Raw genomic sequence first — 53,173 nt, 5'->3', positions numbered from 1 at the left:
CGTCCGACGAGGCCAGCTACATCAACGGCGCCGCCATCGAGGTGACCGGCGGTCTGACGCTGTAAGCGCTAGCCTGTCCTCCCAAAGAAAACGCCCCGGCTGGTCCGGGGCGTTTGTGTGTCAGGCTTGAGCGAGCGAAGGGAGGCACCCTTGCAGGGCAAGGGCATTGTCGTCGGCGGGTGCTCATTCCTCGTCGTCGACGTCGTGGGCCAGCAGCGCCGAGTCCACCTCGCGCCGGTGCAGATGCGGCGCGAACAGCTCGATGAAGGTGTAGGCGAAGCCGCGCAGATAGGCGTCCTTGCGGATGCCGATCTTGGTAGTGGACGGCTCGAACAGGTGGCCGGCGTCGATCGCGGTCAGGTTGTGGTCGCGCTCCGGCTCGAACGCCATGCTGGCGATGATGCCTATGCCCAGGCCCAGCGAGACATAGGTCTTGATCACGTCGGTATCGATCGCGGTCAGCACCACATTGGGCGTCAGGCCCTGCTCGGCGAACGATTTGTTGATCTTGGAGCGGCCGGCGAAGGCGAAATCGTAGGTGACGATCGGATATTGGGCGATGTCGGCCAGGGTCACTTCGCGCTCCAGCGCGGTGAGCGGATGGCCTTTAGGCACCACCAGCGAGCGGTTCCACTCGTAGCACGGCAGCGTCGCCAGTTCCTTGTACAGCGCGATGCCCTCGGTGGCGATGGCGAGATCGGCCTCGCCGGACACCACCATGTCGCAGATCTGCGTCGGGCTGCCTTGTTTCAGCGACAGCCGCACCTTGGGATAGCGGCGCACGAATTCGGCGATGGCCTGCGGCAGCGCGTAACGGGCCTGAGTGTGGGTGGTGGCGATGGTCAGCGCGCCTTCCGACTCGCGGGAGAACTCGTCGCCGACGCGCTTCAGGTTCTGCGCCTCGCGCAGGATGCGTTCCGAGATGCGCAGCACTTCCTTGCCCGGTTCGGACACCGAGACCACGCGCTTGCCGTTGCGGATGAAGACCTGGATGCCCAGTTCGTCCTCCAGCAGGCGGATCTGCTTGGAAATGCCGGGCTGCGAGGTGTGCAGCTTCTCGGCGGCCTCGGAAACGTTGAGGCCCTGCTTGGCCACTTCGACCAGGTAGCGGAGTTGTTGTAGCTTCATCTTGGCGATCTATCCTCTATACAACCTGTAGTCATTAAATACTAACACAATATTCTTTTAGGTTTATAAGCGCTTTGGTTAGGATACGCTCGAACCATCCCCGGAGCGCTTAATGAGCCTGGAGTCCAAACTCGCCGCCACCACGGCCCTGCTGCAAACCGTTGCCGCCGAGCACCCCGACGCGGTGCTGGCCAACAGCTACGGCGCCGAAGACATGGTGCTGACCGACCTGATCGCCCGTCTCGATCTGCCGCTGGAAAGCTTCAGTCTGGATACCGGCCGCCTGCCGGCCGAAACCTACGACCTGATGCAGCGGGTGGCCGAGCGCTATCCAGGCCATCCGGTCAGGGTGTATTTTCCCGACACCGCCGCCACCGAGCAGTACGTCAACTTCCACGGCATCAACGGCTTCTACCAGAGCGTCGATCTGCGCAAGTCCTGTTGCCAGATCCGCAAGCTGGAGCCGCTGAGGCGCGCGCTGGCTGGCCGTTCGGCCTGGATCACCGGCCTGCGCCGGCAGCAGTCGCCTACCCGGCAAGACTTGGCCGACAGGGAGTACGACGCCGACAACGGCCTGGTGAAGTTCAGCCCCTTGCTGGAATGGACCGAAGCCGAGGTGTGGCAGTACCTGAAGGAAAATCAGGTGCCGTACAACGCGCTGCACGACCGGCACTATCCGTCGATAGGCTGCGCGCCCTGTACCCGCGCCATCAGCGCGGGCGAGGATGTGCGCGCCGGGCGCTGGTGGTGGGAAAACCCGGAAACCAAGGAGTGCGGACTGCACGCGAAGTCCAGTCCGCTGCAACGCCCCGTTTGAACCGCCGGCCCGCAGTCGTCGGCATTCCCGTTGGAATCCAAACATGTATCGATACGATGAAGTAGACCATCGGCTGGTGCGAGAGCGCGTGGTGCAGTTCCGCGACCAGACCCGCCGTTTCCTGGCAGGCGAGCTGTCCGAGGACGAGTTCCGGCCGCTGCGGCTGATGAATGGCCTCTACATCCAGCGCCACGCGCCCATGCTGCGCGTGGCGATTCCCTACGGCCACTTGCGCAGCGAGCAGTTGCGGAAGCTGGCCGACATTGCCCGCCGCTACGACAAGGGCTATGGCCATTTCACCACCCGGCAGAACATCCAGTTCAACTGGCCGGCGCTGGAGAGCGTGCCGGACATCCTGGAAGAGCTGTCCACGGTGGAAATGCACGCGATCCAGACCTCTGGTAACTGCGTGCGCAACACAACCACCGACGCTTTTGCCGGCGTGGCCGACGACGAGCTGTTCGATCCGCGCCCCTACTGCGAGATCATCCGGCAGTGGAGCACCATGCACCCGGAATTCACCTTCCTGCCGCGCAAGTTCAAGATCGCGGTGTCCGGCAGCGTGGAAGACCGCGCGGCGACCATGGTCCACGACATCGGCCTGCACGTCAGCCGCAACGAGGCCGGCGAGGCGGGGTTCAAGGTGATCGTCGGCGGCGGTTTGGGCCGTACGCCGATGGTGGGAGAGGTGATCCGCGAGTTCCTGCCGCGCCAGCATCTGCTGACCTATCTGGACGCGGTGCTGCGGGTGTACAACCGCTTCGGCCGCCGCGACAACAAGTACAAGGCGCGGATCAAGATTCTGGTCAAGGCGCTGACGCGGGAAGGCTTCGCCGCCAAGGTGGAGGACGAATGGCGCCACCTGAAGGATGGCCCGGCGACTCTCCGCGACGAGGATGTCGTCCATTACGCCAGCTTCTTCGGCGATCCGGCTTACAAGATGCTCGCCGACGACCCCGCCGAGCTGTCCGGTCCGCTGGCCGAGGATAAGGCCTTCGCCCGCTGGTTCGAGCGCAATACCCGCGGCCACCGGCTGTCCGGCTACCGCTCGGTGGTCCTGTCGCTGAAAGAGACCGGCGCGCCGCCGGGGGACATCAGCGCCGAGCAGATGGAAGCTGCCGCCGATTGGGCTGAACGTTTCGGTTTCGGCGAGCTGCGCGTAGCCCACGAACAGAATCTGGTATTGCCGGACGTAGAGCAGAAGGATCTGTACACGCTATGGCTCGAGGCGCGGCAACTGCGCATGGCGACGCCGAATATCGGCCTGCTGACCGACATTATCAGTTGCCCGGGGGGCGACTTCTGCTCGTTGGCCAATGCGCGCTCCATCCCGGTGGCCAACGCGATCCAGAAGACTTTCGACGATCTGGATTATTTATATGATCTGGGCGACATCGCCTGTAACTTCTCCGGCTGCATGAATGCCTGCGGCCATCACCACATCGGCAATATCGGCATTCTCGGCGTCGACAAGAACGGCGAGGAGTGGTACCAGATCACGCTGGGTGGCAGCCAGGGCAGCGACACCGCCATCGGCAAGGTGATCGGCCCGTCTTTCGCCCAGGCCGACGTGCCGGTGGCTTTCTCCAAGATCATGCAGGTCTACATCGAGCGGCGGCAGAACGGCGAGCGCTTCATCGAAACCCTGCGCCGCCTCGGCGCCGAACCGTTCAAGGAGAGGGTGTATGCCCCAGTTCATTAAGGATGGCCGGCTGCAGGCCGATCACTGGCGGCTGCTGCGGCCGGACGAGAGCGGCAAGCTGCCGGACGCGGATCCCGCCGAGGACGTGATCGTGCCGCTGGCCAGCTGGCTGGCCGATGTCGACGGCTGGCGCGCGCGCGGCGGGAGCGTCGGCGTCTATCTGTCCCCGGACGACGATCCGGCGCAGCTGCAGCCCTATCTGGCCGAGCTGGCGCTGATCGCCGTGGATTTTCCCGCCTTCACCGATGGACGGGGCTACAGCCTCGCCAGGCTGTTGCGCGAGCGCTATGATTATGCCGGCGAGCTGAGAGCGGTGGGCGATGTCTGGGCGGATCTGATCCGGCCCTTGTGGCAAGTGGGTTTCGACGCCTTCGCGGTCAAGGACGGCAAGTCGCTGGATGATGGTGATTATTACAATACCTTCAGCGATAGCTATCAAGTGACTTACAGGCAGCCGCTGCCACTGTTTCGCCGGCGCGTCACAAGACCGTAATGTGTCGCATGAGAGACACAGCTTCGGGTATAATTTAGCGAAATGTGATGTATTTATACAACGCTGACGCGACAAAGCGCCCGACGCTGTGTTGACATGGTGTTGCAGCATTCCTATAGTGCGGGTTAACTGCATCAACACAGCATGTAGCCATCCCTGATGTTTGCAGTCAACTTAGTTCGCGTGGTCTTTGCGTCAGCCCGCATTGCTACCCATTTTATAGATTAAAGAGGGAATAACATGACTAAACAGCTGAAACTGAGCGCACTGGTTGCCGCCCTGTTGGTTTCTGCTAGCGCTTTTGCTGCCAAACCGGGTTATGCCGTTGACCAATCCACTGACGCAGTGACCCGCAATAGCTACGGCGAATGCTGGAAGACCACCTACTTCGACAAGGCCAAGGACGGTCTGGTTGAATGTGGCGATCGCGAAGCCGCCAAGCCGGTTGTCGCCGCTCCGAAGCCGGCTCTGGTTTCCGTGAAGGAAAAAGTGACCTTGTCCGCCAAGGTTCTGTTCGACTTCAACAAGTCCGTTCTGCGCGCTGACGCCAAGAACGAACTGGATCCGCTGGTCGCCAAGCTGAAGGCCCACGCCGGCAAGGGTTACCTGAACGGTGTTGAGATCGACGGTTACACCGACTTCATGGGTTCCGACAAGCTGAACAACGCTCTGTCCCAGAACCGCGCCGACGCTGTTAAGAACTACTTCGTGAACGCTGGCGTTCCGGCCGAGAAGGTTGCCGCTGTTGGCAAGGGCAAGGCTGAAGCCAAGATGACCGAAGAGTGCAAGGCCAAGTTCCCGAAATACGTGAAGAACAAGAAGCAAAACGCCGAAATCAAGGCTTGCATCGAGTCTGATCGCCGCGTGGAAGTGACCATCGACGCTGTTAAAGAGTCCGTGGTAGAGAAGTCTGGCAACTAATTTTTGCCAAACGCCAAAAAGCCCCGCAACATGCGGGGCTTTTTGTTTGCCTTCCCTCCAGATCATGGCTGGACGCTATCGCTAGCCGGCGGCTACAATCGAAGGTTTCGGGACGTATGTAAAGACAGCGAATGCAGGTATTTCTGGGGGATCCGCGTCGTTTCGCCCTGCCGGGATGCGCGTTGACCATCGGCAATTTCGATGGCGTGCATCAGGGCCACAGGCGCATGCTGGAACGTTTGCGCTCGGAAGCGCGCGCGCGCGCGTTGCCGACAGCCTTGCTGACCTTCGAGCCGCATCCGCGCGAGTTCTTCGCCCGCGCCAATCCGCCGGCGCGCTTGTCGACCTTGCGCGACAAGTTCGCGTTGCTGGAAGAGCTGGGCTTGATCGATTACGTGTTCGTTTACCGTTTCAACCACAGTTTTTCCAATATGTCGGCGCAGGGCTTCGTCGACCAGGTGCTGGTGCGGGAACTGAACACGCGGTATTTGCTGATCGGCGACGACTTCCAGTTCGGCTCCGGCCGCAAGGGCGATTTCGAGTTGCTGGCCTCCTGTCCGCATTTCGCCACCGAGGCGATGCCGTCGGTGCTGGTCAAGGGCGAACGCGCTTCCAGCACCTTGGTGCGCGAGCGTTTGGCCGCCGGCGATCTGGATTCGGCCAACGCGTTGCTGGGCGGCGTGTACCGGATATCGGGCAAAGTGATGCATGGCCAGAAGCTGGGGCGCACGATAGGCTTTCCCACCGCCAACATCCACCTGCCGCATTTGAAGCCGGCGTTGAAGGGCGTGTTCGTGGTGGAGGTCGACGCGCCGCAGGGCCGCTTGGGCGGCGTGGCCAGCCTGGGCCTGAACCCGACGGTCAGCGATACCCCGGATTACAAGCTGGAAGTGCATCTGTTCGATTTCTCGGGCGATCTGTACGGCCAGCGGCTGACGGTACGCTTCCTGAAGAAACTGCGCGACGAAGAGCGCTATGATGATCTGGCGACCCTGGTGGCCCAGATCGAGCGCGACGCGGCCAGCGCCAAGACCTATTTGACAAGTTTGCAGCGAGAGCAGGCATGAGCATCGATTATCGTAAAACCGTAAACCTGCTGGATACACCCTTCGCCATGCGCGGGGATCTGGCCAAACGCGAACCGGCCTGGGTCAAGCGCTGGCAGGAAGAGAAGCGCTACGAAAAGCTGCGCAAGCTGTCCGCCGGCCGGCCCAAGTTCATCCTGCATGACGGCCCGCCGTACGCCAACAACGACATTCACCTGGGCCACGCGGTCAACAAGGTGCTGAAGGACATCATCGTCCGCTCCAAGACGCTGGCCGGCTTCGACGCGCCCTATGTTCCTGGCTGGGACTGCCACGGCCTGCCGATCGAGCTGATGGTCGAGAAGCTGCATGGCAAGGACATTCCCGCCGCCAAGTTCCGCGAACTGTGCCGCGAGTACGCGAAAGAGCAGGTGGCGCGCCAGAAGAAGGGCTTCATTCGCCTGGGCGTGCTCGGCGATTGGGACAATCCCTATCTGACCATGGACTTCAAGACCGAGGCCGACATCGTCCGCACGCTCGGCAAGATCCATGAAAACGGCTATCTGACCAAGGGCGAGAAGCCGGTGCACTGGTGCATCGAGTGCGGCTCGTCGCTGGCCGAGGCCGAAGTGGAATACGAAGACAAGGTATCGCCGGCGATCGACGTCGGCTTCAAGGTGATCGACGCCGACAAGGCCTCCGCCGCTTTCGACGCCGATGCTTCCGGCGCGCTGGCCGTGATCTGGACCACCACGCCGTGGACGCTCCCGGCCAACCAGGCCGTCGCCGCCGGCGCCAATCTGGATTACCAGCTGATCGAAACCCCCAAGGGCAAGCTGATCCTGGGCAAGGACCTGGTCGAGTCGGCGATGAAGCGCTACGGCGTCGAAGAGTACCGGGTGCTGGGCGAAGCCAAGGGCGAGGCGCTGGAGCTGATCCAGCTGCGCCACCCGTTCTACGACCGCCAGGTGCCGGTGATCCTGGGCGATCACGTCACCACCGACGCCGGCACCGGCCTGGTGCACACCGCGCCGGCCCATGGCCTGGAAGACTTCCAGGCCGGCTTGCAGTACAAGCTGCCGATCGCCAATCCGGTGGCCGACGACGGCCGCTACAAGAGCACTACCGAGCTGTTCGCCGGCATGCTGGTATGGGATGCCAACCCTCGCGTGATCGAGACGCTGGAGTCGCGAGGCACGCTGGTGCACAAGGCCAAGCTGGAGCACAGCTATCCGCATTGCTGGCGCCACAAGACGCCGATCATCTTCCGCGCCACGCCGCAATGGTTCATCAGCATGGACCGCCAAGCCAATGGCGGCGAGACGCTGCGCGAGATCAGCCAGCGCGCGGTCGACGCCACCGAGTTCTTCCCGGCCTGGGGCCGCGCCCGTTTGGACGCGATGATCAAGAACAGCCCCGACTGGTGCGTGTCGCGCCAGCGCAACTGGGGCGTGCCGATGACCTTCTTCATCCACAAGGAGTCGGGCGAGCTGCATCCGCGCTCGGCCCAACTGCTGGAGGAAGTGGCGCTGCGCATCGAGCAGCAGGGCATCGAAGCCTGGTTCAGCCTGGACGCCAAGGAGTTGCTGGGCGACGAGGCCGAGCAATACCGCAAGCTGACCGACACGCTGGATGTGTGGTTCGACTCCGGCGCCACCCACTTCGCGGTGCTGAAGCAGCGCCCGGAGCTGGCCTGGCCGGCCGATCTGTACCTGGAAGGCTCCGACCAGCACCGCGGCTGGTTCCAGTCGTCGCTGAAGACCGGCTGCGCCACCATCGGCCGCGCGCCGTACAAGCAGTTGTTGACCCACGGCTTCACCGTGGACGACAAGGGCTACAAGATGTCCAAGTCCAAGGGCAACGGCATCGCGCCGGAAGAGATCTGCGGCACCCTGGGCGCCGATATCCTGCGTCTGTGGGTCGCTAGCGCAGACTACTCCGGCGATATGTCGCTGTCGCAGGAGATTCTGAAGCGCACCACGGAAAGCTACCGCCGCCTGCGCAACACCATCCGCTTCCTGCTGTCCAACCTGTCGGATTTCGATCCGCTGGAGCACACCGTGCCGCTGGACAAGATGGTGGAGCTGGACCAGTACGCGCTGCTGCGCGCCCGCGAGGTGCAGGAAAAAGTGGTGGGCGAGCTGTACTCCCGCTACGCCTTCCACCACGTGGTGCAGGAAGTGGTCGGCTACTGCTCGGAAGACCTGGGCGCGTTCTACCTGGACGTGATCAAGGACCGCCTGTACACCACCCAGGCCGGCAGCCATGCCCGCCGCAGCGCGCAGACCGCCTTGTACCACATCACCCGCAGCCTGTTGCTGATGGTGGCGCCCATCCTGTGCTTCACCGCCGACGAGGCGTGGAATGTGCTGGTGGACAGCGAGGAAGAGTCCACGCTGTACCACATCTGGCATGAGTTCCCGGCGCAGGCCGTCGAGCGCGAGGCCGCCTTGTCCGCCAAATGGCAAGCGATCCGCGAGCTGCGCGCCATCGCCAACAAGGAAATCGAGGAGCTGCGCAGCGCCGACAAGCTGGGCTCTTCGCTGCAGGCTGAGCTGGAAATCGCCGCGCCGGCGGAGCTGGCTCGCCAGCTGCAAAGCCTGGGCGAGGAACTTAAGTTTGTGTTGATCGTGTCCAAAGTAGCGGTAAGCGAGGCGGCTGAGCTGGCCATCCGCGTGACGCCGTCCTCGCACGGCAAGTGCGACCGCTGCTGGCACTACCGCGCTGACGTGGGCAGCCACGCCGGACACGGCGCCGTTTGCGGCCGTTGCGTCGACAACCTGGACGGCAAGGGCGAGCCGCGTCTGCACGCCTGACCGTCCGCCGGGGCCGCCCAGGCGGCCCCGCCAGCCCATGGATACCGATAGATGGATTCTGCAATGACTATGCCCGGCGCCCGCAGCTGGCCCAAGTGGTTCGCGCTGGCGGCCCTGGTGATCGTACTGGACCAGATCAGCAAGCTGTATTTCAACAGCCGCTTCCAGTACGGCGAAATCCGGCCGGTGGTGGAGGGCTTTTTCAATTTCACCCTGGTCTACAATCCCGGCGCGGCGTTCAGTTTTTTGCATGATGCCGGCGGTTGGCAGAAGTATCTGTTCACCATCCTGGCCTTCGCCGTGTCCGGCTGGCTGGGTTGGAACATCGTCAAGCGGCGTTTTTCCGGCATGATGAATCTGGCCGCGGCCTTCATCATGGGCGGCGCGCTGGGCAATGTGATCGACCGTCTGGCTTATGGCCACGTGATCGATTTCATCATGCTCCACTACTACAACCAGTGGTTTTACCCAGCGTTCAACCTGGCAGATTCCTTCATCTGCGTCGGCGCGGCGCTGATGGTGCTGGACAGCCTGAAAAAACCGTCGAACTGAGACGGCCGCCGTTGTGAATGCAAGGCGATGGCCCGCGCAGCGGGCCATTCGCGCACCTGCCGGGACGCGGTTCCGGCTCGATTGAGGAAATTCTGATGACGAAGACCATCATGCTCGCCAACCCGCGCGGCTTCTGCGCCGGCGTCGACCGGGCCATCGCCATCGTCGAGCGCGCAATAGAGCTGTACGGCGCGCCCATCTACGTGCGCCACGAAGTGGTGCACAACCGCTTCGTCGTCGATGACCTGCGCAACAAGGGCGCGGTGTTCATCGAGGAGTTGAAGGACGTGCCGCCCGGCAGCACGCTGATCTACTCCGCCCACGGCGTGCCGCTGACGGTGCGGGCGGAAGCCGAGGCGCTGGGGCTGACGGTGTTCGACGCCACCTGTCCGCTGGTGACCAAGGTGCATGTCGAAGTGAAGCGGATGCACAAGGCCGACATGGAAATCATCATGATCGGCCACGCCGGCCATCCGGAAGTGGAAGGCACGATGGGCCAAGTGGATTCCGGCATGTATCTGGTGCAAACGGTAGACGACGTCGCCACGCTGCAGGTCAAGCGCGAGGACGCGCTGTCCTACGTCAGCCAGACCACGCTGTCGGTGGACGAGACCCGCGACATCATCGCCGCGCTGAAGGCGCGTTTCCCCAAGATCCACAGCCCGAAGAAGGACGACATCTGCTATGCGACGCAGAACCGCCAGGACGCGGTGAAGCTGCTGGCCGATCAGTGCGACATCGTGGTGGTGGTGGGGTCGCCCAATAGCTCCAATTCCAATCGTCTGCGGGAAGTGGCGGCGCTGAAGGGCGTGGACGCCTATATGGTCGACAACGCCAGCCTGCTGGAGCCGGAATGGTTCGCCGGCAAGCGCCGCGTCGGCGTCACCGCCGGCGCCAGCGCGCCGGAAGTGCTGGTGCAGGCGGTGATCGACCGCATCAAGGCGTTCGACGTTACCCAGGTCACCGAGTTGCCCGGGGTGGAGGAGAGCACGGTGTTCGCGCTGCCGCTGGCGCTGCGCCCGCAAGCCTGACGCGAATTCGTATCGCAAAAGCCAAGGCCGCTCGAGAGGGAGCGGCCTTTTTCATGGCTGGCTCAGGGCTGTGGCACGAAGCCGGTCGTCGGCGGCTTGCGCGGCACGAAGCCGGTGCTCGGCCCGTTGTGGTCCTGCCCGCCGGATACGCACTCGATCTCGTCGGCGCTCAGGCGCACCAGCTGGGCGATTTCCAGGCTGCGGTCGAGTTGGGCATCCCACTCGGCGTGTTGAAGGGTCTGGCTTTGCTTCATGGCGATTTTCCTTTGCTGAGCGATTGCTGGAAGGGTTTCAGCTGCCGGCGGAGGCGAGCCGGGGCGGGATCCGGGCCTGGGCGATGGCTGCATCCGGCTGGCGGTCGATGGATACCACCTGCGGACAGCGCGCGCAGGCGTCGCGGCCGTGCTGGCTCCACCACATGCAGCGGGGACGTATCGCGCAGTAGGCCAGCCGATCCACCACTTCGTCCGCCGCGGCCACCACGCGCTCGGCCAGCGTGCAGCGCGAGGCGGCATTGTCGTGATGGGCGCAACGGGTCTGGGCGCAAGGGCCGGCGGTGCGGAACACTTCCTCCGGCGCGATGCCGTCCAGTCGGGAACGATCGATCCCGGCGGCCGGCAGCATCTGCTTCAGGTAGATCACGCGGCGTTGATGCGCGCTGCCGCCCACGATGCCGAACACCATATTGCCATCGCCTTCGAAGGTGGAGCTGGGGCAGAGCCGGGTTTGGTCGTTGTTCATATTGGTTTGCGAAGCGCCTGAGTGAATGTTCGCCCGCCGGTTGGGCGGAATGGAGGCCGCTTTTATTGCCTGGCCGACGGCTGCACGATTTTTCCCGTCATGCGCGGCGGATTTTCCTGTACGCCGCCGCTGATCATTTCTATTTCCTCCGCATTTAATCGAACCATTTTGGCAAGCTCCAGGCTTTGCTGGATTTGGTTTTCAAATTCGGCGGCGCTATTGATTTGTTTCGGTTTCATGTTTAATGCCTCGTGTTGATGGATTTTCATGCAGCTATTTATCAGCATTGTTTCAATTGCTTGGTTTTTTCTCGCGCTATTTTTATATGGCCAACAGCAACCATTCAATTGCGGACATTTGTTAAAATCAATGCGTTATGCGGCTGAATGTTTTTGTTGCGGCGCATGATCGCAAAGTAAAATGACGTCGTCAATATGGAAAGATTAATCTGGATCAGAAAATGCGTGATTTGATAAGGATATGGCGCGGAGAAATAAAATAAGGCGGGAATTATTTTAAGCTGCGCTTGGATAAATAATCAGCAAATTATTTCTGTGGAAATAAACCGTTCTGGAAGAGTGAAGCGGAAATGAAAAAAGACGCCGGCGGCGTCTTTCACGGGATGGGGCTGATAGTCGGCGGCGCCGGCGTAAAACCAGAGGCGTGGCCAGGCGCCGTTGATGGCGCGCCTGGCTCCGCGCCGTGAGGTTTGCGTTTTAGACCCGCTAACAAAACCTCGCAAAGAACCTGGGCCAAGGCGCGCCGACGCAGGCAATGCCCGTCGTACGACAGGGAGATGCAACGCAGGATCAGAGGTTTTGTTAGTGGGTCTTAAAACGGCAGCTGGGCTTGCGCGCCTTCGGAATGTTCGATGCGGGCTTCGGTGCTGCCTTCGGCCAGCCGCAGCGTCACCTTTTCGTGGTTCAGCAGCTCGGCCGGATTCTTGACCGCGTGGCCGTCCTGTTTCTGCACGATGGCGTAGCCGCGCGCCAGCACGGCGTCGGGATTGAGCGCGGTCAGCGTGGCGGCCAGCTGCGCCAGCCGTTGGGCGCGGCGCTCCAGCAGCCGGTCGCGCGCGCGGATCAGCGCGTCCTGCCGTTGCCGCAACGCCTGCCTGCCTGCGTCCAGATCCGGTTGGTGGCGGGCGAGTCGGGTGCCGGCCAGCTGCAGCCGCCAGCGGCCCTGCTCGAAGGCGGCGTGTACGCGCTGCCTCAGTGTTTGCGACAGCGTGTTCAGCCGTTCGCGCTGGGTCTGCAATCTGGCGCCGGGGTGGGTCAGGCGGCGGCCGAGGAAGTCCAGTTGCTGGGCCTTGTCGGTGAGCAGCCGGCCCAGCGCCCGCTCCAGCGCGCGTTTGGTCTGCTCCAGTTGAATGGCCAGGTGCTCGCGGTTGGGCGACACCAGCTCCGCCGCGGCGGTCGGCGTCGGGGCGCGGCGGTCGGCGACGAAGTCGCAGATGGTGAAATCGGTTTCGTGGCCGACGCCGCTGACGGTGGGAATCGGGCAGGCGGCGACGGCGCGGGCGACGATTTCCTCGTTGAACGACCACAAGTCTTCGATGCTGCCGCCGCCGCGGCAGACGATCAGCACGTCCACCTCGCGGCGTTCGCCGGCCTGGCGGATGGCGTCGGCGATCTGCCGGGCCGAAGTCTCGCCCTGCACCTGGGCCGGGTAGAGGATCAGCGGGATGCCCGGCATGCGGCGGCGCAGCGTGCTGACCACGTCGCGCAGCGCGGCGGCGGCGGGGGAGGTGACGATGCCGATGGCCGCAGGGTGGGCGGGCAGCTCGCGCTTGCGGGCATTGTCGAACAGGCCCTCGGCCTGCAGCCGCGCCTTCAGCCGCTCGAAAGCCTCGTACAGCCTGCCGAGGCCGGCGGCGCGCATTTCGCCGACGTTGATCTGGAATTCGCCTCTGGCCTCGTACAGCGTCACCTGGCCGCGCAGTTCCACCTGCATGCCTTCCTGCGGCCGGAACGGCAGCAGGGACAGCTTGTGGCGGAACATCACGCAGCGGAGCTGGGCGCCGCCGTCCTTCAGCGAGAAGTAGGCGTGGCCGGAGGCGGCCAGCGTCAGGTTGGAAATTTCCCCGCCTATCCACACTGGCGGAATGCCCGCTTCCAGCAGGTCCCGCGCCATGCGGTTGAGGGAGGAGACGCTGATCACGTCCTGGCTCTGATCAGGGAAATTGTATCTTGTCAAGTGATCCACAATGCTTCACTGGAGTAAATATTCAAGGGGCGCGGGTCGCCTCCCACCTGCGTAGCGTTTGATATCTGATTGAAAACACAAGAAAATCAATATCTTACAAAAATCAATCCCCGGCGTGAAAAACCAGTGGAAGCCGCGCTTGGCAAGGGTTTAGCCCAACTGTGCACCGGCTTATCAACAAAGTTATCCACAGCTGGCCGCAAAGCTTGGCGCAGCCTTGTTCCCTGCCCGGCGGAGCGATTAGGATTGCCAATGGCATGTTGCGTCACTGCCGCAGCCAGAGTAAACGCTTGCTATTTGCCGAAGGCGATTTGTCTCTGTTGTGTCGAATAAATGACAATCGCGTGAATTGAAACCCGCCATCGCGGCAGCGGCCATGATACCACCCGGCGGCTTCCGGCGGCCGGAGATCGGGCGCGGGCCGTGAGGCAAAGGAGACGATATGGAAGATTTGCTGCGATGCGTTCAGGGCGACATCACCAGCATGGAGGTGGACGCCATCGTCAATGCCGCCAACAACAGCCTGCTGGGCGGCGGCGGGGTGGACGGCGCGATTCATCAGGCGGCGGGCCCGGGCCTGCTGGCCGCCTGCCGCCTGCTGGGAGGCTGCCCGACCGGCGAGGCGCGATTGACCGATGGCTATCTGCTGCCCGCCCGCTACGTGATCCACACCGTGGGGCCGGTATGGCAGGGCGGGGGAGAGGGCGAGCCGGAATTGCTGGCGGCCTGCTACCGCAACAGCCTGGAGCTGGCCGTCAGCCGCGGCGTGGCCAGCATCGCGTTTCCGGCGATCAGCTGCGGCGTTTACGGCTATCCGCTGGAAGCCGCCTGCATTTTGGCGGTCGGCGAGCTGAGGGCCTGGCTGTCCGGCCGGCCCCATGGCCTGCGCGAAGTGAGGCTGGTGGCTTTCGACGCCCGCGCGCTGGACGCTTACCGGCGGGCAATCGAAGCCTAGCTGACCTCGCCCTTGGCCGGACGCGGCAACTGGCCGCCGCAGTGCTTGCAGTGGCGGGCGTCCCAATCGTGCCCCTCGCTGAAACAATGCGGGCACAGCCGGGTGGCGGAGCGGTTTTCGGAAGGCTCGGGGGGGGAACTGCGGGCGATCTCGGCGCTGACGATGCCGGTGGGCACCGCGATGATGCCGTAGCCGGTGATCATAACCAGGCTGGCCAGCGCCTGTCCCAGCGGCGTTTTCGGCGTGATGTCGCCAAAGCCTACAGTGGTCAGCGTGACGATGGCCCAATAGATGCTGATCGGGATGCTGGTGAAGCCGTGCTCGGGGCCTTCTATCACATACATCAGCGTGCCCAGCACGATCACCAGCAGCACCACGGTCACCAGGAACACGGTGATCTTGCGCTGGCTGGCCATCAGCGCCTTGCGCAGCTGGGCCGCCTCTCCCAGGTGGCGGCTGAGCTTGAGGATGCGGAACATCCTGAGCAGGCGCAGGATGCGCACGTCGGCGAGGAAGCGGCTTTCCGGGATGAACAGGCCGAGGTAGAGCGGCAGGATGGACAGCAGGTCGATCACGCCGAAGAAGCTCTTCACGTAGCGCATCGGCTTGTGCACGCAGATCAGCCGCAGCGCGTACTCGATGGTGAACAGGAGGGTGAACAGCCAGTCGAGCACGGTCAGCAGCGTGCCGTAGCGCTGGCGTATCGACGTCACGCTTTCCAACATCACGCAGGCGACGGAGAGCAGAATGGCGGCGATCAGCGCCATGTCGAAAATGCGCCCGGCGCGGGTGTCGGCCTCGTAGATGACGATATACAGTTTGCGCCGCCAGCCGGACAGCGGGATCAGGGTTTCCTGGGTGGGCATATGAACCTTGCCTGTGTTTGCATTGACTATAACAAAGCGGTTTGAGTCCGCCGGCGTTTTCTCCGCAGCGGCGACGGGCCTGTTTCCAGGCCGGCCGCAGGCGGATGCGCGGCGGGTTAGAGAGGGTAGCCGGAGTTTGGTTTGCTGGATATAAGCAAACAATATTAGGTCGCCCGCATCGTATTGATTATGATGCCGTGGAATATCGGCATCGTCATTTTAGCAGGATGAGGAATAAGATCATGCGCATAGCCAATACCATCACCGACCTGATCGGCAACACCCCGCTGGTCAAGCTCAACCGCGTCACCGAGGGCGTCGGCGCCACGGTGGTCGCCAAGCTGGAATTCTTCAACCCGGCGCACAGCGTCAAGGACCGCATCGCGGTGGCGATGCTGGACGCGGCGGAGGCGGCCGGCAAGATCGGCCCCAACACCGTCATCGTCGAGCCCACCTCGGGCAACACCGGCATCGGCCTGGCGATGGTGTGCGCGGCGCGCGGCTACAAGCTGGCGATCACCATGCCGGAATCGATGAGCAAGGAGCGCCGCCAGTTGCTGAAAGCCTACGGCGCCGAGCTGATCCTGACTCCGGGGCCGGACGGCATGGGCGGCGCCATCGCCAAGGCGAAGGCGCTGGTCGACGAATTCCCCGACACCTATTTCATGCCCCAGCAGTTCGAGAACCCGGCTAATCCGGAGATCCACCGCCATACCACCGCCGAAGAAGTGTGGAACGACACCGACGGCAAGGTGGACATCTTCGTGGCCGGCGTGGGCACCGGCGGCACCATCACCGGCGTCGGCGAAGTGCTGAAGGCGCGCAAGCCCGGCGTGCAGATCGTCGCGGTGGAGCCGGACGCGTCGCCGGTGCTGTCCGGCGGCCCCAAGGGCCCGCACCCGATCCAGGGCATAGGCGCAGGTTTCGTGCCGGGCATCCTCAACACCGGCATCTACGACGAGATCATCCGCGTCAAGAACGAAGACGCGCTGCAGGTGGCGCGCGAAGTGGCGACCAAGGAAGGCATCCTGGTCGGCATCTCGTCCGGCGCGGCGGTGTGGTCGGCGCTGCAGCTGGCCAAACGGCCGGAAAACGCCGGCAAGCTGATCGTGGTGGTGATCCCGTCCTTCGGCGAGCGCTATCTGTCCACCGTGCTGTTCGAGCATCTCGGCTGACGCCGGCAGCCCGTCTCTTGTCCTCGTCCGCAATCGATCGCAATACGTTTGCCGTTGACGGCGCGCGGGCAGGGCGGGCTACAATGGCCGCCATGAAAAGACAGCTTATCGCTTTCTCCCTGCTGGGCTCGCTGACCGCTTGCAGCGCGCTGCAGCAGCTGGGCGTGCCCATCCATTCCGGTTCCGGCGCCTCGTCCCGGCCGGCGCAATCGGCCCAGCCGCGCTCGTCCGGCAAGGTGGACCAATTGCTGGCCGAGGCCAACCGGCTGGCCGACAAGGTCAAGTCGGGCGAGCTGACCCGCACCGCGGCGGCCGACCAGCTGAACGCCGCCCGGCTGCGCATCGCCGGCGGCAATCCGGTCGACAACGACAACTTCGCCGTCTACCGACAGCTGACGGTGGAGCGCGAAGCCGGCCGCATAGACTCCGACGCCTTCCGCGCCAAGCTGGAGGCGCATCTGCGCGAATGGATGCGGCGCTGGCCCAAATACTCGCCCAAGCCGGCCGATCCGGCGTTCTCCAATTTCCTGCTCAAGCTGTACGGCCTGCCGCCGCTGGGTTACTAATGAAGCCGAAGAAACACGCGAACGCAGCCTGCCCCTGCGGCGGCGGCGAGCTGGCGGCCTGCTGCGGCCGCTACCTGGGCCCGGACGCGCCGCCGGCTCCCACCGCGCAGGCCTTGATGCGCTCGCGCTACAGCGCCTACGCGCTGGGGCTGGAAGCTTACCTGCTGGCCACCTGGCATCCGTCCACACGGCCGGAGTCGCTGCATCTGGACGAGGACGCCGGCGTGGTGAAGTGGATAGGCCTGGAGGTGAAGCGCTGTGAAGCCGGCTTGGAAGCCGACGGGGAAGGCGTGGTGGAGTTCGTCGCCCGCTGCAAGGTGGGCGGCAAGGCCGAGCGCATGCATGAGACCAGCCGTTTCCTGTGCGAAGACGGCCGCTGGTATTACGTGTCCGGCCTGGTGGCCTGAGCGGCGCTTGTCCTGGCGCAAGTTCGCGCCCATCAATGTTTGACCACGCGGCGCCATGGCGGGAGCATAAGGCATTCCTCTGCGGGAGAACGCCATGCTCACCGTCTATTCCGATTCCCACCGCCTGCAGCACGGCCAGTCCGAGCTGATCGACGGCACCCTCAAACCCTGTTTCGAAACCCCGTCCCGCGCCGACATGGTGCTGGCCGCTATCCGAGAGCGCGAGCTGGGCGACATCATCCATCCGCGCCGCCACGGCCTGGACCCCATCCTGCGCGTGCACGACGCCGACTACGCGCGCTTCCTGGAAACCGCCTGGCAGCGCTGGAGCGACATGGGCCGCGACTATGACGCGCTGCCCAAGATGTGGCAGGTCCGACGCCTGCGGGAGGCCATCCCTGATCACGTGGAGGGCCAGCTCTGCTATTACTCGATGGATTGCGGCACGCCGATCACCGCCGGCACCTGGGCGGCGGCGACCGCGGCCGCCGACACCGCGCTGACCGGGGCCGATAGGTTGATCGGCGGCGAGCGCGCGGCGTTCGCGCTGACCCGGCCGCCTGGCCACCACGCCGCCTTCGACTACTGCGGCGGCTATTGCTTCCTCAACAACGCCGCCATCGCCGCCCAAGCGCTGCGCGACCACGGCATGCGCAAGGTGGCGGTGCTGGACGTCGATTACCACCACGGCAACGGCACCCAGGACATTTTCTACCGCCGCAGCGACGTGCTGTTTCTGTCGATACACGGCGATCCGCGCACAGAGTATCCGTTCTTCCTCGGCTTCGCCGACGAAAAGGGCGAAGGCGAGGGGCTGGGCTACAACTTCAATTTCCCGTTGTCCGCCGGCTCTTGCGTCAGCACCTGGTTCGTCGCGCTGGACTGCGCGCTGGATCAGATCGCCCGCTTCGGCGCGGAGGCGCTGGTGGTGTCGCTGGGGGTGGATACCTACCGAGGAGACCCGATTTCGCGCTTCCAGCTCGATTCGCCCGATTTCGTCACCCTGGGTGCGCGGCTGGCGGGACTGAAGCTGCCGACGCTGTTCTGCCTGGAGGGCGGTTACGCGGTGGGGCCGATCGGGACCAATGTGGTCAATGTGCTGGCCGGTTTCGAGGCGCGCGGCTGACGCGGTTTTTTGCCGGGCTTTGGCCTATGCTTAAAGAGTCTTTCGCCGCCATGACGGCAGGCTCCGCCGGCGTTTGAGGCGCGGGTTCGGCGACGCGCGGATGGCCTGTTGTCGCGCGCCGCCAAGGCGTGCTGGCGGATGCCGGACGACGGGGGAGGTCTAGCCCTCGATGAATGGAACGACCGAGTCCGGCTGGCGGCCGGCGGGCGCGGAGCAGCACAGGCCGCAGGGGTCGGGCAGGACCCGGCGAAGATGAACGAGAGAGCAGGGGAGGACAGAATGGGACTGGCCTTGAAAACCTTGTTGGCGGAGCTGGAGGCCCAGCGCGTGGCTTGCCCGGAAGCGGCGGCCGAGATGGAGCTGGCAGTGGTGCGCAGGCTGGAGGTGCCGCTGGACATCACCGCGTGCCGCGAATTGAGGGTGCTGGCCCATGTGTTCAACGGCGATCAGTCCAAATTGGCCGCGGCGGTGTTGCGCGCGGCGTTGTTGGACATCCAGGAGCATCTGGACGACGATCTGGATTTGCTGGCGGAGATCGCCAAACGCCACATCGATTCATGCGCATAGGCGGGTAGATCCGCAGCGCCGCCATACAGGCGGCAACAGAGCCGGGCAGCGCCCGGCTCTTTTCATTGCAGTAGCGCTTCGATCCTGGCTGCCAGTTTTTCCGGCCGGGTGAACGGGGCGAAGCGCGCCACCACCCGTCCCTGGCGGTCCACCAGGAATTTGCTGAAATTCCAGCGCACCGGCCGGCCCAGCAGGCCGCGTTTCTGCCGTTTCAGGTATTGCCACAGCGGATGGGCGCGGGCGCCGTTGACCTCTATCTTGTCGGCCATCGCGAAATCCACGCCGTAGTTCTTCTGGCAGAAGGCGCCGATCTCGGCGGCGGCGCCAGGCTCCTGTTCGCCGAACTGATTGCAGGGAAAGCCTATCACCGTCAGTCCCTGTTCGCCGAAGCGGCGGTGCAGCGTCTCAAGGCCGGCATACTGGGGGGTGAAGCCGCAGCGGCTGGCGGTGTTGACCAGCAACAGCACGCGGCCGCGGTAGTCAGCCATCGCCTGTTCGCCGCCGTCCAGGCGGCGGAAGGTGAAGTCGTAGATGTTCATGGATGACGAGGGGGAGAACAAAAAACGATGATGGCTTCGGCGCGGCAGGCTGGCAAGCGGACGGAGCATAAAAAGGGGGCGCAGCGGCAAGGGGGAACCGCGACGCCCCAAGAAGAAACAGCTTGCTGTGCAAAGGGTCGGCACAACCGGGATGTCAGCTAACCCTTTGTTTAGCCTAGAACAGATGCCGGAAATTGCGAGCGGCTTTTGCGCGCGGCGCAAACAAAAAGGATGGCCGAAGCCATCCTTTTTTCCTGCGCGTTTCCGCGGGCTCAGGGGCGCGGCAGCGTGACGCCCACCTGGCCCTGGTATTTGCCGGCGCGGTCCTTGTAGGACACGTCGCAGACTTCGTCCGACTCGAAGAACAGCACCTGGGCCACGCCCTCGTTGGCGTAGATCTTGGCTGGCAGCGGCGTGGTGTTGGAGAACTCCAGCGTCACATAGCCTTCCCATTCCGGCTCGAACGGGGTGACGTTGACGATGATGCCGCAGCGGGCGTAGGTGGATTTGCCCAGGCAGACGGTCAGCACGCTGCGCGGAATGCGGAAGTATTCCACTGTGCGCGCCAGCGCGAAGCTGTTGGGCGGAATGATGCAGTAGCCTTTGCCCGACACTTCGACGAAGGAGTTGGGGTCGAAGTTTTTCGGGTCGACGATGGTGCTGTTGATGTTGGTGAACACCTTGAATTCGTCGGCGCAGCGGATATCGTAGCCGTAGCTGGAGGTGCCGTAGGAGATCAGCTTCTGGCCGTCGGCGGCCATTTTCACCTGGTTGGACTCGAACGGCGCGATCATGCCGTGCTCGTCCGCCATCCGGCGTATCCACTTGTCCGATTTGATGCTCATGGTCGTAGGCCCGTTAGTGTCGATTGTGCGATGCCCGCGATTTTACCCGCTTCGCGCCATGTCGGGTGGCTGAAATCCACGGGGCGGAAGCGCCGGGGCGTTGCGCGAAGGGGAGGCGGGCTTGACCAAGGTCAAGCGCCAGGCGGATTGCGGCAATATGCCGCAGGCCGGCGGCAGGGGCTTCGATATACTAATGCAAACTATTCGCATTATCTGGGAATTGCTATGCAGTCATTGGATGGCTTTCCGGCCGGCGCCTGCGGCGTCGTGGACCGGTTGGACCTGAGCGACGAGGCGTTTCGCCGCGTGGCGGCCTTCGGCCTGACGCCAGGCTGCCGCTTTCATCTGCGCCGCGCCGCGCCCTGGGGCGGCCCGCTGCTGCTGGAGGTGGGCGCCACCCGCTTCCTGCTGCGCCGCAGCCTGGCCCGCCACATTCAGGTGAGGGCGGCGGCATGAAACGTTTCGTGTTGATAGGCTTGCCCAACACCGGCAAATCCACCTTGTTCAACCGCCTGACCGGCATGTCGCAGCGGGTCGGCAACTGGCCGGGGCTGACCGTGGAGCTGATCAGCTCGCGCCTGCTGCTGGGCGGCAAGATGGTGGAGTTGATCGACCTGCCCGGCGTCAACGACCTCACCGGCTATACCGACGACGAGGCGGTGGTGCGCGACGTGCTGCTGTCCACGCCGTTCGACGGCGCGGTGCTGGTGCTCAACGCCAGCCAGTTGGACCGCCAGCTGCCGCTGGCGCTGCAAGTGATCGCCAGCGGCCTGCCCTGTCTGGTGGCGTTGAACATGGCCGACGAGGCCAGGCTGCTGGGCATTTCCGTGGATGTGGAGGCGTTGGCCGCAAGGCTGGGCGCTCCGGTGGCGCTGGTGTCGGCCAAACGGATGGAGGGCTGGCCCAGGCTGATGGAGGCCTTGAACCGGCTGGCGGCTCGCGCGGAGCCGGCTGTTCACGCGCAGCTGGAGAGCGTGCCGGAGTCGCAACAGGCGATAGACCAGGCTCGCCGCCAGCTGGATGGCTGCTGGCGGCTGCCGCCGGTGCTGCCGACGCTGCTCTCCGAGAAGGTGGACCGCTGGCTGCTGCACCCGTGGCTGGGCCTGCCGTTGTTCTTCGCCTTCATGGCGCTGCTGTTCAATCTCACCTACCAGATCGGCACGCCCTTGCAGGACGCGGTGGGCGGCGGCCTGGATTGGGTCAAGGACCATGCGCTGGCGCCTATGGTGTCCTCGCTGCCGGCCATTCTGCAGAGCCTGCTGCTGGACGGCGTGTGGCAGGGCGTGGCCACGGTGCTGACCTTCGCGCCGATATTGTTCGTGTTCTTCGTGCTGATGGCGATGGTGGAGGACAGCGGCTATCTGGCGCGCGCCGCCTTTCTCACCGATGCGATGATGGCGAAGCTGGGGCTGGACGGCCGCGGTTTCGTGATGCAGCTGATGGGCTTCGGCTGCAATGTGCCGGCCATCATGGGCACCCGGGTGATGCGCGAGCGCAGCCAGCGTTTGCTGACCATGCTGGTGATCCCGTTTTCGCTATGCTCGGCGCGGCTGCAGGTGGTGGTGTTCTTCGCCGGCATCCTGTTCAGCAAGAGCCAGGCACCGTGGGTGGTGTCCGGCCTGTACCTGATGACCTTCGTCGCCGCCATCGTCACCGCCTGGGTGTTCAAGCGCCGCTACCGCGGCGACGAGGCCTTTCTGCTGGAGGTGCCGCCGTACCGGCTGCCGGGCGCGCGCCACATGCTGACGCGGGCGGCGGGCGAGGTGGGCGCCTTTCTGCGGCTGGCCTCCACCTTCATCCTGGCCGGCGTGGTGATGGTCTGGCTGCTGACCCACATCCCGGCCGGCGATGGCAAGACCCTGGCTTACGCGCTGGGCGCGGCGCTGTCGCCGGTGCTGGACCCGATAGGCATACGCGCCGAGCTGGCGGTGGCGCTGCTGTTCGGCTTCATCGCCAAGGAAATCCTGCTGGGCAGCCTGGCGGTGATCTACGGCGTGTCCGAGGCCGGTCTGGGCGGGGTGCTGGTTCAGCATCTGGACTGGGTGTCGGCGATGAGCTTCCTGATTTTCACGCTGGTGTACGTGCCCTGCCTGTCCACGGTGGCGGCGATGCACCGCGAATCGAAAAGCTGGCGCTTCGCCGCGATGTCGGTCGGCTGGTCGGTGCTGCTGGCCTGGTCGCTGTCCTTCGTTTTCTACCAGGGGGTGCATCTGCTGCGCTGAACGCCTAGAATGACGGTTTGCATGACCCGGAACCACAGGACAAGAACATGAAGGGCGATCCCAAGACCATAGCGCTGCTCAACGACCTCCTGGCCGAAGAGCTGTCCGCCGCAGACCAGTACTTCATCCATGCCGAGATGTACAAGGACATGGGGCTGAACAAGCTGTTCGAGCGCATCGACCACGAGCGCGAGGACGAGCTGGAACACGCGCGCACGCTGATCGCCCGCACCTTGTTCCTGCAGGGGCGCCCCGATGTGGCCCGCCGCGTGCCGATCAAGGTGGGCGAAGACGTGCCGGCGATGCTGAAGGCCGATCTGGAAGTGGAATACCGCGTCGGCGCGCTGTTGAAGGACGTGATCGCCCACAGCGAAAGCGTGCGCGACTACGTGACCCGCGACGGACTGATGGTGCTGCTGGAGGAAACCGAAAACGACCACGCGCACTGGCTGGAGCAGCAGTTGAAGCTGATCGAGCTGATGGGTGTGGAGAACTACCAGCAGGCGCAGATGTAAGCGTTGATCGCATTGATCGAAATGCCCGGCCGCAGCCGGGCATTTTCTTTGCCACGCGCGGAGGCCTTGACCCCGCTCAGCATCGCTGCCGGCGTTTCCCCTCACAATCAAGGACATTCCACTTTCAGCCGAAAGCTTCAAATGTCCGACGACCATGCGATCGATCTGTCCGTCACCTGGCTGGGCCAGACCATGCCGGGCTGCCTGTACAACGCCTCCGGCGTCTGGTGCCGCGAGGAGGGCGAGCTGGAGGCGCTGCATGCCTCCGCCGCCGCCGCGGTGATCACCAAGAGCGCCACGCTGACGCCGCGCGACGGCAACCCCGAGCCGCGCTATTGCCGGACGCCCTTGGGCAGCATCAATTCGATGGGTCTGCCCAACCGCGGCTTCGACTACTACCTGGACTACGCGCGCCGCTATCGCTACGGCAGCGGCAAACCGCTGTTCCTGTCCTTGTCCGGCCTGTCGCTGGACGACAATTGCGCGATGCTGCGGCGTCTGGCCGAAGAGGGGTTGCCGGCGGTGCCGGAAGTCAATCTGTCCTGCCCCAATGTGCCGGGCAAGCCGCAACTGGGCTACGACTTCGCCGCCACGGCCGAGGCGCTGGAGGCTTTCGACGCCGCCTATTCCGGCCTGTACGGCGTCAAGCTGCCGCCTTACTTCGATCCCGCCCATTTCGCCGCGATGGCGGAGATACTGAACCGCCACCCGCGGCTGGCCTTCGTCACCTGCATCAATTCGATAGGCAATGGGCTGGTGGTGGACATCGACAGCGAGGCTGTGGTCATCAAGCCCAAGGACGGCCTGGGCGGGCTGGGCGGCGATTACGTGCTGCCGACCGCGCTGGCCAATGTGCGGGAGTTTTTCCGGCTGCTGCCGGGCAAGGACGTGGTCGGCTGTGGCGGCGTGAAGAGCGGGCGCGAGGCTTTCATGCACATTCTGGCCGGCGCGCGCGCGGTGCAGGTGGGCACCTGCCTGTACCATGAGGGGCCGGGCGCCTTCTCCCGCATCGCCGGCGAGCTGGCCATGCTGATGCGGGTCAAGGGATATCGCAGCCTGGACGCGTTCCGCGGCAGGCTGCGCACTCTGTAGGCGATTTCCTTAATCGAAACGCCAGCACGCCATCGACAGCGAACCCATCCGCCAGTCGTCGTGCAGCTTGACCGGCACCGCGTCGTCGTCCGACGCGCCCAGCGCCACCAATAGCGGCTGGAAGTGCTCGTCGCTGGGGTGGTTTTCGTTCGGGTAGGGCGCGCGCTGTTGCCAGTGGACGATGTCGTCGCGGCGGTTTTCCAGCAGCGCCTGGTCCATCCAGTCGGCGAAGCCCGCCGCCCAGGGCGCGCGTTCGCTGCCTTCCGGGCTCAGCTCCCATAGATTATGTGTGTAGCTGCCGCTGCCCATCACCAGTACGTTTTCGTCGCGCAGCGGCTTGAGCGCCTGGCCCAGCGCGTAGTGCTCGGCGGCGCCGGCCCTGTGGTGCAGCGAGATCATCACCAGCGGGATGTCTGCCTGGGGAAACATCAGCAGCAGCGGCGTCCACATGCCGTGGTCCAGCGGCCGTTCGACGGTGGCGGCCACCGGCAGGCCGGCTTGGCCCAGCAGGCCGATCACGCGCTCGGCCAGCGCCGTGTCGGTGGCGGCAGGGTAGCGCAGCGTGCGCAAGACCGGAGGGAAGCCGCCGAAGTCGTACATCGTATCGGGCCGGGGCTGCAGATTGACGGTGAGCGCGCGCGTCTCCCAGTGGGCGGATACGATGACGATGGCGCGCGGGCGCGGCCAGCCGCGGCCCAGCTGTTCCAGGAAATGGCGGGTGGGGCTGTCTTCTATCGGCAGCGTCGGCGCGCCGTGGGAAATGAACAGCGAGGGTTGTCGGGTAGTCATGATCTGTTGCCTGCAATGAGGGTATGGCAACAGCTTACGCCGGCATGGCGGTTAAAAAAATGCCGGTTTTCTCACTTAATTGTTTACTCTGGTTCAATAAATTCGCTCAACGTGCGGCCGACGCCGCCACGGGGCGCGGCGCGGGCGCTACGCCGTGTTGCAGCCACAGCAGGCAGCCGGCGCAGAAGATGGCCAGGCCCAGCCAACGCCGCCAGCGGCGGCGCGGCGCAGGGGCAGGCTTGTTGGCCCTGTGGCGGGATGGGAAGGGGCTGACGGTTTGCATGGCGGCTCTCACTGGAATGGCTTTCCATAATAATGATAATGATTATCATTTAAATCAAGGGGGGAAGAAAAAGCCGGCGGGCCCAGGGCGCGCCGGCTGTATCGGATTGACGTCAGATGCTCAGGCCCAATGCCTTGGCCACGCCAGCGCCGTAGGCGGGATCGGCCTTGGCGCAGTTGGCGATGTGGCGGCGCTTGATCGCCTCGTCGACGCCGCCCATCGCGCGGGCGGTATTGTCGAACAGCACTTGTTGCTGGGCCGGCGTCATCAGCCGGAACAGCGCGCCGGGCTGGCTGTAGTAGTCGTCATCGTCCGCGCGGAAGTCGTAGTGGTAGGCGCCGCCTTGCAGCGCCAGCGGCGGCTCGTCGAACGCCGGTTGCTGCTGCCACTTGCCCTGGCTGTTCGGCTCGTAGCCGATGGTCGCGCCGGCATTGCTGTCCACCCGCATCGCGCCGTCGCGGTGATAGCTGTTGTGGAAGGGGCAGCGAGGCGCGTTGACCGGGATCAGGTGGTGGTTGACGCCCAGCCGGTAGCGCTCGGCGTCGCCGTAGGCGAACAAGCGGCCTTGCAGCATGCGGTCGGGCGAGAAGCTGATGCCCGGCACCACGTTGGCCGGGTTGAACGCGGCCTGCTCCACGTCGGCGAAGTAGTTCTGCGGGTTGCGGTTCAGCTCCAGCACGCCCACTTCGATCAGCGGATAGGCCTTGTGCGACCACACCTTGGTCAGGTCGAAGGGATTGAAGGGACAAGCGTCGGCCTGGGCTTCGGTCATCACCTGGATATACATGGTCCAGCGCGGGAAATCGCCGCGGTCTATGCTCTCTAGCAGATCGCGCTGCGCGCTCTCGCGGTCCTGGCCCACCAGCTTTTCCGCCTCGGCATCACTCAGGTTCTGGATGCCCTGCTGGGTATGGAAGTGGAACTTGACCCAGTGGCGCTCGCCCTTGGCGCTGATCAGGCTGAAGGTGTGGCTGCCGAAGCCGTGCATGTGGCGGTAGCTGGACGGAATGCCGCGGTCGCTCATCACGATGGTGACCTGGTGCAGCGCCTCAGGCAGCAGCGTCCAGAAATCCCAGTTGGCGTTGGCGTCGCGCATATTGGTGTACGGATTGCGTTTCACCGCGCGGTTGAGGTCGGGGAATTTCAGCGGATCGCGCAGGAAGAACACCGGCGTGTTGTTGCCCACTAGGTCCCAGTTGCCTTCCTCGGTGTAGAACTTGACGGCGAAGCCGCGGATGTCGCGCTCGGCGTCGGCCGCGCCGCGCTCGCCGGCCACGGTGGAGAAGCGCAGGAACAGGTCGGTCTTCTTGCCTATCTGGGAGAACAGCGCGGCGCGGGTGTAGCGGCTGATGTCATGGGTGACGGTGAAGGTGCCGAAAGCGCCAGAACCCTTGGCGTGCATCCGGCGCTCCGGAATCACTTCGCGGTCGAAATGGGCCAGCTTTTCCAGGTACCAGACGTCTTGCAGCAGCATCGGACCGCGCGGGCCGGCGGTCTGCACGTTCTGATTGTCGACGACCGGCGCGCCGGCCGCGGTGGTGAGGTTGTGCTTGCTCATCCTGCTTTCTCCTTGAGTGGGGCGAATCTACGGAAGGGAACTCATTGCAGCCAGGCAAAGCCGGACCACATTTCCAGCAAGGTGTGATGCCAGTTCTGTTTCATGACTCTCTCCCGATAGTTGACGCTTGCAGTATCCGCAAGTTTGATAGTTTTGTTAAATCAATTATTTTAAGTTGATAGTTAGTTTTTCTTAATGATGGAAAATGGGCCGCGCGCGGGCGCAAAAAAACCCGGCGGGGCCGGGTCGTTCGCGGATGGAATGAGGGATCAGTCCCAGGGCACGTCGACGGCGCTGCCCGCGTCGGACGGGGCCGATTGCGGAGCTTGCGTCGGCGCGGGAGCTGCCGGCTGCGCCTGGCTGTCTTCCACGCCGCCCAGCGCTTCCACCAGCGCTTCCACCAGTTCGCCCAGTTCTTCGCTCATCAGGATGAAGGTGGCTTCGAACAGGCTTTCGCGGTCGTCGCCGGCCTGGCTGGCTTCGTCCTGCAACATGTCCAGAAACTGGATGCGCTTCAGTTGCAGGGTGTCGGTCAGCTGGAAGCGGATTTTCTCGTTCCAGATCAGGCCCAGCTTGGTGGCTTGCTTGCCGGTGGCGATGTGCTGGCGGATTTCGTCGCTGGTCAGGTCGATGCGGCTGCAGCGCACCACCGCGCCGTTTTCGCTGCCGTCCTTCAGTTCGCAGTCGGCGTCCAGCTCGAAGCCGCCGGGCGCTTCGCCGGCGGCCAGCCAGTCGGTCATCGCGGTGTGCGGCGCGATCTGGGTGCGCGGCAGCGCGGCGGGGAAGGGCGGCAGCGCCTCGCGCAGCTTGGAGACCAGCGCTTCGGCCTTGCTGGACGAGCCGGAGTCCACCATCAGCCAGCCGCGGGCGATGTCCAGGTAGGCGCTGGTGCGGCCGCTGCGCACGAAGGCGCGCGGCAGCAGGTCGTCGGTGATCTGCTCTTTCAGCGCCAGCTTTTCCTTGCGGCCGACCTTGCGCAGCTCCTTGTCTTCGATCTCCTGCACCTTCATTTCGACGAAGTCGCGGATCACCGAAGCCGGCAAAACCTTGTCTTCGCGGCGCATGGAAACCATCAGGCTGCCGCGGGCGGCGTAGACCGGCGCTTCCAGGTGTCCGGCGGGCGGAACCCAGCCTTCGCTGAACCAATCCAGGCCCATACAGGGTTGAAACGGACGTTTTTCCAATGCCTGCAACAGCTTATCGGCGTCCACCAGGCTTTCGCCGCTCAAACGATAAAAAGATAGTTGCCTAAACCACATATTTGTTCCATAATGCGCGTCCTCTGAAGCCGTTGATTGTACCGCAGCAAGCGATGCAACAGCAGTTTTTCAGACAAGCAGTTTGTAAGTGGTCGTCGGAGTGTAGCTTAGCCTGGTAGAGCGCTACGTTCGGGACGTAGAGGCCGGAGGTTCGAATCCTCTCACTCCGACCAGTTAACAAATTACTTGTCAGAAAATGAAGTCTGAGGTAAAGTAGCTTCCCTCGGCGCAAGTCGAAAAGCAGCAGAATCGGAGTGTAGCTTAGCCTGGTAGAGCGCTACGTTCGGGACGTAGAGGCCGGAGGTTCGAATCCTCTCACTCCGACCAGGATTCAAAAAAGCCTTGATTTTCAAATTCAGAGAATCAGGGCTTTTTTACAGATTGGTTTGCCGGTATAGCTCAGTTGGTAGAGCAGCGCATTCGTAATGCGAAGGTCGGGGGTTCGACTCCTCTTACCGGCACCATAAAGATCAAGGGGTTAGGCGGCTATGTCGTCTAGCCCCTTTTCTATTTGTGCCGTATTTGTGTCACGGCTGTTCAAAATGATATCTATCTGCTTGGCGTGGGCGCTGAGGTGAGACGGTGCCAAGTGCGCATAACGCATCACCATTTCGAGCGTTTCCCATCCGCCCATTTCTTTTAGGACGGGGAGAGGAACGCCGGCCTGTACCAGCCAAGAGGCCCAAGTATGGCGGAGGTCGTGGAACGTAAAGTTTTCGATCCCCGCCGCGCGGAGTGCAGTTTTAAAACCCTTGTTCGCATCAACGCGCATTTTCCGAACTTTTTCTGTCCGAGTGCCGTTTGATCTGGTAGCCTCCGTTATGTAGACAAACACCCATCGCGGGTGTTTGCCGATTTGTTTCCGTAGTATGTTGCATGCTGTGTCATTCAGAGCGACGCCAATTGCTTTGCCGGCCTTGGCGTCCTCTGGATGTATCCATGCAATTTTTTGCGCCATGTCGATCTGTGACCATTCCAGATGAACAATATTTGAACGGCGCAGCCCTGTTGCTAGGGCAAATACCACGACGCTTTTAAGCGGGTCTTCCAGCGCATCGATAAGCCGTTGTGCTTCATCTTTTGTAATCCACCGTATCCGCTTATTTTTAGCTTTGGGGGTTCTGATTTTGGGAACCGTTTCAAGCCATTTCCATTCATGCGCTGCATTAAGCAGTGCCCGAATAAAAGCAAGGTGGGTTGCTCTTGTTGCAACAGCTACCGGCTTGGGTTCATATTCAGGAACGGGCTTGCCTTCCCTCATGAGTCGGTTGCACATCTTTTGCCAATTGAGCAAATGGCGGCGATTTTCCATCTTGCTGACGGCTCGTGTAATTTCCTCCTCTGTTATTTCGGCGAGTGGCCAGCCTTGGAAGTGAAGTAGGAAAAAGCCAATTCGGGACTTGTCATCATCCAGGCTTTTCTTGTCGGTCTTCTCTTCCAGCCAGCGCAGGCATGCTTCATCAAATGTCTTTTCGGGGATGGCGCGAAGCTTGGTGACTTCCCAAGCTTCAGCCTTCATTTTGTCGTGCAGTTCCTGGGCTTGTTTTTTGTCCGATGTGCCAAGGCTGCCTCTAATGCGCTCCCCGTTCGGTGCGGTGAAGTCGCAATGCCACGTGTTACCTCTGAGCTTGATTGCCATCGTTTGTTTTTCCTTTGATGGCCGTCGTTCGCATCCGCGGCCATATCATCTTGTAATTTCTTGATCGCTGCAATGCAGTCGGACTTCAGGAACAGCAGCTTGCCGCCGCGTGTGTTCGTGCGGGCGGCTTTGAGTCGTTGGTTTGCGACCCACTTTCTTACCGTTCGCTCGCCAAGCCGCATGAAGGTAGCGGCCTCGGCGAGTTCCATGATTTCATCGTTCATGCATAGAGGTCCGGCTGTAGTCGTTTCAGGTGGCTGCGCAGGTTTTGGAGTGCGCGGCGGTCGCTGGGGTTGACGGGTATGCCGGTTCTTCGCCCATTTGGCATGATAAGGACGGGGTGTTTGCGTCCGGTGCGAAGCGCGCCGCCAGCGGCAAGGATGGGTGCTATCAGGGCTGCAATGTCTTTCGTCATGTTTATTCCAGCGATAACGCGCCCTGGTCTGTCGATCCTGGCGCGATGAGGTCGCTTGCCTGTGCGATGATGGTTTGGTGTGTGGGCGCGTCGATAAGGAGCATCGACACGCCATCGGGCAGAAAAAAGCCGCCATTGCGGCGGCGGTGTACGCGCTGGCCTGCTAGGTGTTTCCAGTCGCCTGCGGCGCCAATGACAAAAATCGTGTCAAACGGCAGCGCGCGGGCGTCGTGGGAGGCGGCGGCCAGCTGTTCGCTGGTGCCGGGCGTCATGATGGTGGGTAGCTGTGCATAACCCCGTCCAGTTGCAGAAGGCTGGCGGTATTGTTGAACACGAAGACGGTTGGGCATGTGTTCGATGCGGACGTGCGAAGCGCGCGGCGTGTGGCTAACTCGTTCAGCTCGTTCAGCCGAATGCCGGCGACGATGGCCTTGATGTGTGCACTCGGCTCCGGTGTTGAGGTCAAATACACGTTTTCTCGCTCAACAACTGAATACGGGTGGTTGTTGATGTCGTGCAGCAGTTCCACGAACTCAGAACAGTCTCGCCTGATCTGGTCTTGCGCGTCCTGAATCGCGCGGGCCTTGCTGGTGATGGCGTCCAAGATATCCATGCCCTAGCCCCGAATTTGATAGCAGCGACGAAGCCGAACGGGCTTGCTGTCGGCTTGCTTGATTGCGCTGATGGTAATGGCTGCCAGAGTTCCCTTGCTTGCGATCAGGCCGGCGAGGATGAGGGGGAGCGTCATTGTTGGCTGTCCATGGAGTGGCATGTGACATTGCCGCTTGCAATCAGCAGCCTGGCCGAAATTTTCAGCAGCGCAATGTAGCTGTCCGGGTCGTTTAGCGACAACTCGTTGTTGGTCGCGTGGATAAGGCCGGTCTGTACCAGCTGGCCAGGAGAGAGGGCCGCTCTTTCGTCAAGCGTAAGCTGGATCAGGGCCGTTTCGCGGGCGAGGTCGTGGAGTGTTTGCTTAAGGGCCGGGGACAGGTCGGTGGCGGTGACTTGGGTGTTCATGCGTTGATGGTCTCCATGGTTGCAGCTTCTACGCTATCGAGGATCTGGTTCCAGGCGCGCAAGATGCGGAAGCCTGGCATGCCGGCAAACTTGGGGTGTGTCATTGCCTCTTCGTAGGTCAGGCCCAGCTCTTTCATTTCGGCCAAGTCACGGCCGGTAGTCGCGGGATCGTGGCGCGGCATGGTGATGATTCCGTAGATGCGCGGCGCAAACTCTTGATAGATGGTGGACTCTTCAAAGGTCTTACCGTTTTTCACGACGGGGCCAAAGTGTTCGTTAAGCCAAACGACTGCCGGCGCATCAACCAGGCGCATCATGGTTGCAAGGCCGGTGGATGTGTCTGTCAGTTCGTCGCCGCCGGCGACGATGATATGCAGCCGCACACGCACGCCGTTCATAGCTAGGAATTCGATAGCGCCGGACGTGGCAAGGTAGTGCATCAGTGGCAAGAAACCGTTGCTACCCACGTCTATTACTGCGTCCGTCTCGCTATCGATCAGCCTGGCCATCAAAGTGTCAAAATTGCGCGGATTGATTTGCATGCCATCGTCCAGCAGTTCAATGGCGGTAGCGTTGAGGGTGTGCGTGCGGCTGAGGGTGCGATTGACTGCGTCGGTGTCGTAGGCGGTGACTTGGCCTTGAAGGTGGCGCAGCGCTTGCGCCAGATCGCTGGCGGCTTTGCTCTTGCCAATGCCGCCTTTGCCGTTGGTGACAATGTGGGCGGTTCGTGTGTAGGTGTTCATCGTGGTTTCCTTACCAGTCTGTGGGGTTGTCGCGCGCGTGCTGCCATTGCTCAGCAGTGCTGTTGAACTGGTGGCCGCTTTGTTGGGGTGTTTCGCGAGGCGGTGCCGCTGGCTTGGGCGACGGCTTCGCGGGGGTTTGGGGCGTCGCATGAGCTGTCTTCCTGAGTTGACGGCGTGCGCGGTACAGCGCATTCCGTAGCTCATCTAGCGTCATCTGGATGCCAGCATTTGCCAGTGCGTTGAGGATTTCGGTCTGGCTGATACCGCGCCGCATGGCCTCTTCGATGTCTGGTAGTAGCTGGCGGATGCGGCCGGCCTTGCTTTCAATGGCCGGCTGCGGTTGTAGGCTGTTGAGCTGCTGCCGCGCCTGCTCATTGCTTGTTAATGTGTTGCTCATGTGGCGCTAACGTCCTGCTCATTTCGTGCTCATTTCGTGCTCATGAGCAGCGCGGGCAAAAAAATCAGCCAGGCAGTTTGATCACAAGGAAAACCGGCTGGCCGTCGCGAAAGTACGGGGCTTTGATAATCCAGCCGCTGGCACGTAGGTCATGGGCGGCTGCATCGGTTATTTCAGTTATTTCCATCGACATGCTTTTCTCCTTGGTGGATTCGCTTGCGTTTGGTGTGTCCTGGGCGGCCCGCCACTCCGGCGGGGCCGCTCTTTTAATCCCAGCCGTTGGCTGTGTCGGATTGGTAATGCTGGCGTTCGGCGCGGTCGTTTGCGCGCTGCCTGGTGCGTCGTAGTCGCTCCGCCGTTTCGGTTGGCAGTGCGGCCGGGGTAAGGGCGCGCAACTGGATTTCGCGCCGCTCAAACTGCCGTTGAGTGTTTTGGCTCAAGCTCATTTGCAAGCCTCGCTAATCATGGTGATGGCGTCATCAAGGTTGATGATTGCAGTGTCCAGGGCGTCGGCTGAGGCTTCCAGCTGTTGGCCGTGTTCAAGCGCTAAAGTGTTTTTGGGTAGGCTGGCTATGTCGGCCCGCTTTACTTGCAGTGCTTCTTGCAGGCGTTTCTTGATGGCCTCTATTTCTTGCTGGGCCTTTTGCAGGTTTTTCATCTTGCTTTCTCCAGGTGAATGCATCCGGCAGCGTCCCGACTGGGGCGCTTGCGGATGCAGCCCACGATGGCGATTCAGAGGGCGCGCAGGTCGGGTTGATCTGTGCGGCCATCGCGGGCGGCAAGGTGGTGTTACCGCGTCGGAACGGACGCGGCGACGTGTTTACTGGTTGTTAAGGAGCGATATCAAATTGATATTTGATGCAACAATAGCAAGCTTGATTTGATATTGTCAATATCAATTTGATATCTTTTGGCGGGGAACGGTAGTGGCGGGATTTTGGTTGACTGCCTTCCTGTCATTTGGGACAGGTTAGGTGTTTTTACTTAGTCATTTGTACTAGTCAGTAGAATAGAATGCGGCATGCCACAAAAACAAAAAGCACCGCTCAGGGTGCCTGTATCCGTACAAAAGAAGGTCAAAGAACTGGTTAGCGTTACGGCTCCCCGGCGCGTGTCGGGGGTATTAGCGCCTCCCCGTGTTGGGAGTGCATGACCTCATCGTGTTCTGAAGAAAAGCCCACTTGGCCGTCATGCGGTAAGTGGGCTTTTTTTTTACGCAATGTCAGTGCGGGGCCGTGTCGCCATAGATAGCTGAGGATTTCCGATATGTTGTTGCCGGAGCTTTCGCGCTCATTGCGCAAGGACATGCCCATGGGGGTGGTGAGCGCCCCTGTTGTTAGTCTGTATGCGAGAGCGTCGAGCTGGGTTGTCAGCATCTGGCGTTCAGCATTTGGCCAAGCAAGAAGCTGGTCGGCGCTGGGGAGGTTCCAGTAAAGCTTATCGTCGATCCGCATGACGACGCCAACGCATTCCATATCATCGCTTGCAAGATCAAACTGCCAATAAACTTGCCATGATGAAGCCCTGATAAGTGGCTGTTGATCTGTTTCCGGTGTTAGGCGCTTGCTTAACTTGCCTGCCAGCTTGTGAGCGGCTGGTTTTCTGCTCATGCAACCTTTCCTTTGATCCACTCTGGATCGCTGCGTAAAGCTATGAAATTTGCAGCAGCTTCCCTGTCTCTGCGTTTGAGTAGGTCGCCCCACCAATCCATGATACTTCCTTTGGCCTGCTCCCAGGCAATGCTTGCTGATAGATGGCTTTCTTCTATTGCGCGGGCTGATGTCCGATCTGGTACGCCACCATATGCAAGCTGTAGCAGCTTGTTATGTAAATAGCCAGCTGTTTCAAGGCTTTCAGGTGTCCATGACTGCCCCCCGAGCATGTCAGCGTAGTCAATCAATGCAAATTCTGCTTCACCTAGCCAAAGCAGATTGCCAGCATTGGCATCAATATTTTGTAGCCACTGATGAAAAGCAATAGCGGCGGGGAGGTGCGGCCATTGCTGTACGCGCTGACGCCAGGCTATAGCGTCGGCCTCACTAACAAGCGTGAGCATCGAGTCTTGAAGTTCCTCGGTTGCCCAGGTTGGGAATAGATCATCGTCGCTGCCGGGCCAGGTGTATTCAGGAAATAGCTTCCTGAGTTTTCTGGTGTGAATTAGCAGAATGAATGCGCGTGGTGCGGTTGTAAGGCCATAAGCGCGCGCGCGAAGGTAGCCAGCAACTTCGTTGGCAAGCGCTTTGTTATCTGTCGGAAAGGCTTTGACGTATGCGGTTAGGGTGGTGCCGTCCGGCGCGCGTAGTTCTGCGCGGTGAACGCAGGATGAATAGCCATCAATCCGGCGTGCCGCGTGCAGGTGGTGGCCCGCGCCCAGCAAGGTAATGCTCATTGATTTTCAGTTTTCAGACAGTAAGTTCAGCAAGCTCGCGATGGTAGCAGCCAGCGCAGGGCTTGGCGATGAGCGGATGAACTGCTCTAGGCTATCGCGGAGGGGTTCGGGGTTTAAAGGGGTTGGGGTGTGATGGGTTGTGTCCATCCATCCGGCTGCGAGATTGAGCTGTTTTTCAACATGCCGGGCAAATTTGTTGCCTATATTGCAGCGGCCTCGCAGGTATCTAGATACTTGAGACTCTTCACGATCTAGCGCCTGCGCCAACGCTTGCCGGCTGGGGTAGTGGCCGGCAAGTGTGGTGAGGTTCTGCCGACGGATAGAGACAATGTCCATTGTTGGATGCTGTCTTATCGTGGCGCGTCGGTGAATGACGGTAGAGGTCAATTTTCGTCAAGTGGCTAGTTTTTATGCCCATAGCTGCGGCTGAGTGGCTGGTCTGAGGGGCTGGATGGCGCGCGAATGGCCGCCGCAAGTCCGCTGCGGTCTGTTTATGAGGGGGCGGGACGCCGCGGGGCTTATTGTTTGCCCTTGGCATCCTTGGGGGGAGGAGGGGGGCTGATGTTTTCCCCGTGCGGATCGGCTATCCGTTTGGCAAGGTTGGAGATAGTGCGTTCGCGGCTGTCTTCTGTGCCCTGGTTGAGGTTACTGCTTGGCTGCATGGAGCGGACTAGGCTGCGCAGGTGCTTGACCGTATCCAGCGAGAGCGTGCGAGCGTTTAGCGCAAGCTCAATCTCATTTATCAAAAGGATAACTTCGGGGATGGTCGCGGCGATGACTTTTTCGTCTTGACTATGATCGCGACTTATCCAGCCGCTTTCTTTATCGAAAGCTTGCTCTATGCGCTTGGCCATGTTCGGGCCGACATTTCGAAAGCCGGTCTTCAGGTGCGAAGCTTGCCCAGGTTGGATGCCTACCTTGTCGGCAAATGCCTTGACTGAGTCGTCGCATTCTTCGATCAGTTTCAGGACGTTTTGACGGCGAATTTCTGAGATATCCATATCAGCATTAACGCATTGATTATCAAATTGATAAACGTGCGAATTGATATTGAAACTTGCCTTGTCAATATCAATTTGATATTGTGCGTTCATGACTCTCTCCGAATACTTCAAAAAAAGTCGCGGTTCTCGCTTGGAGTTGGCTAAGCGTGTCCGCAAGACCCCGGCCTATCTGACCCATGTAGCTATCGGGTTCCGTCGTCCCAGCGCAGCGCTTGCCGCTGACATTGAGGCTCAGACGGATGGGCAGGTGCCTAGGAGTGTTTTGCGGCCAGATATCTGGCCAAGCTGATTTCCCCACGTCCTGCGGTTGCTGCGCAGGGCGTCTTGGCCGGTTCGCCCGGCGTTTTTTATTCAGTCTGCGGGGTCTTCCCGCAAGGCAAACTATAGCGAGATTCCAAATGAATTTCATGCGGCGCTTACCACACAAAACATGGATTGGTGTGGCGCGGGATGCGGTGCAGCAGTGGCGGCAGCGAGAGCGCTGGACGTTGGAGGCGGTGACTCATCAGATTGTCATGCATTACTACGAGTCGGGCGCGGATGGGGTTTGGCTGGTGGAGTTTCAGCAAACCGAGGCCGGGACCGATCCGATGCGGGCGCGCAAGACCAATGCGGAGAGGATCGCCCGTTGGCTTGATGACCAGACTAAAGACACTTCGTTATTGCCGGCCAATCTACTTCCAACGGTGCTAGGGGCGTTGCCCATGGACCTGCGGTTGGCATGTGTCACGGAAATGATAGGGCTGCTTGGGTTCGATGTAGCAATTGCGAAACCGGGGGTTCCCGATGCCACGCATGCAACTTTGGTCGCGGCTGCCGCGAAAGAGGCTGGGGAGGCCGTGGCGGCATTCTCCTTGCTGGCGGATGGGATGAATCAAGGAGCCTTGATGCAAGCCAAGATCGAGCTTGAGGAAGGGCGCGCGGCGCTGAGCGACGCGATTAACCATGTTGACGGCCTGTTGACGGAGCGCCATGAAGTCGGTTTCGGTGGCTGACATGCTGCTGACCCGAGCCGATTGGCGGGCCAGGGTGGCGCATTCGGATGATAAGCAAGCCGCTAGGCGGCGCTATCTGGATTTGTTGAGACAACGGCTGGAGTTGGCGGCAAATGGTCGAATGGGTCAAGGAAAGCGGTGATGTGCGCCGGGATGCTGCCTATATCGCATTGCTGCCCACTGAGGCGCTGCGCGCAAGGGAGTTGAAAAGGCTGGCGCACATCCATGGTAAAGCTCATGGCAGAAGCGTTGAGGACGCGGTTGCGGGTGATTGGGCAGGGCGCGAAGCAAGCTTGCCGCCGTTGCTGCTGATTGAACATGAAAACCCCCGGCTGGCCGCGTTGTCGGCAGTGGGGGGGAAGGGGGGGATGTGAGAGTTTTGCTGTCAGAGCAGGAGCAATCCGCCTTGCTGGAGTGCAGCTTAGAGGCGTTTCGCTTGTATGTGGCTGGTTTGCGGCCATGCGTGGATATTCGCACGGGCATCATTGGTCGAGGTTATCCAATTAGCCGAACGGTACTCGCCATCAATTGCCAGTATGTGCCGCCGCGAGGTAGCAAGCGCCCGGCCTGGCGACCGACATTGAAACAGGTTGATGCGCTGCTTGATGAGCTGGAAAGGGTAGGGCTGGCAAAGCGCGTAGCTGCCATTCAAGAGGTCAAGAAATTGGTCTTGAGATTGCCGCTATTGGTGCGTGCTGTGGATGAGCAGGACATGAACGGGAGTGTACGAACGGGACAGGCTAGGAATGGTGAGAGCCGCGCCAGTCAAGGCTTAGGTGATGTGCTGGGTCGTGATGAACCGGACATGAGCCGGCAGGCTGAGCCGGACATATCGGAGGTTAATAAATATATACATATCGGGCGCGAGGAGATGAACGCAGAGCAGCCGGGCGCAGCGGCATTGCTAGCCGCTGCTGCGGACCAGCTGGGCGTCAGGGTCGGAGGCGCAGCCAATCCGGCAGTGCTGGAGTGGGCGGCGGCGGGCGTAACGGTCCCGCAGCTTGCGCAGGCCATTGACCGTAGTCGCGCGTATATCGCGGAGGGTGAGGCTGTATCGGTCAAGTATCTGTCGAAAGTATTGCGGTCGATGCGCGAGGAAGGAAAACCGTCTGCAGGGCGTGCTGTACGCAGTGGGCTGCGGGAGAGTAAGGGCCGGCGTGATCCGGCATGGAAAGAAGTTCCCGCGCCGGCTCCGGGGACAGTGGTGCCAGTTTCGGGCAATGTGATGGATAGCGGTGAAGGTGGTTGGCTTGAGTGAAGCATTGCAGTATTTTCCACGAGTGGCCAGCCTGCGTGGGCTGGCGCGAGTGTCAGGCCATTGCGCTACGCATGGTGAGTTTGTGGCGCATGTCCTGCCTGGGCGGGTGCCACTGTGCCTGCGGTGCGATGTAGAGCGAGAGGCCGCAAACCGACTGGCTGAGCAGCGGCGGGCGGTGTTGTGGGGCTGCGGAGTGCCGGGGACGTTTCGGGAGGCGAAGTTCCGCGACTTGTTGGAGGTTTGCCCTGAACAGGTGGCAGTGTTGCAGGCGTTTAAGGGTTGGGTGGCCAGGGTGGGGAAGGATCGCAGCGCCGGCAACGTGGTGATGGTCGGGAGTACCGGGACCGGCAAGACTCACATGGCCAGCGCGGCGGCGCTGAATCTGATTGCCCATTGCGGCCTAGATGTGCGCTATGTTACGTCCGATCAAATGCGCGTGGAGGTGTGCGAGACGTGGGGCAAGCCTGGACGTAGCGAGAATGTCGAGTTGAGGCGGCTGGCGATGTGCCCGCTGTTGATCATCGATGAGGTGGATATTCTCGATTCCAATGGCCATGGCTTGCGGATTTTGACTAATGTGATTGCTGCCCGGTCGAGAGCGGGTTTTCCCACGGTATTCATCAGTAACCAGACGAAGGAGCGATTGATAGAAATTGTGGGCCAGCGAGCGGTGAGCCGGATGTATGAAAATGCCTTGGTGTTGCAATGCTATTGGGAGGATTTCCGGGCGCGGCGGATAGGGAATTGAACGCTCAAGCATGGTAGAATGGCGGCACAAAACAAAGCCCGGCATTGATCGGGCTAGGGGAATTCTCCGCAGCAAATTTGGAGAGTTCGAAGTGATTAAGGAAGTTGATGAACTGTTGTGGCAATGGGGCGCTTGGGTTGATCAGCGCGAATCAAACAGCCTGGGCTACAAGATGTCCGTGCTGAATGAATGCATGGCCATGGCGAGCAATGAGCATCAAGAACGGCGAGTATCGCGGCCGGTGATCGATGGTGAAAAGATGTTGCTGGTGGATGCGGTCTTGTGCCGGAAGGTCAAGCCGGATACCAAACGGCTGATTGATCGCTATTACAGGGGGGCGGTGGGTGGAGTGGTTGCCATTCAGTCTGGCCGGATGCCTAAGCGGAGGGCTGGAGCGTATACTCAAGTCTTCGCGGACATGAACTCTGTAACAAGGCAAACCGTTCATGCGTGGATTCATAATGCCCACGTTGAACTACAGCTGGCGATGGCTGCGGTGGTTCATAGGGTGAAACAGGTAGGTGTGGCAGGGGTGGTAATGGAAATTGGTGCGACTTGTGCGAATGATGCTTGACAGCTGATCTTACACTTGTGCACAATTCGGCTACTCTTGAAACCATTGCGAGTAACGAAACCCGAGGCTAAGCCCTCGGGTTTTTGCTTTTGTGGTTTAGCGATCTACAGCCTGAAATGCTGTAGTGCGGCATGAGGTTTGACAGATAAGGGGGCGCGCAATAATATTGCCGCCCGCAAAGCCTCGGCCTGCCAGCTTGGGCTTTGTGTTTCAGCTTCATATACATCACTTGCTTTTACTTAATGCGCCTCGGCTTTTGCCGGGGCGTTTCTTTTTGGGGAAACGGAAATGCCACGATCAGCGCCGACGCCATGTCGGCAAAGGGGATGTCGGCAGTTGGTGCGGGATGGTGGCGGTTATTGCGATGTGCATCGCCGGGAGGTGCGGCGCGAGGTTGACCAGCGGCGCGGGTCTGCTGCGAGTCGGGGTTATGGATCGCGATGGGCGAAGGCGCGTGAAACGTTTTTGCGGCAGCGTCCGCTTTGCGAGTGTGAGGATTGCGCCGGGGTTGGGCGAGTGGTAGCGGCGACGGTGGTGGATCATATCAAGGCGCACCGGCTAAAAGATGCGCTGGACTCGGGCGACGCGGAAAGGATCACCGCCGCGCAGGCGCTGTTTTGGGATAAGGCGAATTGGATGCCGATGAGTAAGCCATGCCATGACAAGAAAACGGCAAGGCTGGACGGCGGTTTCGGGAATCGAAAGGGCGGGGCGTGATGGCTGGGAGCGTGGAGCGAGTTCAAGAATTGTTCGAGCAGTTACCGGCGGACTTTCGCCAAGAGACATTGGCGACGGCGGCCCAAGTGCTTGAGCTATTGAGTGCTTGCCCGGAAGAAATGCGGCTTTGGGTCCGGGCGCTGCTGGTGGCGAATTGGTCGGCGGTTGAATAGTCGGCCAGGGGGAGGGGGTGGGTAAAAGTCTGGCCGGCATCGGTCAAGACCGCGTGCCTAGCCACGGTTTTTTATGGCCTCTGTTTTTGAACAGGGGGGGGTATGAAATTAGACGGCCTCTGATGCGTTATTTGGCGCATCGGGGGCTTTTTTTATGGGCGAATGCCCTGGAGGCTCACTATGGACGATAGAAGGCCGCCGCTTACCGTTATTTCGGGTGGGGTGGGCGGAGTCGCTAGAAATGCGGGTGATAACGGGGCGATAAAGTCGCCATCTACACCGCCAGGGGCAAAACTGTCTCCGAGAGAGCGGAAAGTCTGGGATGAAATTTGTGATTCTCTTCGCGCTGCGGGTATGGAGCATCTGACGGCAGGTTTGGCTATTTCCGTAATTTGCAGGACGTTTATTCGTTTGCAGGATGCGGAGGAAGAATTAAGCAAGGTTATAGAGCGGAACGGTGGTAGTTATGTGATTGATGTAGGTAAGGATAAGCCTTATTTTCAGGCGCATCCTATTTACAGCATAACGGTTAGCTTAAAGGAAGAATTGCGTAAATGGCTGCCGGAATCATGTCTGACATTGCCGTCAGCGGCGGCAGTCAAGGCCAAGCTGGGAGACAAAGCACCTCAGGACGATCTGTTCGACAGCGCCGTCAATCTCGCAAGACGCCACCCGTCAGCCGGCTCAGGTTAATTCCGCCGGAAGAACAGTGGCAAGAATGGGATACTCGCTATGGCATACCAGTTTTAAAAGGCGAGATTACAGTTTGTCAGCTGACTGTGCTGGCAGTTGAGCGACATTATCGAGATTTGCAAACCGCGCATAAGCGCGGTTTTTTCTTTTCTCCCGCTCATGCATGGCATTGCATTGAGTTTATCCAAGAATGGTTTGTTCATACGACAGGACCGCTTGGGGGTAAGCCTATTTTGCTGGACGGCTGGCAGTTGTTTTGGACTGCGGTTCTAATTGGCTGGCGGGAGGTTGGAGAAGGTAAGTTGCGCCGTTTTAGGACGGGGTATGAAGAAGTCGCCAGGAAGAATGGAAAATCTACGTGGATGGCTCCAATTGGGGCTTATCTGTGGATGATGGATGAGGAGGAGGGGGCGCAGGTATATACCATTGCGACGACGCGAGCCCAAGCTATGCCGGTTTTTAAGCCAGCTTTTGCAAATGTAAAACGTTGGGTTAGAAAGTCTAGGCGGCTGGCAAGGTCGATCAAGATCGCAGAGGGCGCAAATCAAGAAAAGCTTGTCTTGTTCGGTGAGTTTGGCGAGTCTATCTATGAACCTTTGGCCGCAAATGCCGAAAGCTTGGACGGTAAAAATCCATCATGCGTTTTGGTGGATGAATTGCATGCTCATAAAGACCGTAAGGTTTGGGATGTGATGATTTCGGCGCTTGGTGCGCGTCTTCATCCTCTTGTTAATGCAATCACGACGGCGGGTTTTATCTTGGATGGGATATGTATTGAACTTCGTTCATATCTAATCAAGGTTTTGCGTGGTGAAGTCGTCGATGACCGTATGTTCGGTGTTATTTACACCATTGATGAAGGGGATGACCCATATAGCGCCGATGTGTGGATTAAGGCAAATCCGAGCTTAGGAAGTGCGAAAACCTTTGCCTATATGAAGGAGCAGGCCGGGCGGGCAAAGGTTTTGCCGAGCGCGAGGGCGAACTTTTTAACAAAGGACTTGAATGTCTTTGTCGGAGATGCGCTGTCGTGGTTCGACATGCAGGTATGGGATAAGGGCAGCAAGAAGTTTGACCCGGAAATACTCAAGGGGCGGCGCTGTTTTGGTGGCCTTGACCTGGCCAGCACGCGAGACATTACCGCGTTTGTGTTGCTGTTCCCGCCACCCGATGGCGACGAGGATGGCGACTGGTATGTGTTGGTGTGGGCCTGGGTGCCGCAGGCCAAGCTTGATGCTGCGGAGCAAGACTCCGGGTCGGACTACAAGGCATGGGCGCGGGCCGGCTGGTTGACGGTGACGGAGGGGGACGTTACCGACTATGAGGCAGTCCGGGAGGTGATTGAACAGGCGTGGCAGGACTTCGATGTGGAAGAAATCGCATTCGACACCTGGAACTGTACGCACCTGGCAAACCAGTTGCTGGAAAAGGACATTCCGATGGTCAAGCTGCCGCAGAACTTCGCCGGTTTGTCGCCTGGGGCGAAGCAGCTCGAGCGCATGGTTTACGGCAAGCGCTTGCGGCATGGCGGGAATCCGCTGCTGCGTTGGTGCGCGGGCAATGTCACTTTGATGATCGACAGCAACGAGAACATCAAGCCGGACAAAAAGCGCTCGCAAGGGCGCATTGACCCGATAGTGGCGATATGCAGCGCGGCTACGCGGGCAATGACCCATCTTGACGAATCGGCGCATCTGGAGATTTTGTAAATGGGGTTCTTCGAACGAATATTTGGCGGCCCTGCGCCGCCGCCACGGCAAGAGCCTGTGGTTAGCAATGCCGGCGAGCTGTTTGGCGATTTGGCCACGTTGACGCGGGCCGGGGTGATGGTCAACGAGACAACAGCGATGCGCCAGGGCGCGGTTTATGCCTGCGTGCAGCTGCTGGCCGGAATCGTATCGACACTTCCGGTTCACTTTTACCGCCGAGGCGGAGAGGTGCAATCGCGTGTAGATCATCCGTATTGGTGGCTGTTCAACCAGTCGGCGACCAACGAGTACACCAGTGCCGCGATGTGGGAATTCCTGATGGAATCCCGCTTACTGGATGGTGACGCTTACGCCTGGTTGCGACGAGATCGGCGCGGACAGGTGATCGCAGTTCAGCCGGTTAACCCGCGATGCGTTGATGTTCAGCGGATGGCCGGCGGCTGGCGTTGTTACACGCTGTGGTTGCCGGATGGAACGGTCAAGGCGCTGCATGAAGATGATGTGTTGCACGTCGCCGGGCTGGGGTTCGATGGGCTGCGGAGCTTGTCGCCCATTCGGCACTATGCCGGCCGTTCTGTCGTCGGCCTAGCGTTGGCGCAAGATGAATTCGGCGAGCGAAGCCTTGGGCAGGGCAATCATAGCGATTTGCTGCTTTCGACGGCTGCAAAACTCAGTCCCGAACAGAAGGACGACTTGCGCAACGAGGTTGAGCGACGCTATGGCGGGCTGGGCAATGCGCGTCGGCCGATGGTGTTGAGTGGGGAGTTCAAGCTTGACCGTCTGCGCATGAGTCCGGTCGATATGCAGCTGTTGGAGGCCCGGCAATTCAGCGTGGTTGAGGTCGCGCGCATGTTTGGCGTCTTGCCGCACATGATCGGGGCCACGGACAAGTCTACCAGTTGGGGCAGCGGCATTGAGTCGATGACGCTGGGCTTTATCAAGTTCACCCTAAAACGCCACCTAGAGGCCATCCAGCAGGAACTAAACCGCAAGCTGTTCGGGCCGGAAACGGGCATCCACTGCGAATTCATGCTGGATGCTTTGCAGGAAGGCGATAGCAAGATGCAAGCCGAATACTTCGGCAAGGCGCTGGGTGGTCCCGGCTCGCAAGGTTGGATGACCATTAACGAAGTCCGCCGCCGCAAAAACCTGCCGCCTGTTCCGGGCGGCGAAATGATTCGAATCGCAGGAGAAAAACCGAATGCCGATGCAAAAACTGCTGATCCGCCCGAAGAACCGGACGGGGCCGACAAAGATCAGGGCGGAGACAGCGGGGAGTGAGGCCACGCTCTGGCTTTACGATGCGCTGGATGATTGGTGGGGCATCAATGCCGGCGATTTCTGCAAAGAGGTCGCAGCGCTGACGGCCGAAACTATCCATCTTCGCATCAATAGTCCTGGCGGCGACGTGTTCGGCGCACGCGCCATCGTTGCGGCCCTGCGTGGCAGCGGGGCCAAGGTGATTGCGCATGTGGACGGCCTGGCCGCCAGCGCCGTGACCTTCATCGCAGTGAACTGCCATGAAATCCGCATGGCGGATGGCGCGTTCTTCATGATCCATCAGGCCGGGACCGGGACATGGGGCAATGCTTCGGATTTGCGCGAGACGGCGGATTTGCTGGACAAGGTGGATAGCACCATCGTCGCCGATTACGTGCGCAAGACCGGCCAGGACGAACAGCAGGTCCGGGCCTGGATGGCGGCGGAAACGTGGTTTACCGCAGAGGAGGCCAAGGGCGCCGGTTTGGTTGACGCCATCGTGACCGGCCAGAGCGTTGATAACAGCGCATGGGACTTTTCCGGTTGCCGCAATGCGCCGCAAGCATTGATGGCCGCGCCGGTTCGCAATGAAGTTGTGCCGGAAGTCGCCGCGCCGCCTGATGGCGCGGAGCAGCGGGAGCATGCCCGCCGAGTGTTGGACCTGATTTCGCTTAGTCGCTGACGAACATTCGCACGACTCCAATCTTTAAGCCCGCCCTGAGCGGGCTTTTTTCATTTCAAGGAAAACAATGTCTATCCAAGCATTGCGCGACAAGCGCGTCAACATCGCCAACAAGATGAAAGCCCTGGTGGAGAAAGAAGGCGCGTGGGATGCCGAGCGCCAGGCTGAATTCAGCAATATGAAAACCGAGGTGGAGCAGATCGATAACCAGATCAGCGCCATTGAAGCCGCGTTGCGGGTTCAGGAAGGCATCGCCGCTACTGACGAGCAGACGGCCCAATTCCGTAACGTGTCTATCGAGAATGCGGCGGAGCTGCGCCGGGATTTGCTGGTGGCTTTCCTGCGCGATGGCCAGGAAGGCATTCAAAATCTGGTCAATTCCGGCCGCATCCAGAACGCGCAGACAGTCGGCACGCCGGCGGGTGGTGGCTATACCGTGACCCGCGAAATGTTCAGTTCGATTCAGGCGGCCATGGCTTTGGTCGGTGGCGTGCGCGATGTGTCCACGGTGCTGAAAACGGCGAGCGGCAATCCGCTGGATTTCGTGGTGACGGACTCTACGCAGGAAGAAGGCGAAATCCTGGGTGAAACGCAGTTGACGCCGTCCAGTGAAACCAAATTTGGCACGACTGACATGGGGGCATTCAAGTACACGTCCAAAGCGGTCGCGGTGTCGCTGGAGCTGCTGCAAGACAGCGAGTTCGATATTGAGGCGTACATCGTCGCGTTGCTGGGCCAGCGCCTGGGTCGCGTCACCAATCGCCATTTCACGGTGGGCGCGGGCGATAAGCAACCACGCGGCGTTGTGACCGCTGCATCAGTGGGCAAGGCGGCGGCGACTGGCCAGGTGGCGACGGTGACGCTGGATGACCTGATCGACTTGGAACATAGCGTCGATCCGGTATACCGCTCTGCCGCCAAGTGGATGTTCCATGACGGCACGTTGCGCAAGCTGAAGCAGCTGAAGGACGCGACCGGCCGCCCGCTGTGGTTGCCGGGGCTGGCGGTCAATGCGCCGGATACCATCTTGAACTATGGCTACCAGATCAATCAGCACATGCCGACGATGGCGGCCAATGCCAAGTCGATTTTGTTCGGCGACTTCAAGAAATATCTGATCCGCGATGTGATGGGCGCGACGCTGTACCGCAATACCGATTCGGCCTACAACGAGCGCGGCCTGGTGGGCTTTCATTCGATCTTGCGCACCGACGGCGACTTGGTGGACATCGGCGGAGCCATCAAGGCTTACCAGAATTCGGCAAGCTGATTTGCGCCCCTTCGGGGGCTTTCTTTTTCCAAGGGGGTGTTATGGCGGCAAAGAAGTCGGATGTGAAAATGGTCGAAGCTCGCGTGTTGTATAGCGGTGTGTTGAGCGGCGGCGAACTGGATGGCGTGCGAGTGCAGGTCAATGACGTGCTGATGGTGCCGGAATCGGCCCTAGAAGGTGATTGCGGGCTGGACGCTAACCCGGATGCGGTGGCCGCTGCATTGGCGTCCGGCGGTCGCCGTATCGCGGCGGATGGCGCTGTGTCTCAAGCTGGCGAGTAAGGGCAATGAACAGCGCTTTGTTTGATGATCTGGCCACAGTGCGGTTGCAATGCCGCATTGATGCCGATTTGACGGACGATGACCCGCTGTTGTGGCTGTATGTGCTGGCAGCGGAGGGGCTGGCGGCGCATGAGATCGGCCGGCCGCTGCTGGGCGAGGTTTGGAAAACGGCCGCGGACGTGCCGGAGAGCGTTCGCCATTGGGTATTGCTGCGCGTGGCGACGGCCTACGCGCAACGGGAAGCAGTGGCGTCCGGCCAGCCGTTGCAGGCCATGCCGCGAACCTTTGTAGATGGTCTGCTTGATCCCTGGAGGGTGTACCGATGAACGCCAGCATGATGAAAGATCGTATCCGGCTGAGCCAGCCAATCAAGACCCGTAAGCCGTCCGGCGGGGTGGTCGATGGCTGGACGGAGCCGAAGGCGGTGCATGCTCGCGTGGATTACCTGGGCGCGCGGACCTATACGGCGGCGCTGGCCGAGCAGACGGGGTGCAGCGTCCGGGCGACGATCCACCGCCGCGCGGTTGCGCATGGCTGGCGCGCGCTGGTGCATGGCCAGCCGTACAAAGTGAAGACGGTGCAGCCGCACGAAAACCGGGATTTTCTGGTGTTGATGCTGGAAACGAACGATGGAAACGGTTGAGGGCATTGGCGAGGTGCTGCGCGCGCTGGACAGCGTGCCGCGCCGGCTGCAAACCAAAGTGCTACGCCGAGGGCTGCGCCGGGGCGCGGCCCTTGTGCGAGACCATGCGCGCCGGCTGGTGCGCCGCCGATCCGGCGTGTTGGCTAAGTCCATCGTGGTCGCGGGTTCGCGCGGTGGCGGTCGTCGCGGCGTGATTGCGTACAGGGTCGCGCTCCAGCGGCGGGCGTGGTATGGCCGATTGCTGGAGTATGGCCATATGAAGCGCGGTCGAGGGCGGAAGGCCAAAGGCGGCGAAGCGCGGCGCGCAGCCGCGAGGGAGGCAAGCCAGGGGGCGGGGCAGATGGTCCCGCCCTATCCATTTATGCGGCCAGCTGCTGAGCGGTTGCCGGAGGCGCTGACCGTGGTCGGTGATACGGTTCGCAGCGCGTTGGAATCCGGGGAGTTGACGCGATGATCGGCGCGGCCGTGGTGGAGTTGCTGGCCGCGCCGGATGTCGTGGCGTTGATTGGCGACCGGGTGTATCCGGTGCGCCTGCCGGATGAGCCGGAATTGCCCGCAGTTGCCTATCAAGTGATTGATGAAAAGCGGGCGCGCGGCGCGGTGAGCAATCCGGGCATCGTGTTCAGCCTGGTGCAGCTGTCGATAGTGGCGGCGGACTACGATGCGGCGTATGCCGTGGCCTGGGCTGTTCGGCGCAGGTTGGAGCGCTGGCGGGGCGAAGTGGGAGGCGTCATGGTTTACGACGTGCTGGAGGATGGCGCGCAGGATGTGGGAGAGGACGCGCCGCATCTGGTGGCCATGACCTGGCGCATCCATTGGAAAGCAAATTGAAAGGGCGATGTGTCGCGAGTTGAACAATTGATGGTCGCCGTTGAGACGGCTTTGTTGGGGGCGACGGCGGCAGGCGCGCGAGTGAGCCGTGACTTGCAAAAAGGGTTGAATTTTGGCGAGTTCCCGGCGGTGTGTTTGCACCAGTTGCAGGATGTGCCGTTGCCTGGTTCGCCGGTTGGCTACGAATATCGCCAACTGTCGATAGAACTGGAATTGCTGGCGGAAGGCGATGTGCCGCATTCGGCTTGTGAGGCGCTGCGGGCGGAAGTGCATGCGGTGCTGCATGCCTACGTGGAGGTGCAGGACTTGCAGGCCGGCGCGGTGCAGTGGGAGTACGACGAGGAAAACCCGCGCCTTGGCATTTGCCGGGCGCAATACCTGCTGACCTATAGGCGGCGGGAGGGTGAGCTGTAGTCGGTTCGAAATGGTGTCAGGCTCGCTGCGGCGGGCCTTTTTTTATGCCTGGAAGAGGTGGAAATGTCACTGAATAGTAAGCGGGTGGCGATCATCGCCAAGGTGGAAACGAAAGAGGGCGTGGACGCGGTGCCGACTGGCGCGGCAAATGCGATTTTGGTCGCTAGTCCGAAAGTCACGCCACTGGATAGCGACAAAGCCGAGCGCAACATCGTGAGGCCATATTTCGGCAATGCCGAATCGGTCGTTACCGGGGTCCGCATGAAAGCCGAATTCGAGGTCGAGCTTGCCGGCGCGGGGGAGCCGGGGGCGGTGCCGGCCTGGGGCGTGCTGCTGCGGGGCTGCGGCTTTGCTGAAACCGTGGTCAAAGACACCGCTGTCAGCTACGCGCCTATTTCCACCGGGCATCAGTCGCTGACGATCTATTACAACCTGGACGGCGTGCAGCATAAGTTGCTGGGCGCGCGCGGCAATGTTTCGTTTGATTTCCAAAACAAGGCATTCCCGAAAATGAAATTCACCTTCACCGGAGTGCATGGCGGCATCGTTGATTCCGCAGCGCCGGCGCTGACGTTGACGCCGTTCATGACGCCGATGCCGTTCGATGCTGCGAATGTCGCGCACTTCAATCTATTCGCCTTCGCGCCAGCGGTGCAGAGCCTGACATTCGACATGGCCAATGAAGTCAAGCATCGGAGTCTGCCGGGCGGTACGGAACGGGTGTTGATTACCGGCCGCAAGCCCAGCGGTTCAGCGCAAATCGAATCGACGACTGTCGCGGAAAAGGATTGGTTCGAGATTGCTAGGACCGGCCGTCGCGGCATGCTCAATCTTGAGCATGGCAAGGTGGCCGGCAACATCATTCTGATAGAGGCAAACATCAGCATTGGCAGCGCTGACTATGGCGACAGCGACAACATCAGCATGACCACGCTGCCGCTCGCGTTACTGCCATACGACGGCGACGACGAATTCAAAATTACCATCCGCTAAGGGGAAGCATGTACACGATCAAAACGGATGGCCTGGCGCGCGTGCCGGCCGAAATTCATGTTCGCACGGAGTCCGGCGCTGAGCGCGTTATCGCGATCCAGCTGACGGGGCGCTTGTTGGCACAGCCGGCATGGGATGCGCTGTTCCAACGCCATGCAGGCGAGGACGAGAACGAAGCGGCCAGCCTGTCGGATGTCTACCGCCAGAATGCGCGCTTGTATGCCGAGACGTTCACGGCCTGGGAGGGGGTGTGTGGGCCGGATGGCCAGCCGGTCCCGCTGTCTCTGGCTGCACTGGAGGCCGCGCTGTTGTCCATTGATGGACCGCAGGTGAATGCGGCATTGCAACGCGCTGTTCATGAGCTGCGCTTTGGTGGCGCAGTCCGAAAAAACTGATAGAGGCGGTGCGCTGGCAGTTTGGGGAGCGCGCCGCCACGCGGTCGGAAAATCGCCGCGCGCTGCTGGATGCCGGCGTGCCGGCGGATCAGGTGGACGCGCTGCTGCCGGCCGAGGCTGAGCCGGAGGCTTTCGAGCTGCTGGCCGAAGGCTTGCCGGCGTGGCGGGTCTGGAACGCTATGCAAACGCAATGGCGGGTCGGCCCGGCCGGTGCCTACGGGCTGGACTATGCCGCGCTGCCGGTGGTCGAGGCCCGCTGTGGGGAGGCGCTGGATAGCGGGCTGTTTGACGCCTTGCAGGGGATGGAGCGGGAGGCGTTGCGCCTGATGTCGGGGAAAGGGGGGTAAATGGCGGAGCGAAATGTTGGCTCGCTGGTAATCAATCTGGAAGCGCGAGTCGCCCAGCTGCAAAACGACATGAGGGCAGGAAAGCAGGCGGTCGAAGACGCGGCGTCCAGCATTGAGAGGGATAGCAAGCGCGCCAGCCGAGCAATGGAGGAGGCCGCCGGAAGCGCTGGCATGCTGGCGCGGGCCGGAACAGCCATCGCGGGCGGTTTCGCGCTGTCGGCGGTAAAGGAAGGCGTGATCGCGGTCGCGCAAGCGCTGAATGGGGCGCAGATCGCCAGCGAGCGCCTGCAAAAGTCGCTGTTCTACGCCAATGGCGGCGACCTGAAGGCGGTCGCAACAGATATCGAATGGCTGCGCAAAGAGTCGGCAGATTTGGGACTGTTGTTTTCCAATGCGGCATCGTCCTATGTGCAGTTTGCCGGCGCGGTGAGAGGCACGCCGCTGGCACCCCATGCTCGCGCGGTGTTTGATTCGCTCTCTACGGCGGCAAGCGCGTTTGGCTTGAGCGCAGAGACGGCGCAAAGCGCGATGCTGGCCCTGGTGCAGATGTCCGCGAAAGGGGTGGTGTCGGCTGAGGAATTCCGGGGGCAGCTGGCCGAGCATTTGCCAGTGGCAACGCAGGCAGCAGCCCGCGCCCTGGGGGTGACGACTGGCGAGTTCAGCAAGATGTTGGAATCCGGCCAGCTGCTGGCCGTGGACTTCCTGCCCAAGTTCGCGGCAGAGCTAAAGAAGATGTCGCAACAGGCGGCAGACTTTGGCGGTGAGACTCAGAAAGCATCCAACAATTTCGTCAATTCCTGGGAAGCGATGAAAACGGAGGTGGCGCAATCCGGCGTGGCTAGTTTCATTGCTGGTCAACTGGCGATTCTGACGGATGCTTTCGATGATGTGTCAGAGTCGATGCGTCATGCGCGACGTGAGGGCGCGGGCTTTTGGGGGCAGGCGATGGCGGCCGGCGGCGCTGCCATGCGCTTCCTGAATCCGGTCAATGCACTGCACTACGACGCATCGAGTGACAACGCCAGAGCGGCCCAGCTGAAGGAGCGGATCAAGGACGGCGAAGCCAATCTATATGAATGGTCGTTTTCGCAGACTCTGGAACAGAAGCGGGCGGGCCTGGTGGCAATGCGGTCTGAGCTGGCTGAGTTGGAGAAGCGGGCTCGGGCGGTATCGAAAGATGCCGGCGCGGCGCAAAAGGAGGCCGAGGCAAAGGAGGCGGCGCGAAAGGATGCCGAAGCGCGGGCGAAGACCTATTCCCAAGATGATTCACGGCTGAATGATCGCGGCCAGTATGAGAAGCGCGTCAAGAAGGAGGAGGACGCGTATAAGGCTGCAATCGCAGGATTGGAGAAGGGCAGCGCGGCATACCTTCAGGCGGAAAAGGCGCATCAGACCGCGCTAGGCCAGCTGCGCGAGGACTTCGACAACAAGCAACTGGCGGCGCGTAAACGGGCGCAGGCTGCGGCGCGGCAGGCTGGCGCGCAGGGGCGGCGCGAGGATGCCGCCATTGATGCGATGCAGCGCGAAATCATGGGCGTTGAAAAGCTGTCCGCTGCTGAACGCATGCGCTTCGAGATTTCAGAAGGCAAGTATGCCGGGTGGAGTGCGGCGAGCCAGCAAAGGCTGTTGGCCATGGCGGCCGAGCTGGACGCGACCCGCCAGCTACGCGCCGAGAACAAGCGCTTCCTGGACGAGCTGAATCGTGATGTTGACCGTTACGAGGCCCAGCAGCGGGACGCGGCCCAACGGCTGCGCGGCGGCGAGTACGACAACGCGACCCAGCGATTGGACCGGGAGCATCGTCAACGACGCGTCGATATCGAATACAACGGCAATCTTTCCGACGAGGAAAAGGGCCGATTCGGCGCGGCAGAGGATCAGCGGCACGAACGGGCGACCGAGGCGCTGCGCAGCAGCGAGCGCCAGGGGATTGGCTTGCAGTCCGAAGACCAGCAGTTGCGCGACCAGTACGAAAACCGCCACCGCCTGATTATGGAGGCGACCACGCTCACGGAAACCGAGCGTGCCGACTACATCAGGCGCAATCAAGAGCAGTTGAATGCGGATCTGCTGAATCTGGAGCGCAACCGGGCATCAGCCATGTTGTCGAGTTCGAGCCAGCTATTCGACGGCCTGGCCGGACTGGCGGCCAGCTTCAAAGGCAAAAACAGCGGCATCTACAAGGCGATGTTCGCCGCAAGCAAAGCCTTCGCCATCGCGGATTCAATCATCAAAATCCAACAAGCCATAGCCACGGCCGCAGCGTCCGGGCCGTTTCCGGCCAACATGGGCGCGATGGCGACGGTGGTGTCAGCGACGGCGGGCCTGGTGTCGTCGATCAGCAGCACGAACCTTTCCGGCATGGCGCATGACGGCATCGACAATATCCCGCGTGAAGGTACTTGGCTGCTAGATCGCGGGGAACGGGTGGTCGATAGGCGCACGAATAGCGACTTGAAAGACTTTCTGGCCCGTGTGAATACGCCAGCCGCTGGGAGCGCTGCGCCGGCTCAGCCGGTGCGGGTGATCGTCAACAACCTAGCACCGGGCGCGACGGCGCGAACGGAGGAGCGGCAGAGCGCAGACGGCGGCCGGGAAATCCTGGTTCTGGTCGAGCGCGTGGTAGACAACAAGCTGGCCGCTGCGATGCGCCCGGACGGGCCGATTTACGATTTTGTCAGGGGGTAAAAGTGGCTGAAACATTTGGCTGGGTGCCGGAGTTTGGCGGTTCGTCGTCGGTTAAGGCCAGGGTGCGGGAAGCGAGGTTCGGCGGCGGCTACGCGCAACGTGTCGTTGACGGGATCAACGCGGCGGCGCGTGTGCGTAAATTGTCGTTCGCCGTGGGGCCGGCGGACGCCGACGCCATCGAGCGCTTTCTGGAGCGGCACGGCGGCGCGCGCTGGTTCTGGTTTACCTATCCCGGCGCGCAGCGCTGCAAAGTGCGCTGCGACGAATGGGACCGCTCTTATAGGGCCGCCGGGGATGAAGTGGTGAGCGTGACGTTTGAACAAGTTTTCGATCCGGGGGAATGATGGGGGTACTGCAAAGGGAAGGGCAAAAGCTGGTGCCGGATGCCCTGGTGCAGCTATTCGAGCTGCGCCCGCCGGGAACCGTGAACATGCAGTCGATGAGATTCACGGCGAGCGGCAACGGCCAGCCGGTGACGTTTCAGGGGTTAATTTATGAGCCGTGGGCCATCGAGGCCAAGGGGTTCGAAAGCAGCAATAAAGGCTCGCCGCGCCCAAAGCTTTCTGTGGGCAATATTGCGACGCTGCCGGATGGCCGCCAGCTGCGCGGGATATTCACGGCCCTGGTTGCCCAGCATCAGGGCCTTGTCGGCTGGCGGCTGATTCGGCGGGTGACGCATGCCAAGTTTTGCCAAGGCGGCGAG

Annotated in this window: 68 protein-coding genes, 3 tRNA genes and 1 pseudogene (2 of these 72 running past the window's edge); 46 read left to right on the top strand and 26 right to left on the bottom strand. The window is 61.4% G+C overall.

Annotated features, from left to right (window positions below; all coding sequences use genetic code 11):
* A protein-coding gene (gene fabG / locus VA599_RS03100; RefSeq protein WP_011137123.1) for a 3-oxoacyl-ACP reductase FabG crosses the window boundary here: on the top strand, positions 1–65 show its final stretch. Its footprint begins 676 nt before the window's first position; 65 of the gene's 741 nt are visible here — the last part of the coding sequence; its start codon lies beyond the left edge, outside the window; the stop codon is at positions 63–65.
* Positions 66–183: 118 nt separating this feature from the next.
* On the opposite strand, the gene cysB is transcribed toward fabG, so the two are convergent.
* A complete protein-coding gene (cysB, locus tag VA599_RS03095; RefSeq protein WP_021479010.1) occupies positions 184–1,128 on the bottom strand; it encodes an HTH-type transcriptional regulator CysB in 945 nt (314 codons plus the stop codon).
* A gap of 112 nt (positions 1,129–1,240) precedes the next feature.
* Here cysB and VA599_RS03090 point away from each other — a divergent pair, with 112 nt between their 5' ends.
* From VA599_RS03090 to ispH, 8 genes are all read left to right on the top strand, one after another.
* On the top strand, positions 1,241–1,945 hold the full coding sequence (locus VA599_RS03090) for a phosphoadenylyl-sulfate reductase (RefSeq protein ID WP_346787648.1): 705 nt from the start codon (positions 1,241–1,243) through the stop codon (positions 1,943–1,945).
* 43 nt (positions 1,946–1,988) lie between these two features.
* Positions 1,989–3,647 (top strand): nitrite/sulfite reductase, encoded by a 1,659-nt coding sequence (locus VA599_RS03085; protein ID WP_346787647.1) that lies wholly within the window; start codon positions 1,989–1,991, stop codon positions 3,645–3,647.
* Positions 3,631–4,140, top strand: a complete 510-nt coding sequence (locus tag VA599_RS03080) for a DUF934 domain-containing protein (protein WP_021479007.1) — start codon at positions 3,631–3,633, stop codon at positions 4,138–4,140. Before VA599_RS03085 ends, VA599_RS03080 begins: the two co-directional genes overlap by 17 nt.
* Positions 4,141–4,380: 240 nt before the next feature.
* A complete protein-coding gene (locus VA599_RS03075; RefSeq protein ID WP_021479006.1) occupies positions 4,381–5,061 on the top strand; it encodes an OmpA family protein in 681 nt (226 codons plus the stop codon).
* 131 nt (positions 5,062–5,192) lie between these two features.
* Entirely contained in the window at positions 5,193–6,128 is a 936-nt protein-coding gene (locus VA599_RS03070; protein ID WP_021479005.1) for a bifunctional riboflavin kinase/FAD synthetase, read from the top strand.
* Positions 6,125–8,902, top strand: a complete 2,778-nt coding sequence (ileS, locus tag VA599_RS03065) for an isoleucine--tRNA ligase (RefSeq protein WP_021479004.1) — start codon at positions 6,125–6,127, stop codon at positions 8,900–8,902. The genes VA599_RS03070 and ileS overlap by 4 nt, the downstream gene beginning before the upstream one ends.
* A 69-nt stretch (positions 8,903–8,971) precedes the next feature.
* Positions 8,972–9,454 carry a signal peptidase II gene (gene lspA, locus VA599_RS03060; RefSeq protein WP_021479003.1) on the top strand — a complete coding sequence of 161 codons (483 nt, stop codon included), beginning with the start codon at positions 8,972–8,974 and terminating at the stop codon, positions 9,452–9,454.
* A gap of 95 nt (positions 9,455–9,549) precedes the next feature.
* Positions 9,550–10,485 carry a 4-hydroxy-3-methylbut-2-enyl diphosphate reductase gene (gene ispH, locus VA599_RS03055; RefSeq protein WP_046158181.1) on the top strand — a complete coding sequence of 312 codons (936 nt, stop codon included), beginning with the start codon at positions 9,550–9,552 and terminating at the stop codon, positions 10,483–10,485.
* Positions 10,486–10,547: 62 nt separating this feature from the next.
* Here ispH and VA599_RS03050 read toward each other — a convergent pair whose 3' ends face one another.
* The 4 genes from VA599_RS03050 to xseA form a co-directional block, all read right to left on the bottom strand.
* Positions 10,548–10,739 carry a hypothetical protein gene (locus VA599_RS03050; protein WP_346787645.1) on the bottom strand — a complete coding sequence of 64 codons (192 nt, stop codon included), beginning with the start codon at positions 10,737–10,739 and terminating at the stop codon, positions 10,548–10,550.
* Between the two features lie 37 nt (positions 10,740–10,776).
* Positions 10,777–11,226, bottom strand: a complete 450-nt coding sequence (locus tag VA599_RS03045; protein WP_346194716.1) for a hypothetical protein — start codon at positions 11,224–11,226, stop codon at positions 10,777–10,779.
* A 62-nt stretch (positions 11,227–11,288) separates the two neighbouring features.
* Entirely contained in the window at positions 11,289–11,465 is a 177-nt protein-coding gene (locus VA599_RS03040; protein ID WP_158677715.1) for a hypothetical protein, read from the bottom strand.
* 592 nt (positions 11,466–12,057) lie between these two features.
* On the bottom strand, positions 12,058–13,422 hold the full coding sequence (xseA, locus tag VA599_RS03035; protein WP_346787644.1) for an exodeoxyribonuclease VII large subunit: 1,365 nt from the start codon (positions 13,420–13,422) through the stop codon (positions 12,058–12,060).
* 451 nt (positions 13,423–13,873) lie between these two features.
* Here xseA and VA599_RS03030 point away from each other — a divergent pair, with 451 nt between their 5' ends.
* Entirely contained in the window at positions 13,874–14,386 is a 513-nt protein-coding gene (locus VA599_RS03030) for an O-acetyl-ADP-ribose deacetylase (protein WP_346787643.1), read from the top strand.
* Here the strand turns inward: VA599_RS03030 and VA599_RS03025 are convergent.
* The gene (locus VA599_RS03025; RefSeq protein ID WP_346787642.1) at positions 14,383–15,252 is read right to left on the bottom strand and encodes an ion transporter; all 870 of its coding nucleotides are present in this window, start codon (positions 15,250–15,252) and stop codon (positions 14,383–14,385) included. The genes VA599_RS03030 and VA599_RS03025 overlap by 4 nt on opposite strands.
* A 242-nt stretch (positions 15,253–15,494) precedes the next feature.
* On the opposite strand from VA599_RS03025, the gene cysK reads away from it, so the two are divergent.
* The 5 genes from cysK (at position 15,495) to VA599_RS03000 (ending at position 19,093) form a co-directional block, all read left to right on the top strand.
* Complete coding sequence (gene cysK, locus VA599_RS03020) at positions 15,495–16,427, top strand: cysteine synthase A (protein WP_021478995.1); 933 nt, start codon at positions 15,495–15,497, stop codon at positions 16,425–16,427.
* A 92-nt stretch (positions 16,428–16,519) separates the two neighbouring features.
* Positions 16,520–16,993 carry a hypothetical protein gene (locus VA599_RS03015; RefSeq protein WP_346787641.1) on the top strand — a complete coding sequence of 158 codons (474 nt, stop codon included), beginning with the start codon at positions 16,520–16,522 and terminating at the stop codon, positions 16,991–16,993.
* Complete coding sequence (locus VA599_RS03010) at positions 16,993–17,400, top strand: YchJ family protein (RefSeq protein WP_346787640.1); 408 nt, start codon at positions 16,993–16,995, stop codon at positions 17,398–17,400. The genes VA599_RS03015 and VA599_RS03010 overlap by 1 nt, the downstream gene beginning before the upstream one ends.
* A 94-nt stretch (positions 17,401–17,494) precedes the next feature.
* Positions 17,495–18,526, top strand: coding sequence for a histone deacetylase family protein (locus VA599_RS03005; protein WP_346787639.1), 1,032 nt, complete (start codon positions 17,495–17,497; stop codon positions 18,524–18,526).
* 252 nt (positions 18,527–18,778) lie between these two features.
* A complete protein-coding gene (locus VA599_RS03000; protein WP_158677714.1) occupies positions 18,779–19,093 on the top strand; it encodes a hypothetical protein in 315 nt (104 codons plus the stop codon).
* 62 nt (positions 19,094–19,155) lie between these two features.
* Here the strand turns inward: VA599_RS03000 and VA599_RS02995 are convergent, their stop codons facing one another.
* Entirely contained in the window at positions 19,156–19,632 is a 477-nt protein-coding gene (locus tag VA599_RS02995; protein WP_104947897.1) for a glutathione peroxidase, read from the bottom strand.
* 272 nt (positions 19,633–19,904) lie between these two features.
* Entirely contained in the window at positions 19,905–20,477 is a 573-nt protein-coding gene (gene dcd, locus VA599_RS02990; RefSeq protein ID WP_021478989.1) for a dCTP deaminase, read from the bottom strand.
* A gap of 225 nt (positions 20,478–20,702) precedes the next feature.
* On the opposite strand from dcd, the gene VA599_RS02985 reads away from it, so the two are divergent.
* The 4 genes from VA599_RS02985 (at position 20,703) to VA599_RS02970 (ending at position 24,306) form a co-directional block, all read left to right on the top strand.
* Positions 20,703–20,933, top strand: a complete 231-nt coding sequence (locus tag VA599_RS02985; protein ID WP_046158147.1) for a FeoA family protein — start codon at positions 20,703–20,705, stop codon at positions 20,931–20,933.
* The gene (gene feoB / locus VA599_RS02980) at positions 20,930–22,699 is read left to right on the top strand and encodes a ferrous iron transport protein B (RefSeq protein ID WP_346787638.1); all 1,770 of its coding nucleotides are present in this window, start codon (positions 20,930–20,932) and stop codon (positions 22,697–22,699) included. The genes VA599_RS02985 and feoB overlap by 4 nt, the downstream gene beginning before the upstream one ends.
* 47 nt (positions 22,700–22,746) lie before the next feature.
* Entirely contained in the window at positions 22,747–23,214 is a 468-nt protein-coding gene (bfr, locus tag VA599_RS02975) for a bacterioferritin (protein WP_221668151.1), read from the top strand.
* 141 nt (positions 23,215–23,355) lie between these two features.
* A complete protein-coding gene (locus VA599_RS02970) occupies positions 23,356–24,306 on the top strand; it encodes a dihydroorotate oxidase (RefSeq protein ID WP_346787637.1) in 951 nt (316 codons plus the stop codon).
* Between the two features lie 9 nt (positions 24,307–24,315).
* On the opposite strand, the gene VA599_RS02965 is transcribed toward VA599_RS02970, so the two are convergent.
* The 4 genes from VA599_RS02965 to VA599_RS02950 all read right to left on the bottom strand — a co-directional run bounded on the left by VA599_RS02965 (position 24,316) and on the right by VA599_RS02950 (position 28,195).
* A complete protein-coding gene (locus VA599_RS02965) occupies positions 24,316–25,095 on the bottom strand; it encodes a DODA-type extradiol aromatic ring-opening family dioxygenase (RefSeq protein ID WP_346787636.1) in 780 nt (259 codons plus the stop codon).
* A 106-nt stretch (positions 25,096–25,201) separates the two neighbouring features.
* Positions 25,202–25,378, bottom strand: a complete 177-nt coding sequence (locus tag VA599_RS02960) for a hypothetical protein (protein WP_346787635.1) — start codon at positions 25,376–25,378, stop codon at positions 25,202–25,204.
* A gap of 112 nt (positions 25,379–25,490) precedes the next feature.
* Positions 25,491–26,936 (bottom strand): catalase, encoded by a 1,446-nt coding sequence (locus VA599_RS02955; protein WP_346787634.1) that lies wholly within the window; start codon positions 26,934–26,936, stop codon positions 25,491–25,493.
* Between the two features lie 269 nt (positions 26,937–27,205).
* The gene (locus VA599_RS02950) at positions 27,206–28,195 is read right to left on the bottom strand and encodes a recombination-associated protein RdgC (RefSeq protein ID WP_104947892.1); all 990 of its coding nucleotides are present in this window, start codon (positions 28,193–28,195) and stop codon (positions 27,206–27,208) included.
* Positions 28,196–28,291: 96 nt separating this feature from the next.
* On the opposite strand from VA599_RS02950, the gene VA599_RS02945 reads away from it, so the two are divergent.
* From VA599_RS02945 to VA599_RS02935, 3 genes are all read left to right on the top strand, one after another.
* Positions 28,292–28,368 (top strand) — tRNA-Pro (locus VA599_RS02945).
* Positions 28,369–28,445: 77 nt separating this feature from the next.
* Positions 28,446–28,522: transfer RNA gene (locus VA599_RS02940), tRNA-Pro, on the top strand.
* Between the two features lie 61 nt (positions 28,523–28,583).
* Positions 28,584–28,659 (top strand) — tRNA-Thr (locus VA599_RS02935).
* Between the two features lie 14 nt (positions 28,660–28,673).
* Here VA599_RS02935 and VA599_RS02930 read toward each other — a convergent pair.
* The 14 genes from VA599_RS02930 to VA599_RS02870 all read right to left on the bottom strand — a co-directional run bounded on the left by VA599_RS02930 (position 28,674) and on the right by VA599_RS02870 (position 35,889).
* Positions 28,674–29,828 (bottom strand): tyrosine-type recombinase/integrase, encoded by a 1,155-nt coding sequence (locus VA599_RS02930; protein WP_429838504.1) that lies wholly within the window; start codon positions 29,826–29,828, stop codon positions 28,674–28,676.
* Positions 29,711–30,043 (bottom strand): helix-turn-helix domain-containing protein, encoded by a 333-nt coding sequence (locus tag VA599_RS24125; RefSeq protein ID WP_429838503.1) that lies wholly within the window; start codon positions 30,041–30,043, stop codon positions 29,711–29,713. Before VA599_RS24125 ends, VA599_RS02930 begins: the two co-directional genes overlap by 118 nt.
* 11 nt (positions 30,044–30,054) lie before the next feature.
* Positions 30,055–30,249, bottom strand: coding sequence for a phosphoribosylglycinamide formyltransferase (locus VA599_RS02925; RefSeq protein ID WP_346787632.1), 195 nt, complete (start codon positions 30,247–30,249; stop codon positions 30,055–30,057).
* A gap of 2 nt (positions 30,250–30,251) precedes the next feature.
* Positions 30,252–30,521, bottom strand: a complete 270-nt coding sequence (locus tag VA599_RS02920; RefSeq protein WP_346787631.1) for a hypothetical protein — start codon at positions 30,519–30,521, stop codon at positions 30,252–30,254.
* Positions 30,518–30,862 carry a hypothetical protein gene (locus VA599_RS02915; RefSeq protein WP_346787630.1) on the bottom strand — a complete coding sequence of 115 codons (345 nt, stop codon included), beginning with the start codon at positions 30,860–30,862 and terminating at the stop codon, positions 30,518–30,520. The genes VA599_RS02920 and VA599_RS02915 overlap by 4 nt, the downstream gene beginning before the upstream one ends.
* 131 nt (positions 30,863–30,993) lie before the next feature.
* Positions 30,994–31,266, bottom strand: a complete 273-nt coding sequence (locus VA599_RS02910; RefSeq protein WP_346787629.1) for a hypothetical protein — start codon at positions 31,264–31,266, stop codon at positions 30,994–30,996.
* Positions 31,263–32,009: a nucleotide-binding protein gene (locus tag VA599_RS02905; protein WP_346787628.1), complete on the bottom strand. Its 747-nt coding sequence runs from the start codon at positions 32,007–32,009 to the stop codon at positions 31,263–31,265. Before VA599_RS02905 ends, VA599_RS02910 begins: the two co-directional genes overlap by 4 nt.
* A 10-nt stretch (positions 32,010–32,019) precedes the next feature.
* Positions 32,020–32,406, bottom strand: coding sequence for a hypothetical protein (locus tag VA599_RS02900; protein ID WP_346787627.1), 387 nt, complete (start codon positions 32,404–32,406; stop codon positions 32,020–32,022).
* A 64-nt stretch (positions 32,407–32,470) separates the two neighbouring features.
* Positions 32,471–32,599: a hypothetical protein gene (locus tag VA599_RS02895; RefSeq protein ID WP_346787626.1), complete on the bottom strand. Its 129-nt coding sequence runs from the start codon at positions 32,597–32,599 to the stop codon at positions 32,471–32,473.
* Positions 32,600–32,848: 249 nt separating this feature from the next.
* Positions 32,849–33,064 (bottom strand): hypothetical protein, encoded by a 216-nt coding sequence (locus VA599_RS02890; protein ID WP_346787625.1) that lies wholly within the window; start codon positions 33,062–33,064, stop codon positions 32,849–32,851.
* Positions 33,065–33,500: 436 nt separating this feature from the next.
* Positions 33,501–34,016, bottom strand: coding sequence for a hypothetical protein (locus tag VA599_RS02885; RefSeq protein ID WP_346787624.1), 516 nt, complete (start codon positions 34,014–34,016; stop codon positions 33,501–33,503).
* The gene (locus tag VA599_RS02880; RefSeq protein ID WP_346787623.1) at positions 34,013–34,795 is read right to left on the bottom strand and encodes a hypothetical protein; all 783 of its coding nucleotides are present in this window, start codon (positions 34,793–34,795) and stop codon (positions 34,013–34,015) included. The genes VA599_RS02885 and VA599_RS02880 overlap by 4 nt, the downstream gene beginning before the upstream one ends.
* A gap of 6 nt (positions 34,796–34,801) precedes the next feature.
* On the bottom strand, positions 34,802–35,131 hold the full coding sequence (locus tag VA599_RS02875) for a helix-turn-helix domain-containing protein (protein ID WP_346787622.1): 330 nt from the start codon (positions 35,129–35,131) through the stop codon (positions 34,802–34,804).
* Between the two features lie 182 nt (positions 35,132–35,313).
* Positions 35,314–35,889, bottom strand: a complete 576-nt coding sequence (locus VA599_RS02870; protein ID WP_346787621.1) for a helix-turn-helix domain-containing protein — start codon at positions 35,887–35,889, stop codon at positions 35,314–35,316.
* 308 nt (positions 35,890–36,197) lie between these two features.
* Between VA599_RS02870 and VA599_RS02865 the strand changes: the two genes are divergently transcribed.
* The 24 genes and pseudogenes from VA599_RS02865 to VA599_RS02755 form a co-directional block, all read left to right on the top strand.
* Complete coding sequence (locus VA599_RS02865) at positions 36,198–36,794, top strand: toxin YdaT family protein (protein WP_346787620.1); 597 nt, start codon at positions 36,198–36,200, stop codon at positions 36,792–36,794.
* A gap of 113 nt (positions 36,795–36,907) precedes the next feature.
* The gene (locus tag VA599_RS02860; protein ID WP_346787619.1) at positions 36,908–37,168 is read left to right on the top strand and encodes a hypothetical protein; all 261 of its coding nucleotides are present in this window, start codon (positions 36,908–36,910) and stop codon (positions 37,166–37,168) included.
* Positions 37,165–38,052 (top strand): hypothetical protein, encoded by an 888-nt coding sequence (locus VA599_RS02855; RefSeq protein ID WP_346787618.1) that lies wholly within the window; start codon positions 37,165–37,167, stop codon positions 38,050–38,052. The genes VA599_RS02860 and VA599_RS02855 overlap by 4 nt, the downstream gene beginning before the upstream one ends.
* Positions 38,045–38,800, top strand: a complete 756-nt coding sequence (locus VA599_RS02850) for an ATP-binding protein (protein WP_346787617.1) — start codon at positions 38,045–38,047, stop codon at positions 38,798–38,800. Before VA599_RS02855 ends, VA599_RS02850 begins: the two co-directional genes overlap by 8 nt.
* Before the next feature lie 91 nt (positions 38,801–38,891).
* The gene (locus VA599_RS02845) at positions 38,892–39,374 is read left to right on the top strand and encodes a hypothetical protein (protein WP_346787616.1); all 483 of its coding nucleotides are present in this window, start codon (positions 38,892–38,894) and stop codon (positions 39,372–39,374) included.
* Positions 39,375–39,662: 288 nt separating this feature from the next.
* Positions 39,663–39,773 (top strand): annotated as a pseudogene (locus VA599_RS24210) (HNH endonuclease); the annotation flags it as partial.
* Positions 39,774–39,908: 135 nt separating this feature from the next.
* On the top strand, positions 39,909–40,091 hold the full coding sequence (locus tag VA599_RS02840) for a hypothetical protein (RefSeq protein WP_346787615.1): 183 nt from the start codon (positions 39,909–39,911) through the stop codon (positions 40,089–40,091).
* Between the two features lie 353 nt (positions 40,092–40,444).
* Positions 40,445–40,957: a P27 family phage terminase small subunit gene (locus VA599_RS02835; protein WP_346787614.1), complete on the top strand. Its 513-nt coding sequence runs from the start codon at positions 40,445–40,447 to the stop codon at positions 40,955–40,957.
* Positions 40,843–42,666, top strand: coding sequence for a terminase large subunit (locus tag VA599_RS02830; RefSeq protein ID WP_346787801.1), 1,824 nt, complete (start codon positions 40,843–40,845; stop codon positions 42,664–42,666). Before VA599_RS02835 ends, VA599_RS02830 begins: the two co-directional genes overlap by 115 nt.
* Positions 42,667–43,947 carry a phage portal protein gene (locus tag VA599_RS02825; RefSeq protein WP_346787613.1) on the top strand — a complete coding sequence of 427 codons (1,281 nt, stop codon included), beginning with the start codon at positions 42,667–42,669 and terminating at the stop codon, positions 43,945–43,947. It begins immediately after the preceding gene.
* Entirely contained in the window at positions 43,874–44,608 is a 735-nt protein-coding gene (locus VA599_RS02820) for a head maturation protease, ClpP-related (protein ID WP_346787612.1), read from the top strand. The genes VA599_RS02825 and VA599_RS02820 overlap by 74 nt, the downstream gene beginning before the upstream one ends.
* An 82-nt stretch (positions 44,609–44,690) precedes the next feature.
* Positions 44,691–45,878, top strand: coding sequence for a phage major capsid protein (locus tag VA599_RS02815; protein ID WP_346787611.1), 1,188 nt, complete (start codon positions 44,691–44,693; stop codon positions 45,876–45,878).
* Positions 45,879–45,919: 41 nt separating this feature from the next.
* Positions 45,920–46,159 carry a hypothetical protein gene (locus VA599_RS02810; RefSeq protein WP_046158594.1) on the top strand — a complete coding sequence of 80 codons (240 nt, stop codon included), beginning with the start codon at positions 45,920–45,922 and terminating at the stop codon, positions 46,157–46,159.
* Between the two features lie 5 nt (positions 46,160–46,164).
* Positions 46,165–46,485: a head-tail connector protein gene (locus VA599_RS02805; RefSeq protein ID WP_046158595.1), complete on the top strand. Its 321-nt coding sequence runs from the start codon at positions 46,165–46,167 to the stop codon at positions 46,483–46,485.
* Entirely contained in the window at positions 46,482–46,802 is a 321-nt protein-coding gene (locus VA599_RS02800) for a phage head closure protein (protein ID WP_346787610.1), read from the top strand. Before VA599_RS02805 ends, VA599_RS02800 begins: the two co-directional genes overlap by 4 nt.
* Positions 46,789–47,256, top strand: a complete 468-nt coding sequence (locus VA599_RS02795) for an HK97 gp10 family phage protein (protein ID WP_346787609.1) — start codon at positions 46,789–46,791, stop codon at positions 47,254–47,256. The genes VA599_RS02800 and VA599_RS02795 overlap by 14 nt, the downstream gene beginning before the upstream one ends.
* On the top strand, positions 47,253–47,633 hold the full coding sequence (gene gp17, locus VA599_RS02790) for a tail completion protein gp17 (protein ID WP_346787607.1): 381 nt from the start codon (positions 47,253–47,255) through the stop codon (positions 47,631–47,633). Before VA599_RS02795 ends, gp17 begins: the two co-directional genes overlap by 4 nt.
* A gap of 81 nt (positions 47,634–47,714) precedes the next feature.
* Entirely contained in the window at positions 47,715–48,047 is a 333-nt protein-coding gene (locus VA599_RS02785) for a hypothetical protein (RefSeq protein WP_346787606.1), read from the top strand.
* Between the two features lie 63 nt (positions 48,048–48,110).
* Entirely contained in the window at positions 48,111–49,040 is a 930-nt protein-coding gene (locus tag VA599_RS02780) for a phage tail tube protein (RefSeq protein ID WP_346787605.1), read from the top strand.
* A gap of 8 nt (positions 49,041–49,048) precedes the next feature.
* Positions 49,049–49,435 carry a hypothetical protein gene (locus VA599_RS02775; RefSeq protein WP_346787604.1) on the top strand — a complete coding sequence of 129 codons (387 nt, stop codon included), beginning with the start codon at positions 49,049–49,051 and terminating at the stop codon, positions 49,433–49,435.
* A gap of 8 nt (positions 49,436–49,443) precedes the next feature.
* A complete protein-coding gene (locus VA599_RS02770) occupies positions 49,444–49,782 on the top strand; it encodes a DUF1799 domain-containing protein (RefSeq protein WP_346787603.1) in 339 nt (112 codons plus the stop codon).
* Positions 49,783–52,470, top strand: coding sequence for a tape measure protein (locus tag VA599_RS02765; protein ID WP_346787602.1), 2,688 nt, complete (start codon positions 49,783–49,785; stop codon positions 52,468–52,470).
* Positions 52,471–52,472: 2 nt separating this feature from the next.
* A complete protein-coding gene (locus VA599_RS02760) occupies positions 52,473–52,814 on the top strand; it encodes a phage tail protein (RefSeq protein ID WP_346787601.1) in 342 nt (113 codons plus the stop codon).
* On the top strand, positions 52,811–53,173 hold the 5' portion of the coding sequence (locus tag VA599_RS02755) for a phage minor tail protein L (RefSeq protein WP_346787600.1). The gene runs 333 nt beyond the window's last position; only the first 363 of its 696 coding nucleotides appear in the window; its start codon is at positions 52,811–52,813; the stop codon falls past the right edge of the window. The genes VA599_RS02760 and VA599_RS02755 overlap by 4 nt, the downstream gene beginning before the upstream one ends.

Source organism: Chromobacterium indicum (genome assembly GCF_039708975.1).
GTDB lineage: Bacteria > Pseudomonadota > Gammaproteobacteria > Burkholderiales > Chromobacteriaceae > Chromobacterium > Chromobacterium piscinae.
The sequence above is the reverse complement of the archived record's forward strand: the minus strand, read 5'-3'. Positions and strand labels throughout refer to the sequence as shown.

What these genes read in the sequence shown, in the direction of transcription:
- cysB (WP_021479010.1), bottom strand. Translation starts at nt 1,128, where the DNA reads ATGAAGCTACAACAACTCCGCTACCTGGTCGAAGTGGCCAAGCAGGGC.
- VA599_RS03090 (WP_346787648.1), top strand. Translation starts at nt 1,241, where the DNA reads ATGAGCCTGGAGTCCAAACTCGCCGCCACCACGGCCCTGCTGCAAACC.
- VA599_RS03085 (WP_346787647.1), top strand. Translation starts at nt 1,989, where the DNA reads ATGTATCGATACGATGAAGTAGACCATCGGCTGGTGCGAGAGCGCGTG.
- VA599_RS03080 (WP_021479007.1), top strand. Translation starts at nt 3,631, where the DNA reads ATGCCCCAGTTCATTAAGGATGGCCGGCTGCAGGCCGATCACTGGCGG.
- VA599_RS03075 (WP_021479006.1), top strand. Translation starts at nt 4,381, where the DNA reads ATGACTAAACAGCTGAAACTGAGCGCACTGGTTGCCGCCCTGTTGGTT.
- VA599_RS03070 (WP_021479005.1), top strand. Translation starts at nt 5,193, where the DNA reads ATGCAGGTATTTCTGGGGGATCCGCGTCGTTTCGCCCTGCCGGGATGC.
- ileS (WP_021479004.1), top strand. Translation starts at nt 6,125, where the DNA reads ATGAGCATCGATTATCGTAAAACCGTAAACCTGCTGGATACACCCTTC.
- lspA (WP_021479003.1), top strand. Translation starts at nt 8,972, where the DNA reads ATGCCCGGCGCCCGCAGCTGGCCCAAGTGGTTCGCGCTGGCGGCCCTG.
- ispH (WP_046158181.1), top strand. Translation starts at nt 9,550, where the DNA reads ATGACGAAGACCATCATGCTCGCCAACCCGCGCGGCTTCTGCGCCGGC.
- VA599_RS03050 (WP_346787645.1), bottom strand. Translation starts at nt 10,739, where the DNA reads ATGAAGCAAAGCCAGACCCTTCAACACGCCGAGTGGGATGCCCAACTC.
- VA599_RS03045 (WP_346194716.1), bottom strand. Translation starts at nt 11,226, where the DNA reads ATGAACAACGACCAAACCCGGCTCTGCCCCAGCTCCACCTTCGAAGGC.
- VA599_RS03040 (WP_158677715.1), bottom strand. Translation starts at nt 11,465, where the DNA reads ATGAAACCGAAACAAATCAATAGCGCCGCCGAATTTGAAAACCAAATC.
- VA599_RS03030 (WP_346787643.1), top strand. Translation starts at nt 13,874, where the DNA reads ATGGAAGATTTGCTGCGATGCGTTCAGGGCGACATCACCAGCATGGAG.
- VA599_RS03025 (WP_346787642.1), bottom strand. Translation starts at nt 15,252, where the DNA reads ATGCCCACCCAGGAAACCCTGATCCCGCTGTCCGGCTGGCGGCGCAAA.
- cysK (WP_021478995.1), top strand. Translation starts at nt 15,495, where the DNA reads ATGCGCATAGCCAATACCATCACCGACCTGATCGGCAACACCCCGCTG.
- VA599_RS03015 (WP_346787641.1), top strand. Translation starts at nt 16,520, where the DNA reads ATGAAAAGACAGCTTATCGCTTTCTCCCTGCTGGGCTCGCTGACCGCT.
- VA599_RS03010 (WP_346787640.1), top strand. Translation starts at nt 16,993, where the DNA reads ATGAAGCCGAAGAAACACGCGAACGCAGCCTGCCCCTGCGGCGGCGGC.
- VA599_RS03005 (WP_346787639.1), top strand. Translation starts at nt 17,495, where the DNA reads ATGCTCACCGTCTATTCCGATTCCCACCGCCTGCAGCACGGCCAGTCC.
- VA599_RS03000 (WP_158677714.1), top strand. Translation starts at nt 18,779, where the DNA reads ATGAACGAGAGAGCAGGGGAGGACAGAATGGGACTGGCCTTGAAAACC.
- VA599_RS02995 (WP_104947897.1), bottom strand. Translation starts at nt 19,632, where the DNA reads ATGAACATCTACGACTTCACCTTCCGCCGCCTGGACGGCGGCGAACAG.
- dcd (WP_021478989.1), bottom strand. Translation starts at nt 20,477, where the DNA reads ATGAGCATCAAATCGGACAAGTGGATACGCCGGATGGCGGACGAGCAC.
- VA599_RS02985 (WP_046158147.1), top strand. Translation starts at nt 20,703, where the DNA reads ATGCAGTCATTGGATGGCTTTCCGGCCGGCGCCTGCGGCGTCGTGGAC.
- feoB (WP_346787638.1), top strand. Translation starts at nt 20,930, where the DNA reads ATGAAACGTTTCGTGTTGATAGGCTTGCCCAACACCGGCAAATCCACC.
- bfr (WP_221668151.1), top strand. Translation starts at nt 22,747, where the DNA reads ATGAAGGGCGATCCCAAGACCATAGCGCTGCTCAACGACCTCCTGGCC.
- VA599_RS02970 (WP_346787637.1), top strand. Translation starts at nt 23,356, where the DNA reads ATGTCCGACGACCATGCGATCGATCTGTCCGTCACCTGGCTGGGCCAG.
- VA599_RS02965 (WP_346787636.1), bottom strand. Translation starts at nt 25,095, where the DNA reads ATGACTACCCGACAACCCTCGCTGTTCATTTCCCACGGCGCGCCGACG.
- VA599_RS02960 (WP_346787635.1), bottom strand. Translation starts at nt 25,378, where the DNA reads ATGCAAACCGTCAGCCCCTTCCCATCCCGCCACAGGGCCAACAAGCCT.
- VA599_RS02955 (WP_346787634.1), bottom strand. Translation starts at nt 26,936, where the DNA reads ATGAGCAAGCACAACCTCACCACCGCGGCCGGCGCGCCGGTCGTCGAC.
- VA599_RS02950 (WP_104947892.1), bottom strand. Translation starts at nt 28,195, where the DNA reads ATGTGGTTTAGGCAACTATCTTTTTATCGTTTGAGCGGCGAAAGCCTG.
- VA599_RS24125 (WP_429838503.1), bottom strand. Translation starts at nt 30,043, where the DNA reads ATGGAACTCGCCGAGGCCGCTACCTTCATGCGGCTTGGCGAGCGAACG.
- VA599_RS02925 (WP_346787632.1), bottom strand. Translation starts at nt 30,249, where the DNA reads ATGACGAAAGACATTGCAGCCCTGATAGCACCCATCCTTGCCGCTGGC.
- VA599_RS02920 (WP_346787631.1), bottom strand. Translation starts at nt 30,521, where the DNA reads ATGACGCCCGGCACCAGCGAACAGCTGGCCGCCGCCTCCCACGACGCC.
- VA599_RS02915 (WP_346787630.1), bottom strand. Translation starts at nt 30,862, where the DNA reads ATGGATATCTTGGACGCCATCACCAGCAAGGCCCGCGCGATTCAGGAC.
- VA599_RS02910 (WP_346787629.1), bottom strand. Translation starts at nt 31,266, where the DNA reads ATGAACACCCAAGTCACCGCCACCGACCTGTCCCCGGCCCTTAAGCAA.
- VA599_RS02905 (WP_346787628.1), bottom strand. Translation starts at nt 32,009, where the DNA reads ATGAACACCTACACACGAACCGCCCACATTGTCACCAACGGCAAAGGC.
- VA599_RS02900 (WP_346787627.1), bottom strand. Translation starts at nt 32,406, where the DNA reads ATGAGCAACACATTAACAAGCAATGAGCAGGCGCGGCAGCAGCTCAAC.
- VA599_RS02895 (WP_346787626.1), bottom strand. Translation starts at nt 32,599, where the DNA reads ATGTCGATGGAAATAACTGAAATAACCGATGCAGCCGCCCATGACCTA.
- VA599_RS02890 (WP_346787625.1), bottom strand. Translation starts at nt 33,064, where the DNA reads ATGAAAAACCTGCAAAAGGCCCAGCAAGAAATAGAGGCCATCAAGAAA.
- VA599_RS02885 (WP_346787624.1), bottom strand. Translation starts at nt 34,016, where the DNA reads ATGAGCAGAAAACCAGCCGCTCACAAGCTGGCAGGCAAGTTAAGCAAG.
- VA599_RS02880 (WP_346787623.1), bottom strand. Translation starts at nt 34,795, where the DNA reads ATGAGCATTACCTTGCTGGGCGCGGGCCACCACCTGCACGCGGCACGC.
- VA599_RS02875 (WP_346787622.1), bottom strand. Translation starts at nt 35,131, where the DNA reads ATGGACATTGTCTCTATCCGTCGGCAGAACCTCACCACACTTGCCGGC.
- VA599_RS02870 (WP_346787621.1), bottom strand. Translation starts at nt 35,889, where the DNA reads ATGAACGCACAATATCAAATTGATATTGACAAGGCAAGTTTCAATATC.
- VA599_RS02865 (WP_346787620.1), top strand. Translation starts at nt 36,198, where the DNA reads ATGAATTTCATGCGGCGCTTACCACACAAAACATGGATTGGTGTGGCG.
- VA599_RS02860 (WP_346787619.1), top strand. Translation starts at nt 36,908, where the DNA reads ATGGTCGAATGGGTCAAGGAAAGCGGTGATGTGCGCCGGGATGCTGCC.
- VA599_RS02835 (WP_346787614.1), top strand. Translation starts at nt 40,445, where the DNA reads ATGGACGATAGAAGGCCGCCGCTTACCGTTATTTCGGGTGGGGTGGGC.
- VA599_RS02825 (WP_346787613.1), top strand. Translation starts at nt 42,667, where the DNA reads ATGGGGTTCTTCGAACGAATATTTGGCGGCCCTGCGCCGCCGCCACGG.
- VA599_RS02820 (WP_346787612.1), top strand. Translation starts at nt 43,874, where the DNA reads ATGCAAAAACTGCTGATCCGCCCGAAGAACCGGACGGGGCCGACAAAG.
- VA599_RS02810 (WP_046158594.1), top strand. Translation starts at nt 45,920, where the DNA reads ATGGCGGCAAAGAAGTCGGATGTGAAAATGGTCGAAGCTCGCGTGTTG.
- VA599_RS02805 (WP_046158595.1), top strand. Translation starts at nt 46,165, where the DNA reads ATGAACAGCGCTTTGTTTGATGATCTGGCCACAGTGCGGTTGCAATGC.
- VA599_RS02800 (WP_346787610.1), top strand. Translation starts at nt 46,482, where the DNA reads ATGAACGCCAGCATGATGAAAGATCGTATCCGGCTGAGCCAGCCAATC.
- VA599_RS02795 (WP_346787609.1), top strand. Translation starts at nt 46,789, where the DNA reads ATGGAAACGGTTGAGGGCATTGGCGAGGTGCTGCGCGCGCTGGACAGC.
- gp17 (WP_346787607.1), top strand. Translation starts at nt 47,253, where the DNA reads ATGATCGGCGCGGCCGTGGTGGAGTTGCTGGCCGCGCCGGATGTCGTG.
- VA599_RS02780 (WP_346787605.1), top strand. Translation starts at nt 48,111, where the DNA reads ATGTCACTGAATAGTAAGCGGGTGGCGATCATCGCCAAGGTGGAAACG.
- VA599_RS02775 (WP_346787604.1), top strand. Translation starts at nt 49,049, where the DNA reads ATGTACACGATCAAAACGGATGGCCTGGCGCGCGTGCCGGCCGAAATT.
- VA599_RS02765 (WP_346787602.1), top strand. Translation starts at nt 49,783, where the DNA reads ATGGCGGAGCGAAATGTTGGCTCGCTGGTAATCAATCTGGAAGCGCGA.